Annotated in this window: 50 protein-coding genes and 4 tRNA genes (2 of these 54 only partly in view); 36 read left to right on the top strand and 18 right to left on the bottom strand. The window is 67.7% G+C overall.

Features of this window, described 5'->3' with window-relative positions; genetic code table 11:
- Nucleotides 1-474, top strand: the 3' end of a protein-coding gene (locus AC0QSG_RS03690; protein ID WP_475376693.1) for a glyceraldehyde-3-phosphate dehydrogenase. The gene continues 996 nt to the left of window position 1, outside the view; only the last 474 of its 1,470 coding nucleotides appear in the window; its start codon lies off the left edge, out of view; its stop codon occupies nt 472-474.
- 72 nt (nt 475-546) lie between these two features.
- Here the strand turns inward: AC0QSG_RS03690 and def are convergent, their stop codons facing one another.
- From def to AC0QSG_RS03670, 4 genes are all read right to left on the bottom strand, one after another.
- Nucleotides 547-1,119: a peptide deformylase gene (gene def / locus AC0QSG_RS03685; RefSeq protein ID WP_475376692.1), complete on the bottom strand. Its 573-nt coding sequence runs from the start codon at nt 1,117-1,119 to the stop codon at nt 547-549.
- Nucleotides 1,120-1,175: 56 nt separating this feature from the next.
- Nucleotides 1,176-1,251, bottom strand: a tRNA-His gene (locus AC0QSG_RS03680).
- Between the two features lie 142 nt (nt 1,252-1,393).
- Nucleotides 1,394-2,008, bottom strand: a complete 615-nt coding sequence (gene orn, locus AC0QSG_RS03675) for an oligoribonuclease (protein ID WP_475376691.1) — start codon at nt 2,006-2,008, stop codon at nt 1,394-1,396.
- A 37-nt stretch (nt 2,009-2,045) separates the two neighbouring features.
- Nucleotides 2,046-2,282 (bottom strand): hypothetical protein, encoded by a 237-nt coding sequence (locus AC0QSG_RS03670; protein ID WP_475376690.1) that lies wholly within the window; start codon nt 2,280-2,282, stop codon nt 2,046-2,048.
- Nucleotides 2,283-2,540: 258 nt separating this feature from the next.
- On the opposite strand from AC0QSG_RS03670, the gene mptB (AC0QSG_RS03665) reads away from it, so the two are divergent.
- Genes mptB (AC0QSG_RS03665) through AC0QSG_RS03655 form a run of 3 tightly spaced genes read left to right on the top strand, consistent with a single transcriptional unit; the run spans nt 2,541 to nt 6,991 of the window.
- Nucleotides 2,541-4,055 (top strand): polyprenol phosphomannose-dependent alpha 1,6 mannosyltransferase MptB, encoded by a 1,515-nt coding sequence (gene mptB, locus AC0QSG_RS03665; RefSeq protein ID WP_475376689.1) that lies wholly within the window; start codon nt 2,541-2,543, stop codon nt 4,053-4,055.
- The gene (gene mptB, locus AC0QSG_RS03660) at nt 4,056-5,660 is read left to right on the top strand and encodes a polyprenol phosphomannose-dependent alpha 1,6 mannosyltransferase MptB (RefSeq protein ID WP_475376688.1); all 1,605 of its coding nucleotides are present in this window, start codon (nt 4,056-4,058) and stop codon (nt 5,658-5,660) included.
- The gene (locus tag AC0QSG_RS03655; RefSeq protein ID WP_475376687.1) at nt 5,657-6,991 is read left to right on the top strand and encodes a glycosyltransferase family 87 protein; all 1,335 of its coding nucleotides are present in this window, start codon (nt 5,657-5,659) and stop codon (nt 6,989-6,991) included. Before mptB (AC0QSG_RS03660) ends, AC0QSG_RS03655 begins: the two co-directional genes overlap by 4 nt.
- Here the strand turns inward: AC0QSG_RS03655 and AC0QSG_RS03650 are convergent.
- A complete protein-coding gene (locus AC0QSG_RS03650; protein ID WP_475376686.1) occupies nt 6,982-8,454 on the bottom strand; it encodes a DUF2079 domain-containing protein in 1,473 nt (490 codons plus the stop codon). The genes AC0QSG_RS03655 and AC0QSG_RS03650 overlap by 10 nt on opposite strands.
- Nucleotides 8,455-8,505: 51 nt before the next feature.
- A complete protein-coding gene (locus tag AC0QSG_RS03645) occupies nt 8,506-9,138 on the bottom strand; it encodes a uracil-DNA glycosylase family protein (RefSeq protein ID WP_435726886.1) in 633 nt (210 codons plus the stop codon).
- A gap of 240 nt (nt 9,139-9,378) precedes the next feature.
- Between AC0QSG_RS03645 and AC0QSG_RS03640 the strand changes: the two genes are divergently transcribed.
- Together AC0QSG_RS03640 and AC0QSG_RS03635 are read left to right on the top strand one after the other, a co-directional pair.
- Complete coding sequence (locus AC0QSG_RS03640; RefSeq protein ID WP_475376685.1) at nt 9,379-10,062, top strand: phosphoribosyltransferase; 684 nt, start codon at nt 9,379-9,381, stop codon at nt 10,060-10,062.
- A 63-nt stretch (nt 10,063-10,125) separates the two neighbouring features.
- Nucleotides 10,126-11,217, top strand: a complete 1,092-nt coding sequence (locus AC0QSG_RS03635; protein WP_475376684.1) for a GTP pyrophosphokinase — start codon at nt 10,126-10,128, stop codon at nt 11,215-11,217.
- Between the two features lie 30 nt (nt 11,218-11,247).
- Here the strand turns inward: AC0QSG_RS03635 and AC0QSG_RS03630 are convergent, their stop codons facing one another.
- Nucleotides 11,248-11,940, bottom strand: coding sequence for an HAD-IA family hydrolase (locus tag AC0QSG_RS03630; protein ID WP_475376683.1), 693 nt, complete (start codon nt 11,938-11,940; stop codon nt 11,248-11,250).
- A gap of 66 nt (nt 11,941-12,006) precedes the next feature.
- Between AC0QSG_RS03630 and AC0QSG_RS03625 the strand changes: the two genes are divergently transcribed.
- Nucleotides 12,007-12,846 carry an aldo/keto reductase gene (locus AC0QSG_RS03625; protein ID WP_435726894.1) on the top strand — a complete coding sequence of 280 codons (840 nt, stop codon included), beginning with the start codon at nt 12,007-12,009 and terminating at the stop codon, nt 12,844-12,846.
- Nucleotides 12,847-12,989: 143 nt separating this feature from the next.
- On the opposite strand, the gene AC0QSG_RS03620 is transcribed toward AC0QSG_RS03625, so the two are convergent.
- On the bottom strand, nt 12,990-13,565 hold the full coding sequence (locus tag AC0QSG_RS03620; protein ID WP_435726896.1) for an NADPH-dependent FMN reductase: 576 nt from the start codon (nt 13,563-13,565) through the stop codon (nt 12,990-12,992).
- 136 nt (nt 13,566-13,701) lie between these two features.
- Between AC0QSG_RS03620 and AC0QSG_RS03615 the strand changes: the two genes are divergently transcribed.
- The gene (locus tag AC0QSG_RS03615; RefSeq protein ID WP_475376682.1) at nt 13,702-14,358 is read left to right on the top strand and encodes an SDR family oxidoreductase; all 657 of its coding nucleotides are present in this window, start codon (nt 13,702-13,704) and stop codon (nt 14,356-14,358) included.
- A gap of 183 nt (nt 14,359-14,541) precedes the next feature.
- On the opposite strand, the gene AC0QSG_RS03610 is transcribed toward AC0QSG_RS03615, so the two are convergent.
- From AC0QSG_RS03610 to AC0QSG_RS03600, 3 genes are all read right to left on the bottom strand, one after another.
- A complete protein-coding gene (locus tag AC0QSG_RS03610) occupies nt 14,542-14,880 on the bottom strand; it encodes a hypothetical protein (RefSeq protein WP_475376681.1) in 339 nt (112 codons plus the stop codon).
- A 194-nt stretch (nt 14,881-15,074) separates the two neighbouring features.
- Nucleotides 15,075-15,389: a hypothetical protein gene (locus tag AC0QSG_RS03605; protein ID WP_475376680.1), complete on the bottom strand. Its 315-nt coding sequence runs from the start codon at nt 15,387-15,389 to the stop codon at nt 15,075-15,077.
- 290 nt (nt 15,390-15,679) lie between these two features.
- Nucleotides 15,680-15,753: transfer RNA gene (locus AC0QSG_RS03600), tRNA-Arg, on the bottom strand.
- A gap of 205 nt (nt 15,754-15,958) precedes the next feature.
- Here AC0QSG_RS03600 and AC0QSG_RS03595 point away from each other — a divergent pair.
- A complete protein-coding gene (locus tag AC0QSG_RS03595) occupies nt 15,959-16,510 on the top strand; it encodes a single-stranded DNA-binding protein (protein WP_475376679.1) in 552 nt (183 codons plus the stop codon).
- 147 nt (nt 16,511-16,657) lie between these two features.
- Nucleotides 16,658-18,340 (top strand): energy-dependent translational throttle protein EttA, encoded by a 1,683-nt coding sequence (gene ettA, locus AC0QSG_RS03590; protein ID WP_435726906.1) that lies wholly within the window; start codon nt 16,658-16,660, stop codon nt 18,338-18,340.
- Nucleotides 18,341-18,429: 89 nt separating this feature from the next.
- Here the strand turns inward: ettA and AC0QSG_RS03585 are convergent, their stop codons facing one another.
- Complete coding sequence (locus AC0QSG_RS03585; protein ID WP_475376678.1) at nt 18,430-19,320, bottom strand: acyl-CoA thioesterase; 891 nt, start codon at nt 19,318-19,320, stop codon at nt 18,430-18,432.
- Nucleotides 19,321-19,438: 118 nt separating this feature from the next.
- Here AC0QSG_RS03585 and AC0QSG_RS03580 point away from each other — a divergent pair, with 118 nt between their 5' ends.
- Entirely contained in the window at nt 19,439-20,098 is a 660-nt protein-coding gene (locus AC0QSG_RS03580; protein ID WP_435726910.1) for a DUF8185 domain-containing protein, read from the top strand.
- Between the two features lie 44 nt (nt 20,099-20,142).
- Here the strand turns inward: AC0QSG_RS03580 and AC0QSG_RS03575 are convergent, their stop codons facing one another.
- The 3 genes from AC0QSG_RS03575 to pepN all read right to left on the bottom strand — a co-directional run bounded on the left by AC0QSG_RS03575 (nt 20,143) and on the right by pepN (nt 23,809).
- A complete protein-coding gene (locus AC0QSG_RS03575) occupies nt 20,143-20,469 on the bottom strand; it encodes a globin (RefSeq protein WP_475377265.1) in 327 nt (108 codons plus the stop codon).
- A 295-nt stretch (nt 20,470-20,764) separates the two neighbouring features.
- On the bottom strand, nt 20,765-21,247 hold the full coding sequence (locus AC0QSG_RS03570; protein ID WP_475376677.1) for an OsmC family protein: 483 nt from the start codon (nt 21,245-21,247) through the stop codon (nt 20,765-20,767).
- Between the two features lie 9 nt (nt 21,248-21,256).
- Nucleotides 21,257-23,809 carry an aminopeptidase N gene (pepN, locus tag AC0QSG_RS03565; protein WP_475376676.1) on the bottom strand — a complete coding sequence of 851 codons (2,553 nt, stop codon included), beginning with the start codon at nt 23,807-23,809 and terminating at the stop codon, nt 21,257-21,259.
- Nucleotides 23,810-23,947: 138 nt separating this feature from the next.
- Between pepN and AC0QSG_RS03560 the strand changes: the two genes are divergently transcribed.
- The 3 genes from AC0QSG_RS03560 to AC0QSG_RS03550 are packed head-to-tail and all read left to right on the top strand — an operon-like array spanning nt 23,948 to nt 27,202.
- Entirely contained in the window at nt 23,948-25,810 is a 1,863-nt protein-coding gene (locus tag AC0QSG_RS03560; protein ID WP_475376675.1) for a gamma-glutamyltransferase family protein, read from the top strand.
- A gap of 10 nt (nt 25,811-25,820) precedes the next feature.
- Nucleotides 25,821-26,294 (top strand): ribose-5-phosphate isomerase, encoded by a 474-nt coding sequence (locus tag AC0QSG_RS03555; protein WP_475376674.1) that lies wholly within the window; start codon nt 25,821-25,823, stop codon nt 26,292-26,294.
- Nucleotides 26,295-26,296: 2 nt separating this feature from the next.
- The gene (locus AC0QSG_RS03550; RefSeq protein ID WP_435726920.1) at nt 26,297-27,202 is read left to right on the top strand and encodes an Fpg/Nei family DNA glycosylase; all 906 of its coding nucleotides are present in this window, start codon (nt 26,297-26,299) and stop codon (nt 27,200-27,202) included.
- A 78-nt stretch (nt 27,203-27,280) separates the two neighbouring features.
- Here AC0QSG_RS03550 and AC0QSG_RS03545 read toward each other — a convergent pair.
- Nucleotides 27,281-27,354: transfer RNA gene (locus tag AC0QSG_RS03545), tRNA-Gly, on the bottom strand.
- 159 nt (nt 27,355-27,513) lie between these two features.
- Here AC0QSG_RS03545 and AC0QSG_RS03540 point away from each other — a divergent pair.
- From AC0QSG_RS03540 to AC0QSG_RS03515, 6 genes are all read left to right on the top strand, one after another.
- Nucleotides 27,514-27,588: transfer RNA gene (locus tag AC0QSG_RS03540), tRNA-Pro, on the top strand.
- A gap of 86 nt (nt 27,589-27,674) precedes the next feature.
- Nucleotides 27,675-29,039: a trigger factor gene (gene tig / locus AC0QSG_RS03535; RefSeq protein ID WP_435726922.1), complete on the top strand. Its 1,365-nt coding sequence runs from the start codon at nt 27,675-27,677 to the stop codon at nt 29,037-29,039.
- A gap of 253 nt (nt 29,040-29,292) precedes the next feature.
- The gene (locus AC0QSG_RS03530) at nt 29,293-29,886 is read left to right on the top strand and encodes an ATP-dependent Clp protease proteolytic subunit (protein ID WP_475377264.1); all 594 of its coding nucleotides are present in this window, start codon (nt 29,293-29,295) and stop codon (nt 29,884-29,886) included.
- 46 nt (nt 29,887-29,932) lie between these two features.
- Nucleotides 29,933-30,592, top strand: a complete 660-nt coding sequence (locus AC0QSG_RS03525; protein ID WP_435726926.1) for an ATP-dependent Clp protease proteolytic subunit — start codon at nt 29,933-29,935, stop codon at nt 30,590-30,592.
- A 145-nt stretch (nt 30,593-30,737) separates the two neighbouring features.
- Complete coding sequence (gene clpX, locus AC0QSG_RS03520) at nt 30,738-32,033, top strand: ATP-dependent Clp protease ATP-binding subunit ClpX (RefSeq protein WP_435726928.1); 1,296 nt, start codon at nt 30,738-30,740, stop codon at nt 32,031-32,033.
- A gap of 92 nt (nt 32,034-32,125) precedes the next feature.
- On the top strand, nt 32,126-32,767 hold the full coding sequence (locus AC0QSG_RS03515) for a mycothiol-dependent nitroreductase Rv2466c family protein (RefSeq protein WP_475376673.1): 642 nt from the start codon (nt 32,126-32,128) through the stop codon (nt 32,765-32,767).
- Between the two features lie 351 nt (nt 32,768-33,118).
- Here AC0QSG_RS03515 and valS read toward each other — a convergent pair whose 3' ends face one another.
- The gene (valS, locus tag AC0QSG_RS03510) at nt 33,119-35,746 is read right to left on the bottom strand and encodes a valine--tRNA ligase (protein WP_475376672.1); all 2,628 of its coding nucleotides are present in this window, start codon (nt 35,744-35,746) and stop codon (nt 33,119-33,121) included.
- A 105-nt stretch (nt 35,747-35,851) separates the two neighbouring features.
- Between valS and AC0QSG_RS03505 the strand changes: the two genes are divergently transcribed.
- From AC0QSG_RS03505 to ndk, 15 genes are all read left to right on the top strand, one after another.
- The gene (locus AC0QSG_RS03505; protein ID WP_435726934.1) at nt 35,852-36,610 is read left to right on the top strand and encodes an SDR family oxidoreductase; all 759 of its coding nucleotides are present in this window, start codon (nt 35,852-35,854) and stop codon (nt 36,608-36,610) included.
- Entirely contained in the window at nt 36,607-37,344 is a 738-nt protein-coding gene (locus AC0QSG_RS03500) for a sirohydrochlorin chelatase (RefSeq protein WP_475376671.1), read from the top strand. The genes AC0QSG_RS03505 and AC0QSG_RS03500 overlap by 4 nt, the downstream gene beginning before the upstream one ends.
- 76 nt (nt 37,345-37,420) lie before the next feature.
- The gene (locus AC0QSG_RS03495; protein ID WP_435726938.1) at nt 37,421-39,136 is read left to right on the top strand and encodes a nitrite/sulfite reductase; all 1,716 of its coding nucleotides are present in this window, start codon (nt 37,421-37,423) and stop codon (nt 39,134-39,136) included.
- On the top strand, nt 39,133-39,879 hold the full coding sequence (locus AC0QSG_RS03490; protein ID WP_475376670.1) for a phosphoadenylyl-sulfate reductase: 747 nt from the start codon (nt 39,133-39,135) through the stop codon (nt 39,877-39,879). Before AC0QSG_RS03495 ends, AC0QSG_RS03490 begins: the two co-directional genes overlap by 4 nt.
- Before the next feature lie 86 nt (nt 39,880-39,965).
- The gene (cysD, locus tag AC0QSG_RS03485) at nt 39,966-40,922 is read left to right on the top strand and encodes a sulfate adenylyltransferase subunit CysD (RefSeq protein WP_435726942.1); all 957 of its coding nucleotides are present in this window, start codon (nt 39,966-39,968) and stop codon (nt 40,920-40,922) included.
- Nucleotide 40,923: 1 nt separating this feature from the next.
- Nucleotides 40,924-42,294 carry a sulfate adenylyltransferase subunit 1 gene (locus AC0QSG_RS03480; RefSeq protein WP_475376669.1) on the top strand — a complete coding sequence of 457 codons (1,371 nt, stop codon included), beginning with the start codon at nt 40,924-40,926 and terminating at the stop codon, nt 42,292-42,294.
- 61 nt (nt 42,295-42,355) lie between these two features.
- Nucleotides 42,356-43,468, top strand: a complete 1,113-nt coding sequence (locus AC0QSG_RS03475; protein ID WP_475376668.1) for an ABC transporter substrate-binding protein — start codon at nt 42,356-42,358, stop codon at nt 43,466-43,468.
- A complete protein-coding gene (locus AC0QSG_RS03470; RefSeq protein WP_435726945.1) occupies nt 43,465-44,187 on the top strand; it encodes an ABC transporter ATP-binding protein in 723 nt (240 codons plus the stop codon). Before AC0QSG_RS03475 ends, AC0QSG_RS03470 begins: the two co-directional genes overlap by 4 nt.
- Entirely contained in the window at nt 44,177-45,064 is an 888-nt protein-coding gene (locus tag AC0QSG_RS03465; protein WP_475376667.1) for an ABC transporter permease, read from the top strand. Before AC0QSG_RS03470 ends, AC0QSG_RS03465 begins: the two co-directional genes overlap by 11 nt.
- Nucleotides 45,065-45,111: 47 nt before the next feature.
- Nucleotides 45,112-46,401, top strand: a complete 1,290-nt coding sequence (gene cobA, locus AC0QSG_RS03460) for a uroporphyrinogen-III C-methyltransferase (RefSeq protein ID WP_475376666.1) — start codon at nt 45,112-45,114, stop codon at nt 46,399-46,401.
- A 63-nt stretch (nt 46,402-46,464) separates the two neighbouring features.
- Nucleotides 46,465-47,922, top strand: coding sequence for an FAD-dependent oxidoreductase (locus AC0QSG_RS03455; protein ID WP_475376665.1), 1,458 nt, complete (start codon nt 46,465-46,467; stop codon nt 47,920-47,922).
- 319 nt (nt 47,923-48,241) lie between these two features.
- Nucleotides 48,242-51,547, top strand: a complete 3,306-nt coding sequence (gene ileS / locus AC0QSG_RS03450; RefSeq protein ID WP_475376664.1) for an isoleucine--tRNA ligase — start codon at nt 48,242-48,244, stop codon at nt 51,545-51,547.
- Complete coding sequence (locus AC0QSG_RS03445; protein WP_475376663.1) at nt 51,544-52,902, top strand: bifunctional folylpolyglutamate synthase/dihydrofolate synthase; 1,359 nt, start codon at nt 51,544-51,546, stop codon at nt 52,900-52,902. Before ileS ends, AC0QSG_RS03445 begins: the two co-directional genes overlap by 4 nt.
- Nucleotides 52,903-52,906: 4 nt before the next feature.
- Entirely contained in the window at nt 52,907-53,386 is a 480-nt protein-coding gene (locus AC0QSG_RS03440; protein ID WP_475376662.1) for a DUF4233 domain-containing protein, read from the top strand.
- Nucleotides 53,387-53,436: 50 nt separating this feature from the next.
- The gene (ndk, locus tag AC0QSG_RS03435) at nt 53,437-53,853 is read left to right on the top strand and encodes a nucleoside-diphosphate kinase (RefSeq protein WP_435728679.1); all 417 of its coding nucleotides are present in this window, start codon (nt 53,437-53,439) and stop codon (nt 53,851-53,853) included.
- A 79-nt stretch (nt 53,854-53,932) separates the two neighbouring features.
- Here ndk and AC0QSG_RS03430 read toward each other — a convergent pair whose 3' ends face one another.
- Nucleotides 53,933-54,523, bottom strand: coding sequence for a vitamin K epoxide reductase family protein (locus tag AC0QSG_RS03430; protein WP_475376661.1), 591 nt, complete (start codon nt 54,521-54,523; stop codon nt 53,933-53,935).
- A 413-nt stretch (nt 54,524-54,936) separates the two neighbouring features.
- Here AC0QSG_RS03430 and AC0QSG_RS03425 point away from each other — a divergent pair, with 413 nt between their 5' ends.
- Nucleotides 54,937-57,252, top strand: partial view of an Rne/Rng family ribonuclease gene (locus AC0QSG_RS03425; protein ID WP_475376660.1) — the 5' portion only. It continues 1,128 nt past the right edge of the window; only the first 2,316 of its 3,444 coding nucleotides appear in the window; the start codon lies at nt 54,937-54,939; its stop codon lies off the right edge, out of view.

The raw sequence follows: 57,252 nt of genomic DNA, 5'->3' as shown, positions 1-57,252 counted from the left end.
CGCCGCGGACGCTCCGCCGCGCTCAACATGGTGATCACCGAAACGGGCGCCGCCAAGGCCGTCTCGAAGGCGCTTCCGGAGTTCGAGGGCAAGCTGACGGGCAACGCCATCCGCGTCCCCACCCCGGACGTCTCCATGGCCATCCTCAACCTGAACCTGGAAAAGGAGACCACCAAGGCGGAGCTCAACGCCTACCTCCGCCAGACGTCGTTGACGTCCGAGCTGCACAAGCAGATCGACTACATCGACTCGCCGGAGGTCGTGTCCACCGACTTCATCGGCTCCCGGCGCGCCGGCATCGTTGACGGACTGGCCACGATCGCCACCGGCAAGAACGCCGTCGTCTACGTCTGGTATGACAACGAGTTCGGCTACTCGTGCCAGGTGGTTCGCGTGATCGAGGAACTCGCCGGCACGCACCCGCTGGCCGTTCCCGCCGTTGCGGCGGCCGACCAGGAAACCGTCACGGCCTAATCCGGCCCACGCGCGAAAGCGGGCCCGCCGGAGACGTCCTCCGGCGGGCCCGCCGTGTGTTGCAGCGCGTTGCTAGTGCCCGAACGGATCGGGGTCTACGCCGGGCATCCAGCTCTTGCCGGGGACGCCCCACTCCAGCTGCTTCTTGGCTTTCTTCCAGCGTCTGGCCCACTTGTCGTTGAGGCGATCGACGTAGAGGTAGCCGTCCAGATGGTCGTATTCGTGCTGGACGACGCGGGCGAACCAGTCGGTCGCCTCGAAGTCCACGGCCCCGCCGTCGGCGTCGAATCCCTGCACCCTGGCGTACTGTGCACGCTTGAGCGGAAAGGCGAGACCGGGCGCCGACAGGCACCCCTCGGAGTCGTCGTCCGGGTCCGGCTGGGCGCCGGACACCTTCGTCAGCGTGATTCGCGGATTAACCACGACGCCACGGGGTGGGACACCGTCGTCGTTCACGAACTCGTAGGTGAAGATCCGTAGGCCGACGCCGATCTGCGGCGCGGCGAGGCCGACGCCGTTGGCGGCGTCCATGGTGTCGTACATGTCCGCGACGAGTTCACGAAGCTCCGCGTCGAATGCGGTGACCTCCGTGGCGCGGCGATGGAGCGCTTCGTCCCCGTAGACGACGATCGGACGGACGGACATCTGCTGCCTCCCTGTGACATGGAAAAACCGCCCCGGACGGATCCGGGGCGGCTTGTTGGGGTGAGTAACGGGGCTTGAACCCGCGACCTTCTGGACCACAACCAGACGCTCTGCCAACTGAGCTATACCCACCATTGCGCCTCGCGACGCCGTGCCGTGGGACCGATTCCGAAGAACCTGCCTTGCGGGCAACGGATACTAGTTTACACACTTTCGGGGGCTTCGGCGCCACTTCGCACCGGGTGTGGCGCACGCCACGCGAACGTCCGGAAGGCTAGTCGCCGCGGGTTCCCACGATGCGGCGGGAGATCTCCTGCGCCGTCTTGCTGTCCGGGCCGGGAGCGGGCACCATCACGGCCTCGCGGTAGTACCTCAGCTCCTCGATGGAATCCCGGATGTCGCCCAGCGCGCGGTGTCCGCCGGTCTTCGGCGGAGCTTGGAAATAGGCCCGGGCATACCAGCGGCGGGCCAGCTCCTTGATCGTGGAGACGTCGATGACGCGGTAGTGGAGGTGGTCGATGACGCCCGGCATGTCACGGACCAGGAAGTTGCGGTCCGTACCCACCGAGTTGCCGGCCAGCGGGGCCTTGCCCGGCTCGGGCACCCACGCGCGGATGTATTCGAGGACCTGCTCCGTGGCGGTCTCGAGATCGACGCCGTGTTCCAGGACCTCCAGCAGCCCGCTATCGGTATGCATGCCGCGAACGAAGTCGCCCATCTGCTCGAGCGCTCCGGGCTCCGGGCGGATGACGACGTCCACGCCCTCGCCCAGGATGTTCAGTTCGGGGTCCGTGACCAGGACGGCTACTTCTATGAGGGCGTCGGCCTGGAGGCTCAACCCCGTCATCTCGCAGTCGATCCAGACGATGTTTTCAGCGGTAATAGGCACCCCGTCAATCTACCGGAAAGGAGGACCGCGGGGTTCCCTACCCTTGTTCGCGCCCCACGGTTCGCCCCGCCGTGCCGCTCAGGAGCCACAAGGCCAGGAACACGACGGCGCTGGTAACGGCCGCTGCTGCGGCCCCTGCGGCGGGAAGCCCCAATGCGGGTGATGCCGCCCCGAGCAGCACGGAGACGAAGAGGCCCCAGCCCAAGAGGCCCGTTTGCCGCGGGGCCGCCGGCGCGGGTGCGGAGCGTTGCCCACTGCTTGCGTGCCGTCCCATGATCCGTCCCCCGATGTTCCGCGTGCCGTGTTGGCCCGTTTCTCTGGCAACCAGCCTAGGCGCGGGAGCGGCCAACGCGCGGGTATGCCGCGCCGCAGCGCGTCGCGGACCCGTGCCGACGCGCGGTGTGGCCCCGGTGCTAATATCGGGGGAGGTTTTTTACGGGTCTCCCATGCCCCGTGCGCCCGGCCGTCTCAGAGGCCAACGGGGGCGCCGGCGGCCTGCGGACCAACAATCTAGGGAAAAGGGCCGCAGCGAATGAAGGTCGCCGAGTCCGGCATGGGGGCCGGCCGCACGTTCGGCACCGGCTCGGCAACGCTGGTCCAGGGACTGGTCGGATCGCTCCTGGTGCTTGTGGGATCCTTCGGGGTCGGCTGGCTGGCCTCCGTGTCCCCGCTCAACCGCAACGGATTGCTGATCGCGGTGCGGACCGAACAATGGGGGGTCGTCGCCTCCACGGTGGTTTTGACGGTCGGCTGTTGGGTCATGTTCCGCGCCTGGCTCCGGTTGGGTCAGGTTCTGGCGGGCTGGCCCGACGGGTCCCTGGCCACGGTCCGGTGGGCGTGTCTCCTCTGGGGAACGCCGCTGCTGCTGTGCCTTCCGATCTTCAGCCGGGACGTGTTTGCCTACATCGGACAGGGGCGGCTGGTTTCCGCGGGGCAGGACCCCTATCAGGACGGCATTTCCACGCTGTCCAACTGGTTCCAGTTGGGTGCGGACGTCACCTGGGCGGAATCGGAGACGCCCTACGGGCCATTGTTCCTGAGCATTGAACACCTGGTGAACCAAGCCGTGGGGTCATCGCCGGACCTGTCGGTGTTCCTCTACCGGCTGGTGGCTTTCGCCGGCGTGGTGGTCTGTGCCGCCTACATCCCCAAGCTGGCCTCGCTGCATGGCGTGTCCGGTGCCAAGGCTTTGTGGATCACCGTGTCCAACCCGTTGTTCCTCATCTCGTTCATCGCGAGCGCCCACAACGACGGGCTGATGATCGGGCTCGCCGTCGCGGGCACGTACTACGCTGCGACCGGTCGGGGGATACTCGGCGTTGTGCTGGTCACGGCGTCCATCGGGATCAAACCGATCACCTTGGTGCTGCTTCCCTTCATTGGGCTCCTGTGGGCCGGACCGGGCTCCGGATGGGGCCGGCGCATCGCCTATTGGTGCTATACCGCCGGTCTTTGCCTGGGGATCATGGCCGTGATCGGTTGGGTCAACGGCTACGGGTTCGGTTGGCTCGCCGTCATGCTCGGCACCGGATCGGGAAGCGTCTTCTTCGCGCCCTTGGGGATCCTGTCAACGTTCTTCCAAGGGGCTTTCGGGGCGCTGGGGATGGAGACCGGTTGGGTCCTGCCGACACTCAAGACCGTAGGCAGGCTGGCCTCTGTTGCCGTTGCCTTGATCCTGGTGTTCAAGGGCAGCCACAGCCACCTGGTGCAGCGGCTGGCCCTGGCGTTCTCCGCGATCGTGGTCCTCTCGCCGATTATCCAGCCCTGGTACATCCTTTGGCTCCTTCCCTTCTTCGCGGCCACCGGCATCCGCGACGACTGGCAGATCGTCTGGGTCTACTTCACCGTCGCCTTCTTCGTGGCCTTCGGAGCGGCGGACCAGATCTTCATCTGGCAATTCCTCGGGGTCCTTGATCCGTGGGTCAAACACCTTTCCACCGCCATCTCTTGGCTGGCCATGGCATATCTGGCGTTCGTGGACCCGCGCACGAAACACTTGTTCCGCGGGTTCTGGACATCCATCCGGCCGCCCAAGGCCGCCGCCTAGATGGCGTCCGAAACGCCGTCCGCCGGTGGGGCGACCCGGAGCCTGCGGGCGAGCGCAACCGCGTCGCTTCAGGGTCTACGCCAACGCCTGGGGCAGTTGCCGGTATTGCGCCGCCTCGCCGGTGGCAGCGAGCTGGACACCGGCGTCGCACTGGCCCAGGGACTGTTGGCCTCGCTCATGATCCTGATCGGGTCCTGGGGGGTCGGTTGGCTCGCGACGACGCAACAGTCGGTGTTCGCGCGCACCACGTTCCTGAATCCGCTGCGGGTCGAGTCCGCCGGGGTGGTCACTTGCACCGTCCTGTTGGCCCTGGGCTCGATGCTCCTCTGCCGCGCCTGGCTCCGCCTGGGGCAGCGCGGCGGTCCGCACGGCAGCGCATCCCTGGCCGCGGTGCGCAACGCCGTGCTCCTGTGGACTGCCCCGCTGATGCTGGCGTTTCCGGTTTTCAGCCGCGACGTTTACTCGTACCTGGGGCAGGGGAGGCTCATGCACTCGGGGCTGAGCCCCTACGAGAACTGGATCTCCCAACTTCCCGGATGGTTCGCCCAGGGGTCTGACAGCCTATGGGCCGAGTCGGCTTCCCCCTACGGCCCGCTGTTCCTGATGGCCGCCCGCGGCGTTTACTACGTCACCGGAGGAGTGCCGGAGGCGGGCGTCGTCATCTTCCGCCTGTTCGCCGTCGGCGGCGTCTTGTTGTGCCTGTATGCGCTGCCCCGGCTGGCCCGTCACCTCGGCTCGGATGCCACCTGGGCGCTATGGATCACGATCGCCAACCCGCTGTTCCTGTTGAACATGGTGGCGGGGGTCCACAACGACGCCGTCATGGTGGGAGGGCTGCTCTACGGCTTCCTTCTGGTGTACCGCGGCCATCGGTTCGGCGGCGTCCTGGCGGTGGGAATCGCCATCAGCATCAAGCCCATCGTGGTGTTCGCGCTGCCGTTCCTCGGCCTCGCCATGCTCGGACGCGATGCGACGCTGCGGATGAAACTCGGTGCATGGCTTTACACGGCCGCCGTGGCCGGTGCGGCGACGACCTTCTTCGGATGGGCATCGGGCCTGTGGTTCGGCTGGATCAAGGCGGCGGCCACCGCCGGTTCCGCGGCGTTCCCCTACGCCCCGGTGGGGTTGTTGGGACTCGGCATCGGATGGGTGTCGACTCTCGTGGGGGGAGACCTCGACACGACCGCCAATGCCGTCTACGCCCTCTTCAAGATCCTGATGGTGGCGTTCATCGCCTGGCTGGCCGTTTGCCGCACCACGGGCCCCCCCGTCCTGCACTGTGCCTATGCCCTGACCGCCGCGGTGGTGCTGGCCCCGATCATCCAACCGTGGTACCTGTTGTGGCTGGTTCCGCTCTTCGCGGCCAGCCGCGTGTACGACGGCGGGTGGGTGCGTTTCTGGTACCTGCTGTCCATGGTGCTGGTCCTGGTGGGCGTCGTCGACCAGGTCAGCGTTGCCCAGTGGATCAACCTGACATTGGTTCGTATCCTCGCCGCCGCCGTGGGACTGTGCTACCTCGCCTACATCGTTTTCATCGACCCGAAGACGTCATCGCTCTTCCTTCGCAACAACACCCCCCGTAGAGACGGAGTTACCTCGCCGTGACCGGACCGCTGAAAACGCTCCTCCAAGCCAGACGGGCCAATCGCACCGTTGTGGTGCTCCTGCTCGCCGCCACGGCCATCGGCGCCGTCCTCGCGGTCCTCAGCAAGCAGTGGTGCCGCGCCAACGGCTGGGGCGGGGCCGAGCAGCACATCCACATGTGCTACTCCGACTTCGCGCAGCTCTTCGGCACGCGCGGACTGGCAGACAAGCTGTTCCCCTTCTACACGGGCCTGCCGGCCGAGCAGGCCATGGAATATCCGGCCCTCTTGGCCGTCATCGCCGGCGTGGCCGCCATGCTGGTCCCCGGCACGGGGTTCACAGAGGAACGCCAGCTCGCCTACTTCGACCTCAACTCCCTGGGATCGTTTCTTTGCTGGGCCGTGATCGTCGTAGCCGTTGCCTACGCCGCGCGCAACCGAAGCCGTGATGCCCTGATGGTGGCGATCGCACCGGGCATCATCCTCACCAGCACGCTGAACTGGGATCTTTGGGCGGTGATGTTCGCGACGCTGGCCCTCTTGGCGTTCTCCCGCAACAAGGTGGTGCTGGCCGGCCTGCTGTTGGGCCTCGGGACGGCGGCGAAGCTGTACCCGCTCTTCCTCTTCGGAGCCATCCTCGTGCTTTGCTGGCGCACGGGACGCATGGGGGAGTTCTGGAAGTCACTGGCAGTGGCCGTCGCCGCGTGGCTCGCGGTCAACGTGCCCTTCATGCTCACCGCCTTCGACGAGTGGTCCCGGTTCTACACCTTCTCCTCGGAACGCGAGATCAGCTTCTCCTCCATGTGGCTGGCCTTCACCTGGACAGGTCTCGACGGCGAAGGCTTTTCCCTGCTGTCCAATGGGCTTTTCGCCGTGGCCTGCCTGGGCATCGCGTACCTCGGTCTTAGCTCCGTGCGGCGTCCACGCATGGCCCAGCTGGCCTTCCTGATCGTCGCGGCCTTCCTCCTGCTCAACAAGGTGTATTCGCCGCAGTTCGTCATGTGGCTCATCCCGCTGTACGTCTTGTCGCGCCCGCGCTGGAGGGAATTCCTCGTGTGGCAAGCGGTCGAGGCGTTTCACTGGGCGGCCGTCTGGCTCATGAGTGCCAAGATCGTTTCCGGCGGCGACTTCGGCTCCGGCGGGCCCCTCATCGAGATGCTCTACGGCGCGGGGATCGCCGCGCACATGGGGATGGTGGTCTACATCGGGGTCCGGATCATCGGCGACATCCGGCGTCCCGACGACGATCTGGTGCGCGCTGGCGGCGACGACGATCCGCTGGCCGGGCCCCTGGAGGGCTTGCCGGACGCGTTCGTGCTCCCCGCGCCATCCCGGATTCGCCGTCAGTCGTAGGGCAGGTACCCGGCGCAGACCGGAGAAACGGGTTTGTCCCGGGTCAGCACCCAGATTCCGTGGTCGTCTTCCGTGACCACGCGGAACCCGAGGTCCGCGGCGCGGTCGAGTGCCTCCCGCGGCGTGAGCGGTTCCCAACCTCCGAGCTCCTCGGCGTTGAAGTCGATGATCATCCAGGTTGACAGGTCGTCGCCGATGTCGCCGTGCAGGCCGACATACGTCCGGTCCACCAGGTGGGGTACGGCGGTGTCGGCCGCCTCGACGCAGACGCCGTTGGGGATGAGGTCCACCGCCCGCTGATGGGCTTGCGCAACCGCGGGCGTGGACCAGTTCTGGCCGGTCAGCGTGCGCCCGAGCGGAAACACCGCGTGGATGAAGAGCGTGCACACCAGCGACAGTGCCAACAGGAACGCCGGACCCCGGACCCGAAGCGATGTCCATCCCCTTCGGTCGATAACCTTCGCCAACACGTGGACTGCCGCCATCAGGAAGATGGGCGCGAGGATCGCATCGTATTGGTACACGGGTGCCCACGTGTTCAGCCTGTCGTTGAACAACCGGCTCAGGAGGATCGGCGCGCCGAGAATCACGTAGGGCGAGAAGAACGGCAGGAGCGCGAGAGGCACGAAGCTCATGAGCCACAACAGGACCTTGAGCTCGTGGTCGAACAAGAGGATGAGCGTCTTGATCGGATGGGCCAGCATGAACGCGATCGCCGCGCCGGCCGTGGGTCCCAAGGCCGTGTACTGCCAGTAGGACATGGCCTCCGGCGGAGCGAACAGGGGGATCAGGACCGACGTCGTGACCACGTAACCCGCCACGCCGACGACGGCGAGGAGAATCGCTTTGCCCCACTGCCGATGGAAGGCGAGGACCACACCGACCGCGGCCACCGTGATGCCCATGTCCTCCCGGATAAGCAGCATGGGCAGCGCAAGTCCGACGACGAGCCAATAGCGCCGCCGATCAAAGGCCCAAATCACCCAGGCCATCAGCGGGACGCCAAAAGCGACCTCGTGGAAGTCCCAGTTGACCATGGCTTGGAAGGGCCACCAGACCAACAGCGCGCAGGACGTCAAGAGCCCACCCACGTGGCCCAGGTGCCTGCGCGCGAAGAGGTAGACGGGCACTGCCGTGGACACCAGCAGCACGATCATGGCCACGTTGAGCATCCGGGGATCGGGCCACACCCAGTACAGCGGCGCCAGAAGGGCAAGAACCGGATGGAAGTGGTCGCCCAAAAGATTGAAGTCCACGCCCTTGACGGGAACGATCGGCGGACGGAACAGGGCATATTGCCGCACGGCCTGATCGAAGATGCCGAGGTCGTAGCCCTTGGCCTCGAAGTTGCGGAACCTGAGCAGGGAATGCGTCAGGTACAGCAGAAAAGCAACCGCCATGGCGGAGCCGAGCTGGAGCTTGTGGGCGCGCGCGATCGGTCGGTCGGGTAGGTCCACGGGCATGGCTTCGATTCTAGCCGCGCGGCTGCTCAGTCCGGGCACGACCCCGCGCGGCTAGCGGACCGGGGCGATGCCGGTTCGCGCCATGGCGTCGGCGTAGGCCGCCTGCATCTGATCCAGGTGGGCCTGCTGGCGCTCGGCCGATCCGGCGAATGCGCGGCCGTCCAGGGATTTGACCTTGTACGTCTTGAATCCGCGGCGCCACAGCAGCGGGTTCTGAGTCTTCAGGAGCTGGTCGGCGAGGCGGTGGGCCTCTGTGCCGTGTGCCACGAGGGCCGAGGCGCGCGGAGCGGCCTTGAGCAACCGCAGCAGCGGCTTGAGGCCCGAGGTGATCTGGTTGGGCTCGAACTTGCCGTTCGGCTCGTCGCCGACATGCCACGGCGAAACGTTCCACGGCATGAGGTACTGCGGGCGAAGTCCCAGCTGCCACTGCAGGCCCAGCATGCGGGTTCCGGCGTCCTCGTCGCCCGGGGTGATGAAGCCGGACGGGTCGGCGGAACCCGTATTGGAGAAGAGCGTGATGATCTTGGCCTGGTCGACGTCGTGCATCGGATCCACGTAGCAAACTGAAGAGGCGGGCCGCAGGGCGGCTGTCTCGTCAAGCAGACGGTTGACGGGAGCGATTTGCTCCTCGTAGCGGCGGTCCCACAACTGGTCGCGCGACGTTTCCGGGGCAAGGGCTGTCATAAAGGCGAGGCTCTCCTGATTTTTTACTGCGGTATCCGCGGACGTCGATTCCGCTGATGGATGGGTGACCGATTCAAGTCGGCCACGCCGCGGGGACGCCGAGCAGGCGAACCCGGTCCGGAACCACTGCCTGATCGATCTCTTCCATCTTACCAAGCGTTGGTAACCTTCGGTTCAGATTGGGTTTACCAAACCGCGGTGATACTTCCCACGTCCCCGCGGATGCGGGAGAGTGGGAGCATGCGGCGCTTCAGAAACCGCTCCGACGCGGGCAGGGAGTTGGCCACGGCGCTGTCCCGGCGCGGATTACTGAACCTGGATACGGGCGGCGACGGCACCAGCCCGCGGTCCGTCGTCGTGTTCGGTCTGGCGCGCGGCGGGGTTCCAGTGGCCGCCGAAGTGTCCCGGGCGGCGGGGGTCCCCGTGCGCGCATTGGTGGTCCGCAAGGTCTCCGCTCCGGGTTTCGAGGAGTACGCGCTGGGGGCCGTCGCGGCATTCGCCGGCGAGGTGGCGGTGGTGCGCAACGCCGGGCAGGACGAAGGACCGGAGTTCGACGAGGCCGTGGCCCGCCAGCTACCCGAACTCCAACGCCGCGAGTTGCTCTTCGGGACCGGGGGCTCGGCGCCGGACCTGACGGACCGCACGGCCGTCCTCGTCGACGACGGACTGGCCACCGGGGCAACGATGCTGGCCGCGGTGCAGGCCGTTCGCTCCGTCGGTCCGGCCGCGGTCGTGGTCGCCGTCCCGGTGGCGCTGGGGCGGACGCGCGCCCAAGTCGAAGCGGTTGCCGACGATGTCCTCGCGCTCCAAGAGCCCGCGGGCATGCGGTCCGTGGGAGCGGCCTACGACGACTTCACGCAAACGTCCGAGGGGGACGTCCTGACGCTGTTGGGTCTTACCGGCGGGAGCCGGCGCGACACGTAGGTGTTGTTGCTAGTGTTGCCGGAGGTAATCCGGCTTAATGCGACCCGAGGGGATATCTGGGCCTTGGCTACACCATGGGAGCGATTGGACGAGCGGCTGCGCGCGGGGGTCGAGGCCAGCGCCGCGGAGTACGAGCGCGTGCGGCCGTTGTTGGAGCGGGTCACGGACGACGCCCGCGGAAGGATCCAGGCGATCTTCGCCGAGACGGACGTGCAGCCGCTTTTCATTACGGCCCGAACCAAGTCGGTGGCATCGTTCCGCGACAAGGCGTCCCGCACCCTCGAACCATCCGAGGCGGACGACGTGCCGAGCCTCGAGTTCCCGAATCCGCTCCGCGACCTCCACGATCTGGTGGGGGTGCGCGTCATCGTCAGCCTCCCACACGAGGTCCGCGAGGCGGCGAACCACATCAAGCGGCGCCGCAACGAGTTCGATTGCCGCGCGGACCGGGAGAAGGACATCGGCTCCGTCGAGTCGGGCACGTACGGCTACTCGAGTCGCCACTTGATTCTGCGCACGCGTCAGAACGAGGTGGTCAAGGGTTACCAGGCGTCGCTGGGCGAGAACGTGCGCACCACCGGAAACTTCATGTTCGAGGTGCAGATCCGGACTATCCTGGCACACGCCTGGAGCGAGATCGAGCACGACATCCGCTTCAAGAACGTGGACCACCGCGCATGGAGCCCGTATCTGGACAGGCAGTTCACTGCCACGGCCGCAATGCTCGAGGCCGTTGAATCGACGTTCTCGGAACTCCATGACCGCTACCGTGCGGTCACCGGATACTGGGACGAGGACGGTGACGGTTCCATGCCATTGGAACCCGAGCGAATCCGCGAGGTGTGGCAGACCCTCTTGCCGCACGTGGACCGCAAGACCGACGACGACTGGGGGTGGGCGGCCGAGCTGCTCGCCGCGCACGGGCTGACCACCACGACGCAGTTGGCCGGCCTGCTGGACGCCGAGGCCATCACGCGCGTCCGCCGCGCGCTGGATCACCGGTATTCGCCGGGTCCCGACCGCCTCTTGGACGATGTTCTGCTCTGGCGCTTCGGCGAACGCCACATCGAACTCACCGCCGGTGGGGACCGCCAGCGCAAGGAAAGCCTGGCCCGGCGGCTGCGGCAGATGCAGGCCTTCCGCGGGGACGGCTAGCGCGCGTCCGGCCTCCCGGGGCGCGGACGCCTACGGGAGGAAACTGAGCGCGAGCGTGCCGTCCGGAAGTGGTTCGACCGCTACGGAAGCCAGCGAGGCGACGACGACGCCCGCGTCCAGTTCCGCCGCGGGGTATGTGCCCTCGATGGCGAGCGTCCACGCACCGGACGCGTTTCCCGCGGCCACCCCGGCCGGGGCGTCCTCCATCACCAGGCATGCTGCCGGATCGGCGTCCAGCGCGCGGGCAGCCGCCAGGTAGCCCTCGGGAGCCGGCTTGCCGGCGCCGACGTCGTCCGCAGTCACCATCACCGGCGGTGCCGCGATGCCGACCGCCCGCATCCGGGTGGCCGCCAGCTCCCGCGTGCACGACGTGACGATCCCCCAGCCTCCCGCTGGCAGGCTGTCCAAGAGGTCGCGGACGCCCTCTTTGATATGGATCCCCTCGGTTTCCGCGACCTCCAGTTCCACGATCAGCCTGAGTGCCTCTTCCCTGCGCGCCGGCTCGACGTGCCGGGCGACCACATCGCGGGCGGGCACGCCGTGGGGATGCTGGCCGTATTCACCGAGTCCCAGCCTGCCGGCCCACTCTCTCCAGCACTTTTCCGTGGCTTCCGTGGAATCGATCAAGGTCCCATCGAGGTCGAAGAGGATGGCGTCCAGGGCGAGCGGCCCATGCGCGGGCCACATGCGCGGGCGGGCAGCGGGTGTGTTGTTCGAACTCATCGGACCAGCGTAGCCGCGGACGCGCCTCCCGACCCGTACGGCGGGCCGGGCGCGTAGCATGTCTCCATGCCGACCAACCCAGCGCCCGCGCCCCTGATCCAGCTCACCAACGGTGCCACCATGCCGGCCATCGGCCTCGGCACCTACCCGATGGACGACGCCGAGGCGGGCGCCGCCGTCGTGCACGCGGTGGAGGCCGGCTACCGCCTGATCGACACCGCCGAGAACTACCACAACGAGGAGGGCGTGGGCCAGGGCGTCGCCCGCGCGGGCATACCGCGCGCCGAACTCTTCGTGACGACGAAATTCAACCGTGGATGGCACTCCATCGAGGGGGTCCGCACCACCTGGGATCACAGCGCGACCCGTCTTGGGCTGGACTACATCGATCTGCTGCTCATTCATTGGCCGAACCCGGGAGAGGGCCGTTACATCGAGGCCTGGAAGGGACTCGTGAAGCTGTTGCAGGCGGGAAAGGTGAAGGCCATCGGCACGTCGAACTTCACTCCCGCGCAGCTGCGGGAAATCATCGACGAGACCGGTGTCGTTCCGGACGTGAACCAGATCCAGCTCAGCCCCTGGTGGCCGAAGGTGGAGGAGCGGGCCTTCCACGCCGAACACGGCATCGTCACCGAGTCGTGGAGCCCGCTGGGCAAGGGGGGATTGTTGGAGTCGGAAGCGGTGGTTGCGGCGGCGGGAAAGCATGGTGTGACGCCCGCCCAGGCAGTCCTGAGGTGGCATGTGCAACTCGGACTGGTACCCATCCCCAAGACCACCGATCCCGCGCGGATGGCGGAGAACATCGACGTCTTCGGCTTCGAGCTCGGTCCCGCGGACATGGAGGCGATCGGCGCCCTGGCCGGAGATGGGCCGGACGCGGCGGACCCAATGGCCTTCGGCCACTGAGCCGACGCCCAGAGCGCCGTGGGGATCGCCGTTGGGGACGCGTTGAACGGATCGGGCCGGTGCGCCGAGAACCCCCAGGATTCTCCGCGCACCGGCCCGGCTGCGGGACGCCGGGCAACCGGCGGCCCTGGGTACGAAGCGGGCTAGGCGCTGACGGACGCCGCGTCGCGCACGTTTTCGAGCGCCTTCGTCCACGGCACCAGCTGGTCGAGCAACGGAGCGAGGGTTTCCGCCGACTGCTCGGTCGGCTTGAACTCGGAGAAGTTCTCGAAGTCGGTGAAGAGGCTGAACATGCCCGTCTTTTGGACGTGGGCGAGCTGGAGCTCGGACAGGATGCCGCGGAGGTGCTCTGCGGCGCGAACGCCCATGGCGGAGCCGTAGGAGACGATGCCGGCAGCCTTGTTGTTGAATTCGGCGTTCAGGTACGACAGCGCGTTGGCCAGGGCCGGGGCGACGCTGTGGTTGTACTCGGGGGTGATGAAAACGTATCCATCGAACTCCGCGATCTTCGCGGCCCAGGCCTGAGTGTGGGCGTTCTGGTAGTTCTGGTACGCGGCCGGGTAGGCCTCGTCGAGGAGCGGGAGGGAGAAATCGGCAATATCGACCAGCTCGAACTCGGCGTCGGTACGCAGCTGCGCCTGGGCGAGAACCCATTCGGCAACGCCGCTGTTGTTGCGGCCCGGACGGGTGCTGCCGGTGATGATGGCGATCTTCGTCATATGCGTCTCCTAGGTTCTGGGTGGGCGGAATCATTCCGCCTTCAGTTGATTCTTCAACTTTAGGCGCCGACCCCGCATGTGTCAAGCGAACCGGGCATACTGTGGTTCACAGCCCAGGCAACCAAATGGAGGACCCATGAAGACGATCATCATCGGAGCGCACGGCAAGGTCGCGCTGTTGCTGTCGCGGGAACTCGCCGCACGTGGGGAGGTTGTCACGGGCGTCGTGCGGAATGCCGGGCACGTGGCAGAAGTCGAAGCCACGGGTGCCACCGCGATCGTTTTTGACGTGGAACACGCACCAACCGAAGCCATCGCAGATGCACTGGCGGGGCACGACGCCGTCGTTTGGTCCGCGGGCGCCGGCGGCGGCAATCCGGAACGGACGTACGCGGTGGATCGCGACGCGGCCGTCCGGACCGTCAACGCCGCCGAATCCGCCGGTGTGCGGCGGTTCGTGATGGTCTCTTTCGCGCACGCGGACGTCGGCCAGTTGGTGCCTCTGGACGATCCGTTCTACCCCTACCAGACGGCGAAAATCGCCGCGGACGACCATCTGCGCGCGTCCGCACTGGACTGGACCATCCTGGGCGCTGGGCGGCTCACCGACTCGCCGGCATCCGGGAACGTCGGTACCGCCGAGCCCGAGCGCGGCGCGCCATCGGATACTTCGCGTGCCAACGTCGCGCGCGTGGCCGCCGAGGTTTTAGCCAACGAGTCGACCTTCGGGCGCACGCTCAATTTCGTCGACGGCGACGTTCCGATTCTTGATTGGCTGACGCGTCCCGCTTAGCCTCGATCCACCGATCGGCTGGGGCGCTGATTTGTTTCGTCGCTGGTCGGCGTTTTTGCTTTCGGGCAGGACTTATCGTCGGGCCTTCCGCCGGGGGTGTTCCACTGTGTTCCTGGTCGGTCCTTTCTCAGGCTGATGGGCGGGTTTCCTACGCTGCGGCAGGTGGCGCGTGGATGGTGGTGCTCAATGCCTCAAATACTCAAAGAAGGCGTGCATCATGGGCAGGACGGTCTTGCCAAGCGCATTTTCAACCGCCGTGCCCTCGAGGTTCATCACGATGTCGTTCACGCTGAACGAAAAGCCAAACACCTCGAGTCCGACCGCGGTCAGGGTGGGGGACTCGCCGACACCGGCTGCGAACCCGAGCCCAACCGTGGATCCTGCCATGGCGAGCATCGCCCTGAGCAAGGCCTTCCGTTCGCCCAGGCGCGACAGGATCGTGGGCGCCAGCGCGAGGCCGAAGACCGAGCCGGCAGAGAGCCCGAACAGTAGTAGGCCGATAGTCGACGTCGAAAGGCCCATGCCGTCGCGAACGGCGGGTATTCGCGAAACCCAGGTGGCGAATCCAGACCGGACAGGGCGAAGACCGCGAAAACCGCGTTGCGCCAAGCCCGCGTCCCCACGGATCGTGCGCTCAGGGTGATTCGCACGGAGTACCTCCTGACGGCAGCGTGTATGGATGGGTTGCTTGCGGACGGATCCTGGACATGCGGAGCCTAGAGCCTTTGGAGGAGTTCCTTCCACACGGCGCGCCAGTGCGCCACGGCGACGGACGAGTCCAGCTTGGTGTGGTTGATGCCCAGTGGCGACTTGCCGTTCCCGATGGCACGGACATCCAGGCTGACGCGGCTTCCGTCTGCAAGGGGAACCCGCCAGTATCGCCACTTTTCCGTGGAGCTCGCTGTCGGTGGCCGCACCATCGGGACACCCCCGAATTCGGTGAGGCCAACCACCAAGGACCGCCACGCGGCGTTGGCTTCGTCCAGGGTTCGCGGATAGGTCTTGGAGACTCCCCACTTGGAAATCGCCATTGCAGCCCTGTCCGGGCTCACGCCTGGCGATCTCCTGCTCGTACGCTACGGCGACGCCCTGCGCCCACCATCCAGCGTTGCCTTCGCGACCCTCCAGGAGGCGGTGGGCGCTGGCTGCGAGTTCCGCGTGGTCAGTTCCCTTCCGCCCCACGCTTCCAGGTGCTCCACCCAAGCGGCCACTCGATCCCCGTGCCGTGTTCGATGGCCGCGGTATTGGTTGGCTTCGTCATAAAACCATCCTATGTACGGTTTGGCCGGGTCGACAGCACAAGGGGTCGACCCGGCCCAAGTGCCCCCGGCGCGACTCGAACGCGCGACCGGCAGATTAGAAGGCTGCTGCTCTATCCAGCTGAGCTACGGAGGCGTGCGCCGCCATGGCGCGCATCCATTCTAAGCATGGGGCGGGGGCAGCTGCCGACGCCACACTCCCTCCACCGGTGCGGCCGTGGGACGGGTTTCATCCGTTTGTCCACAAATCCCGGGGCCGGTCTGCGGAATATCCCTCGCCTTGCCAAGAATTGGGGGGAAGGCGGCACCGCCTTCGCAGCTCGTCAACGATGGAGGACACGATGAAGGAACGCATAACCGTGAGCGGATTCGTCGCCACGGAACCCGAACAGACAGTGGCCAACGAGAGGATGATGGTCTCGACTTTCCGGATCGGTACCACGGAGCGGATCCGCGATTGGGAGAGTGGCGCGTGGCGGGACGGCCACACCAACTGGTTCACCGTCAAGGCATTTCGCGATTTGGCGCGGAACGTCCTCGCCTGTGTCCATCAGGGGGAGCCCGTCGTCGTGACGGGCAATCTGAAGGTCAAGAAATGGAGACGCGAGGACGGCACCAACTTCACGTTCGTCGAGCTGGAGGCCGACGCTATCGGCCACGACCTCGCGTGGGGAACCACCAAGCTGATCCGAACCCGATTCCCTCGGCAGCAGGCGCCGGACGACGGTCCCACCACGGACGAGCCGACCGACGGCGCCGGCGGCGAGTTGCTCGATCCGGAGACGGGAGAACTCGTCTCCGCGGGACCCGGGTCCCCATCGACCGTCGAATCGGACGAGACGTGGAAGGGCGGGGACGACCCGGTAACCGAGGAGGAGGGGCAGGCGGCCTGAAGTGCGTCCCGACCCGGCCGTGGCCGGGCCGCGCGAATCCCGCGGTCCGGCGGCGTGCGGTCGCCGCAGTCATCCCGTTGGAGTTCGGTGGGCGTCCGTGTACCCGCGGATGTGGGGAATGGCGCCCCACCGACTAGCCTTGATTGCATGGCGGAATTCATTTACACGATGACCAAGGCCCGCAAGGCCGTAGGCGACAAGGTCATCCTCGACGACGTAAGCATGTCCTTCTACCCGGGCGCCAAGATCGGTGTGGTCGGGCCGAACGGCGCGGGTAAGTCGACGATCCTCAAGATCATGGCCGGGTTGGACACCCCGTCGAACGGTGAGGCTCGGCTCAGCCCCGGATACACGGTGGGCATCCTGTTGCAGGAGCCACCGCTGAACGAGGACAAGACGGTCCTGGGCAACGTCCAGGAGGGTGTGGGGGAAATCTACGAAAAGATCACCCGCTTCAACCAGATCTCCGAGGAGATGTCCAGCCCGGACGCCGATTTCGACGCCCTGCTCGAGGAGATGGGCAAGCTACAGGAGGCCATCGACGCCGCCGACGCCTGGGACATCGACTCCCAGCTCGAACAGGCCATGGATGCCTTGCGCTGTCCGCCGGGCGACTCGGACGTGACCGTGCTCTCGGGCGGTGAGCGCCGCCGAGTCGCGTTGTGCAAGCTCCTGCTCCAGAAGCCTGACCTCCTGCTCCTCGACGAGCCGACCAACCACCTCGACGCCGAGTCGGTCCTCTGGCTCGAGCAGCACCTCACCGCGTACCCCGGTGCCGTCTTGGCCGTGACCCACGACCGGTACTTCCTGGACCACGTCGCGCAGTGGATCGCCGAGGTCGACCGCGGTCGCTTGATCCCCTATGAGGGCAACTACTCCACCTACCTGGAAAAGAAGCGCGAGCGCCTCGAAGTCCAAGGCAAGAAGGACCAGAAACTGGCCAAGCGCCTCTCCGAGGAGCTCGATTGGGTTCGCTCCAACTCCAAGGGGCGCCAGACCAAGTCAAAGGCACGTCTGTCCCGCTACGAGGAAATGGCCGCGGAAGCCGAGCGCACGCGCAAGCTCGACTTCGAGGAGATCCAGATACCGCCGGGACCGCGCCTGGGCAGCCAGGTCATCGAGGCCAACAAGATCCGGAAGGGCTACGGGGACCGTGTCCTGATCGAGGACCTTTCCTTCTCGCTGCCCCGCAACGGCATCGTCGGGGTCATCGGCCCCAACGGCGTCGGAAAGTCGACCCTCTTCAAGACGATCGTGGGAATGGAGGACCTCGACGATGGATCGCTGAAGGTCGGCGACACCGTCAAGATCTCCTATGTCGACCAGAGCCGCGGCGGTATCGACCCGAACAAGAGCCTCTGGGAGGTCGTGTCGGAGGGGAACGACTTCATCCAGGTCGGCCAGGTCGAAATGCCTTCCCGCGCCTACGTCTCGGCCTTCGGTTTCAAGGGCCCGGACCAGCAGAAGAAGGCGGGGGTTCTCTCCGGTGGCGAGCGCAACCGCCTGAACCTGGCGTTGACACTCAAGGAGGGCGGCAACCTGCTGCTCCTCGATGAGCCCACCAACGACCTGGACGTCGAGACGCTGTCCAGCCTGGAGAACGCGTTGTTGGAGTTCCCCGGCTGTGCCGTCGTGGTCTCGCACGACCGCTGGTTCCTGGACCGGGTAGCGACGCACATCCTGTCGTATGAGGGCACCGACGAAGACCCTGCGAACTGGTACTGGTTCGAGGGCAACTTCGAAGCCTATGAGGAGAACAAGATCGAGCGGCTCGGACCGGACGCAGCCAAGCCGCACCGTGTCACGCACCGCCGCCTCACGCGCGACTAGTCCTGGCCCGGCAGGGCGAGAAGCGGGAGCCGGCGGGACGTCCTCACGGACGGACCGCCGGCTCCCGTCGTTTGCGCCGCGGACCGGGCTCAGGCGTTCGGCGGCACCCGCACCATCCCTTCTTGTGCCACCGTTGCCACCAGCTGTCCCGAGCGGTCGTAGAACCGTCCCTCGCACAGCCCTCGGGCGCCCGAGGCACTGGGGCTCTCCTGCACGTAAAGCAGCCACTCGTCGACACGAACCGGCCGGTGCCACCACATCGCGTGGTCGAGGCTGGCGACGCTCATGCCTGGCGTGACCCATGGCAGCCCGTGACGCCGAAGCACCGACTCAAGCAGCGTGTAGTCGCTGCCGTAAGCGAGGGCTGCTCGATGGAGGGCTTGGTCGTCGGGCATGGCTCCGAACGTCTTCATCCAGACCGCGTTGGTTGGTGTTCGCTGTTCGCGGCCCTGCGGCGCCTCGATGTAGAGCGGGGCGTCCACGTAACGGATGTCAAAGGGTCGGTTGAACGCCCAATCACGCGCCACGGGATGGTCGAAGTGCCTGAGCAGGTCGGCGGTCGTGGGAAGGCTGTCCGGATCCGGCATGCCCTCGGGCATGGCGGACTGGTGCTCGAGGCCGTCGGACGGTTCCTGGAACGAGGCGATCATGGACAGTATGGGCTGGCCGTCCTGGTAGGCGTGGACGCGCCGCGCCGAGAACGAGCGTCCGTCGCGCAGCCGCTGAACGCCGAAGGTGATCGGCTTGAGCGCGTCGCCCGGACGCAGAAAATACCCGTGCATCGAATGGATGGGCCGCCCAGCGTCAACCGTGCGGCTGGCTGCCACCACCGATTGTCCCAGGACCTGCCCGCCGAACACGCGTTGCCGGGGTTGATCGGGCGACCTGCCGATGAAGATGTCCTCGTCGGTGCGAGCCTCGGGGTCACCCGCCAGATCAAGCAAGTCCGTCAGTATGGCGGTGATGTCGCGATCCGGCACGATTACTCCTCGGTAGGCAGGCTGTTCGCTCGACAGTATCCGCGCCACGGCATGCGCATCAACCGCAACGCGGGCCATGGGTGTGCCAACGGGGTGCCGCTAATGAAAGCATGGGGGAATGCATACCGACTCGCTGACGCTTGCGGACCACGAATCAGTGGCCGACCTCCACACGTTCCTTTCCCGTGCTCGAACGCTCGGGGACGCGGAGGCCCGACTCCAGGCGACAGGAGATGCCTTGGCGGTCTACGTGCCCGTCTTGCACCCGGACAGCCTGGGCAGTGCGGTTCCAACCATCCTTGGTCTGCGCATCGCCCGACTGGAGGGACACCGCGCGGACGGGGTCGATGCCGTGTACAAACTCGGCGCACTAACGGACCGCCTGGCCCGCATGGCCGGTGGCTCGGTGGAGCTTCAGCTGCCGCCCGCCGAGGCGCAGGCGGCGTGGGCGGGCGTGGCGCCACCACGCCAGGGATGGGTGAAGACCGAGCAATACGACGACGACGCGTTGCGTGCCGTAGCCAGCGAGGGCATGGGGGCGGTCGCCGCGGCGGTGCCGGACAACTCCGGTCTGCCGGTCGTCGCCACAGTGCGCAGCAGGATCTGGTCCAGCCCTTCGAACTTCGGCGACCTTCCCGCTGGTGCCGCGTTCGCCGCCGAACTGCTGGGATTCCTGCGGCCCGCGGGAAGCAGCCTCCTGTTTTCGAACGGCCGGTGGCGGCGCCTGAGCAGCGCGGGCGGACACGTCCTCGTGCGCGTGGCGGCGCAATTGGACTGACGCAAAACGGGCTACGCCCGGCAGCGCGTCAGTGCTTTCGCCACCTAGTCCGGGGTGTTCTGCAGCGAATGCGCGGCGCGGTCGAAGTAGTCCCACAGCGTGGCCTCCTGCAGCGGGGGCAGCTCAAGGGAGTCCAAGGCGGCCCTCATGTGGCGCAGCCAGGTGTCGCGGGCCTTCGAATCGACCGCGTAGGGCATGTGGCGCATCCGCAATCGAGGGTGGCCACGTCGTTCGCTGTAGGTGGTGGGTCCTCCCCAGTACTGCTCCAGGAAGAGCTGCAGCCTGACGGCGGCCGGACCCAAGTCCTCTTCCGGGTACATCGCACGGAATTCGGGATCGGCCGCGACGCCCGCATAGAACCGTTCGGTCAGCTTCCGGAATGTCCCCGAACCGCCGACCTGCGCATAGAACGATCCGTCGTACTCGGGGCTCTGGCCCTCCTCGCCAGTGCTCGGGCCTGCCGGCGCGTCAGATGTCGCTGGTCCACGCGGAACCAGTCGGGCCTGGGCGATCGGACGGCCGAGGCCGCTCGAGGGAAACAAGGGCCCCGCGACGGGGGACTGCGGTCCGGGCTGGGGGGTGTTGTTCAAGGCTTCCTTCCCTGGGGTGGCGATGGATATGCCACCCATCCAGCGTACCGCGGTCCGCTTTCCCTCGTCCCGCCCGTCAGGCCGTGCTCGGGTCCACGGGGTGGTGGAGAACCGGGAAGTTCACGCTGCGCGCAATGAAACAGACCGCATTCGCCTCCCCGTGCAGCGTATCTGCCAGTCCGCGCTGCGATTCGTCCGCCAGAACCACACGTGGCCGCAGCCGCGCTTCGGTGAATTCGCCGCTTCCGTCGCGGTTGAGCCGCATGGTGCCGATGGCGGCATCGCTGTAGCCCGTGACCACCACGCCGTTCTTCACGGCGACGTGGAGGTAGGAGAGCATGTGGCACTGGGCGAGGGCTGCCAGAAGCAGCTGCTCGGGGTTCCAGCGGTCCCGGTCGCCGTGGAACGTCGGGTCCGCTGTGCCGGCGAGATCCGGGAGGCCGTCCGCGGACACCACATGGTCGCGTCCGTAGGCACGGTATCCCGTGGTGCCTGCCTCGCGGGCGCCCGTCCAGATGACGTCGATGGCATAGGAGTGGAGGCCAAGGTTGGATTTCATGGCGCCAGCCTAACCACGGCCGTCGGCGGCCTGAGCCGCCAGGGCGCGGGCCACCGCGTCCTGGCTTTCCATAACCAACCGCCTCAGCGCCGGGCTCTCGTCGCCGAGTCCCTCAAGGAACCTGTTTGTGAGGTCCAGGGTCTCGTCCGAGGTCTGGGCCAACGGAAACAGGCCGACCACGATCTGCTGGGCGATCTCGTAGCTCTTGTCGTCCCACACGTCGCGGATCACGGAGAAGTATTCCCGGGCAAACGGCGCCAGCAGCGCAGGATCGTGCGTCCGAGAGAAACCGGTGATCGCACTGCGTTGCTGCGTGTTGGACAGCTTTCCGCCGCTGACCACCGCGTCCCACGCGGCCCGCTTCGCCTCGGCAGTGGGAAGCGCGGCCTTGGCCAACTCTGCCGCAAGCTGGCCGCTCGCCGTGTTGTCGCGCGCCAGCTCCGCGTTTATTTCGGCCTGTGCGGCGCGTCCCCCGGCCACCAGGGCAGCCAAGAGCTCCCACCGCAGGTCCTGGTCCACGACTAGGCTGTCGAGTGGCCCCGTCCCTGCGTAGAGCCCCTCGACGGCGTCGAGCTGTCCGGTCGATCGCGACCGCAGTGCGAACGCCTTGGCGAACTGCAGTTGGCTGTCCGAGCCGGGAGCCGCCTCGCGGGCCAACGTCCACAGGGCGTCGGCGGCACCCACGGCGGTGGAGGCGCGCGCCCCCGGTGCCACGTAGTAGTCCAGAACAGTGCTGAGCTGGCGGAGGAGGACGAGAACGACGGAGGAATCCGATTCGGCCCCGATGTTGCGCAGGACCAGGTCCACGTAGTCCCGCGCGGCGGTCTCGCCGTCGCGGGCGGCGTCCCAGGCCGAACCCCACACCAGGGTCCGCGGAAGCGACTGCGCGAAGTCCTTCAGGTGCCGGTGGGCCGTATCGAGGGATGCAGGGTCCAGGCGTATTTTGGCGTAGGCCAGGTCGTCGTCGTTCACCAACACGAGTGCGGGCCGCGTACGTCCCACGAGCGTGGGGACATCTGTGCGTTCGCCGGCGACATCGAGCTCCTCTCGGTGCGTCCGGACGAGGCGGCCGGACGCGTCCAGCTCGTAGAAGCCGACGGCGAGGCGGTGCGGACGGATCGTCGGGTGCCCCGTCGTGGCGGACTGTTCGATGGAGAAGGCGGTGATCGTGCCGGCGTCGTCAATCTCGATGCGGGGGACCAGCTTGTTCACCCCGGCGGTCTCCAGCCAGAGGCGTCCCCATTCCGATAGGTCGCGGCCGCTGGCCGTCTCAAGCTCCACCATCAGGTCCGCGAGTTCCGTGTTGCCCCACGCGTGCTTGCCGAAGTAGGCGCGTACGCCGGCCATGAACTCGTCCTGGCCCACCCACGCGACCAGCTGCCGGAGCACGGACGCGCCCTTCGCATAGGTAATGCCGTCGAAATTGACCTGTACGTCCTCCAGATCCCGGATCTCGGCGACGATCGGGTGGGTGGAGGGCAGCTGGTCCTGCCGGTAGGCCCAGGACTTCTCCATCGAGGAGAACGTGGTCCACGCCTGGGTGAATTCCGTGTTCTCCGCCGCCGCGAGGGTGGACATGAATTCGGCGAAGGACTCATTGAGCCAGAGGTCGTTCCACCAGCGCATGGTGACGAGGTCGCCGAACCACATGTGGGCCAGCTCATGGAGGACGGTGATGGCGCGGCGCTCGACCATGGCATCGGTGACCTTGGAACGGAAAACATAGGTTTCCAGGAACGTCACGGCACCGGCGTTCTCCATGGCACCGGCGTTGAATTCCGGAACGAAGAGCTGGTCGTACTTGGGGAAGGGATAGGGCGTGCCGAATTGCTTCTCGAAGAACTCGAACCCCTGTTTCGTCAGCGTGAAGATGTTCTCCGCATCCAGGTGCTCCATGATCGACTTGCGGGCGAAGACGCCTAGGGGCACCGTGCGTCCGTCCGCGCTTTGCAGTTCGTCCCGGACACACTCGTAGGGTCCGGCGATGAGCGCCGTGATGTAGGACGACATCGGAAGCGTCGGTTCGAAGGCCCAGACCGACGCGTCCGCGCCGGCGGGTGTCGGCGCCGGGCTGGGGGAGTTCGAAATGAGGTCCCAGTGGTTCGGCGCGGTCACAGTGAAGCGGAACGGGGCCTTCAGATCGGGCTGCTCGAATACGGCGAACATCCGGCGCGCGTCGGGGACCTCGAACTGTGTATAGAGGTACACCTCTCCGTCCACGGGATCCACGAAGCGGTGCAGCCCCTCGCCGGTGTTCATGTACGGGGCGTCGGCGACGATGCGAAGCTCGTTCGCTTCCGCCAGACCGTCCAGTTGGATCCGCACGCCGTCGGAAGCCACCCGCGGATCGAGGTCGCGGCCGTTCAGTGTCACGGAGTGGACGGTATCGGTGACTGCGTCGATGAATGTGGACGCCCCCTCGCGCGCCGCAAACCGAACGGTCGTCGTCGTACCGAACGTGCGTTCGCCGCGGGTGACGTCGATCTCCACGTCGTAGCCGTCGACGCGCAGCAGAGCGGCACGTGCGCTGGCCTCTTCGCGGGTGAGATTCAATCCAGGCAAGGCGGGCCTCCAGGGTTTAGTCCGCGGGCGGACTTGGCGGACACCTTGTGAAAGAGTCCTTGAACATTGAGAACATTCTCGCATCCGAAACCGCGACACGCGCGGTAACGACTCGCGGGCCTTGAGTAGGCTCGGCCCATGAACGCATTCACCCCGCCGCCCTCCTTCACGACGCGCCCCACCCTGCGGGGAGGCTTCGGCATGGTCTCTTCGACGCACTGGATCGCCTCCGCGTGCGCGCAGGCCGTCCTGGAGCGCGGCGGGAACGCTTTCGACGCGTCCGTGGCGGGCGGCTTCGTCCTGCACGTCGTGGAGCCGCACCTGAATGGGGCGGGCGGCGACATGACGGCCATCGTCAGCGCCCCCGACAGCTCCCCGAAGGTGCTGATGGGGCAGGGACCGGCACCGGCCGGGGCCACCATCGAACATTTCCGGGCAGAGGGCCTGGACATGGTTCCCGGATCCGGAGCCCTTGCCGCCGCCGTGCCCGGAGCGGTGGACGCATGGCTGTTGCTCCTGCTTGAACGCGGCACGTGGGAACTCCGCGACGTGCTGGCGTACGCCATCGACTACGCCCGCGGGGGACACCCGATTTCCGGGAGGGCCGCAGCCACCGTCGGAGCCGTTGCCGGTTTGTTCCGCGAGCACTGGCCATCCTCCGCCGCGCTCTGGATGCCCGAAGGCGTCCCTCCGCGCGAAAACCAACTGGTCCGCAACCCGGCGTACGCGGATACGCTCGAGCGGCTGATCGAGGCCGGCGGTCGGCCGGTACACGCCGGCGGCGCCGGCATCGGTCCTGATGAGGGCGAGCCGGGCCGCCGGGCACGGATCGAGGCCGCCCGCCGGGAATGGGCCGCCGGCCTCGTCGCCAACGCCGCCGGCGCCCTCGCCGGGACGGTCCACCGGCACTCCACCGGCACCGACCACCGCGGCGTCATCACGGCGGCGGACTTCGCGGGGTTCCGCGCCTCTTTCGAGCCGGCGGCCATGCTCGAGTTCCGGGGGACCACTCTCGCCAAGACGGGGCCCTGGGGGCAGGGGCCCGTGCTGCTCCAAACCCTGGCGATCCTCGCGGGGTTCGGGGACGAGCGGCTCGACCCGTCCACGGAGCTCGGCGCCCACACCATTCTCGAGGCGCTCAAGCTGGCGATGGCGGACAGGGACGCCTACTACGGCGACCCGGCGGAGCCGCAGGCGGTTCCGCTGCGGATCCTGCTCTCGGAGAACTACGCGGCCCAGCGGCGCGGCTTGATCGGTGATGCGGCCTCCCACGAGTTCCGACCCGGGTCCGTTCCGGGCCACACGGCCTATCTGCCGCCGTTGGCGACCGAGGCCGAATTCCGCGCATCGACCGCGGGCGCGGAGGGTGAGACCGGAGCCGCCGGCGAACCGACCGTGTCGCGACTCGGTGAGACCAGGGGGGACACCTGCCACATCGACGTCGTGGACCGTTGGGGAAACATGGTCGCCGCGACGCCGTCGGGCGGCTGGCTACAGTCCTCGCCGACCATTCCCGAGCTCGGTTTCTGCCTGGGAACCCGGCTCCAGATGGCCTGGCTGGACCCGGATGCGCCGTCCGCGCTCCGTCCCGGCGGCAGGCCCCGCACCACGCTGACGCCGACGATGCTCCTACGCGACGGACGGCCCGTCGCCGCCCTCGGCTCGCCTGGTGGCGACCAGCAGGACCAGTGGCAATTGCTCTATCTGCTTCGCACGATCGTCGGCGGCTACACCGCGCAGGAGGCCGTCGACGCGCCGATGTTCCACACCACCTCGGTCGCCGGGTCCTTTTGGCCGCGCACGTGGGAACCCGGCGGCGCGGTGGCCGAAGACCGGCTCGGGGGGGACGTCCTCGCCGGACTGCGGCGACGCGGGCACCGGGTCTCGTTGGCGGGGGAGTGGGCCCTGGGACGGATGTGCGCAGTCGGCAGGGAATCGGACGGAACGCTGTACGCGGCAGCCAACCCGCGCGGCATGCAGGGATACGCGGCGGGCCGGTAACATGGGGCGCATGCGCATCCACATCGCCACCGACCACGCCGGTCTCGAGCTCAGCGCCCACCTCGTTGGGCACCTCACCGCAGCCGGCCACGACGTCGTCGACCACGGCCCGAGCACGTACGACGCGGAGGACGACTACCCGGCGTTCTGCATCAACGCGGCGGCGGCGGTCATTGCGGACCAGAAGGGTGGCGTCGACTCCTTGGGCATCGTCCTGGGCGGATCGGGAAACGGCGAGCAAATCGCCGCCAACAAGGTCGCCGGGGTGCGCGCGGCGCTGGCCTGGAACCTCGATACCGCGCGGCTTGCGCGCCAGCACAACGATGCGAACGTCGTGGCCGTGGGCGGACGGCAACACTCGTTGGAGGACGCGACCGCCATCATCGACGCCTTCCTGCACGAGCCCTTCAGCAACGCCGAGCGCCACGTCCGCCGGATCGGCAAGATCGCCGCGTACGAGACGACCGGCGTCGTCGTCGACTAGCAGTGCCCGAGGGACATTCGATCCACCGTCTGGCCCGCCAGTTCAACGATGTCTTCTCCGGGTCCGTCGTGGCAGTCACGAGCCCGCAGGGACGCTTCGGCAGCGGTGCGGCGCTGATCGATGGCGCGTCGTTCGCGACGGCCCGTGCGCACGGCAAGCAGCTCTTCCTCGAGTTCAACAACGGGCTGGTCCTCCGGGTGCACCTGGGCCTCTACGGAGCATGGGAGTTCGGGGGCGACGAGACTTTCCGCGGCGCCTCGAGCATCGGCGCGCCACGGCGAATCGGGGAACGCGAAACCCACGACGACGGCGCCCGCCCCGCCTATGCGGGCCCGCCTCCTGTTATTGGCCAGGTCCGGGCACGCTTTGTTGCCCGGCATGGCTGGGCCGATCTGCGCGGCCCGTCCGCCTGCGAGGTGCTCACCACCGCTGAAGCCGCCCTGGTGCGGGCGCGTCTTGGTCCCGATCCGCTGGCGGACGGCGCACCGCAGGAGGGTCGCGAGGAGTTCGTGCGCCGCGTGAGCGGCACGTCGACTGTGGTTGCCACCCTGCTGATGGACCAGTCCGTGGTGTCGGGCATCGGGAACATCTACCGCGCCGAATGCCTGTACCGCCTCGGACTGCATCCGCGCACCCGCGGCGTGGACCTCCTCCCCGGGCAGGCCGCGGACCTGTGGGACGAGGTGGCCTCGGCCATGGCGGACGGCGTCGCGGACGGCCGGATTGTCACAACCGCGGCGGGAGACCGTCCCGCCGGAAATCGTCATCGGGTTTCGGGGGAGGACGCCCACTACGTTTATCGGCGGCAGGGGCTGCCGTGCCGCCGCTGTGGAACCCCTGTCGCGCTGGAGAGCCTCGGTGGGCGAAAGCTCTACTGGTGCCCGCGCTGCCAGCCGGCGGGGATCTGAGCGAAACCCGGAGGTTGGCATCGCGAGATGGTCGGCAACGCAAAAGGCCGCGATCCGTTGGATCGCGGCCTTTTCCCTTGGAGGGGATGACGGGAATCGAACCCGCGTAATCAGTTTGGAAGACTGAGGCTTTACCATTAAGCTACATCCCCACGACGGCCGCCCGGCGTGGAAGCTGAGTCCCTCGGCCTCGGCGGCGCAGGAACAACAGTAGCACCAGCCCGGCCGCGGCACGAATCGGCTGTCGGATTGCCCACGGCCATGATTAGTGCTTGGGCTTTTTATCTGCGTAAACTGGCATCTGCACTTCTCGGGGTGTAGCTCAGCTTGGCTAGAGCGCGCGCTTTGGGAGCGTGAGGTCGCAGGTTCAAATCCTGTCACCCCGACTCTGTAACTTGATCCCTCATGGTGGTCCATCGCGAGGGTGATAAACCCAGTCAGTCCACGATTAGACAATCAGGAGATCTACGCTGTGAAGAGCGCCGTCGAAAACATCACCCCGACCCGGGTCAAGCTCAACGTCGAGGTTCCCCTCGAGGAACTCCAGCCGAGCATCGATGAGGCGTATAAGAGCATCGCCCAGCAGATCCAGGTCCCCGGCTTCCGCAAAGGCAAGGTCCCGAACCGCCTGATCGACCAGCGCGTCGGCCGGGGCTATGTTCTGGAGACCGCCGTCAACGACGGGCTGAACGGCTTCTACCAGCAGGCCATCAGCGAGTCCGAGCTCATCCCGCTCTCGCGTCCCGAGGTCGAGATCACCGAGGTTCCGCAGCCGGACAAATCCGAGGGCCAGCTGGTCTTCCAGGTCGAGGTCGACGTCCGGCCGACCATCGAGCTGCCGGACTACGCGGGTCTCGAGGTCCAGGTCGACGCCGTCGCCGCCTCGGAGGACGACGTCCAGACCGCCCTGGACGAGCTGCGCGGCCGTTTCGGCACACTCAAGGTCGTGGAGCGTCCCGTTGCCGACCAGGATTTCATCACTCTCGACCTCACCGCCAAGGTGGGCGACGAGGAGGTTGATTCCGCGACCGGCCTGTCCTACCAGGTGGGTTCCGGCACGATGCTCGAGGGCATGGACGAGGCCGTCGTGGGCCTTTCCGCCGATGAGGACGCGGTTTTCGAGACCAAGCTGGCCGGCGGCGAGCACGCAGGCGAGACCGCGCAGGTCAAGGTCGTCGTCACGGCCGTCAAGGAGCGCGAGCTCCCCGAGGCAAACGACGACTTCGCGCAGCTCGCCTCCGAGTTCGACACGATCGCCGAACTGAAGGAGGACCTCGCGAAGCAGGCCTCCGAGGGCAAGCTCGTGGACCAGGGCGTTCAGGCACGCGACCTGGTCATGGACAAGCTCGTCGAGCTCATCGAGGTTCCCGTCCCGGAATCCGTCGTGGCGGAGCAGGTCGAGCAGCACTTCGCCCAGGGCGGCCACACCGAAGGGGAGGACCACGACAGCGAGGAGCACCGCGCCGAGGTCCAGACCAACACGGAGCGCGCCTTCCAGAACGAGGTCATCCTCGACAAGATCGCCGAGAAGGAAGAGATTGGCGTCGAGCAGTCCGAGCTCATCGACTACATCGTGCAGTCGGCCAGCCAGTACGGCATGGACCCGAACCAGTTCGCCCAGATGCTCGACGGCGCCGGCCAGGTTCCGATGATGGTCGGCGAGGTTCGCCGCCGAAAGGCCCTCGCGAAGGTCCTCGAGTTGGCCAAGGTCACCGACAGCGACGGCAACGTCGTCGACCTGACCGACTTCGTGCGCCCCGCCGGCGAGACCGGCACCGCCGGATCCGTCTCCTCGGCATCTTCCGCCTCGTCCGCGTCCGCAGCGTCCGCCGAGTAGTTGTCCAGGCCCCCGGGCCGCAACGTGTGGGGCCGTCCGCAGGGACGGCCCCACACGCGTTTAAGCCCGCCGCGATTACCGCGTTTGGGGGTATGCGCCGTCAGCGAACAGTTCCGCATCCTACGCCCCGACCCGAATCACAGGCAGTAGTCTCAAGGAAAGTAAGCGAGCTTGATGTCCGCGGTCGATGACCGCGGCGAATGGCACCACGGAGAGGTATTCGAGCATGTCCAAGGAATCCCGCACCCCCACGATGGCTTCCGTAGATCCGGCCGGCCGCGAGGACTACATCTACAACCGTCTCCTGAAGGAGCGCATCATCTGGTTGGGGACCGAGGTGGCTGACGAGAACGCGAACGCCATCTGCTCCCAGCTGCTGTTGCTCTCGGCCGAGGACCCCGAGAAGGACATCTACCTGTACATCAACTCTCCCGGCGGTTCGATCACCGCCGGCATGGCGATTTACGACACGATGAACTACATCCCGAACGACGTCGTCACCGTCGCCACCGGACTCGCCGCCTCGATGGGCCAGTTCCTGCTGTCCTCCGGCACCAAGGGCAAGCGTTATGCGACGCCGAACGCCCGCATCCTGATGCACCAGCCCTCCGGCGGCATCGGGGGCACGGCATCCGACATCCGCATCCAGGCGGAACTGATCCTGCACATGAAGAAGGTCATGTCCGACCTGACGGCCGAGCAGACGGGGCAAACCCTCGAGACGATCCTTCGGGATAACGACCGCGACAAGTGGTTCACCGCAGCACAGGGTCTGGAGTACGGCTTCTTCGACCACATCGCCGAGAGTTCCGTCAGCGTATCCGGTGGCGGCGGAGTCCAGCAGTAGCCCCGACAGGCGCCGAGCAACCACCACAGATTCCCAGGAGAGAACAATGAACTTCAACGGCTACGGAACCGCCGGACAGCTGCCTTCCGCCCGCTACATCCTGCCCCAGTTCGAGGAGCGGACGCCCTACGGCTTCAAGCGCCAGGACCCCTACGCGAAGCTTTTCGAAGACCGCATCGTGTTCCTTGGTGCGCAGGTCGACGACGCGTCCGCCGACGACGTCATGGCCCAGCTGCTGGTCCTTGAGTCGATGGACCCGGAGCGTGACATCACGCTCTACATCAACTCGCCCGGCGGGTCGTTCACCGCAATGACCGCCATCTACGACACGATGCTCTTCATCCGTCCCGAGGTGCAGACGGTCTGCCTCGGGCAGGCCGCCAGCGCCGCCGCCGTCCTTCTGGCCGCCGGAGCCCCGGGCAAGCGGCTCGCGCTGCCGAACGCCCGCGTCCTGATCCACCAGCCGGCCATGGGCGGAGGCGAGCGCGGCACCGCCACGGACCTCCAGATCCAGGCGGAGGAAGTGATGCGGATGCGCACCTGGCTCGAGAACGCGCTGTCCTCGCACAGCAACAAGTCCGCCGAACAAGTCGGGATGGACATCGAGCGCGACCTGTATATGACGGCGGACGGCGCCAAGGACTACGGCCTGATCGACGAGGTCCTGACACCGCGAAAGATCAAGCCACAGCCGATTACGACGTAGCGGCCAGTGCGGGGGGCGGACCGGCGAATGCGGCAACCCGCTCCGCCTTCCCCCAAACTGTCGGTGACCTGACCTACAGTTGGTTGTGTTGAATTCCGCGGCCGTTTCGGGCCGTGGACCGGTATCAAGTTAGGGGTCGAGCGAGATGGCACGAATGGGTGAGAGCTCAGATCTGGTCAAGTGCTCCTTCTGCGGCAAGAGCCAGAAGCAGGTTCGGAAGCTCATCGCCGGCCCCGGTGTGTACATCTGCACGGAGTGCATCGAACTGTGCAACGAGATCGTCGAGGAGGAGTTGGCCGAGGTCGAGGAGGGCGTCGACTTCGAACTTCCCCGCCCGCGCGAGATCTTCGACTCCCTGCAGGAGTATGTGATCGGCCAGGAAGGGGCGAAGCGTTCGCTGGCTGTTGCCGTCTACAACCATTACAAGCGCATCCAAGCCGGAACCGCGCCTAAAGCCGCGAGTCTGGGCGAGGATCCGGCCCACGCGCTCGACGACGTGGAGGTCGCCAAATCCAACATCCTGTTGATCGGCCCCACCGGTTGCGGCAAGACGTACCTGGCGCAGACCCTGGCCCGCCGACTCAACGTCCCCTTCGCCGTCGCGGATGCCACCGCGCTGACGGAGGCGGGCTACGTGGGTGAAGACGTGGAGAACATCCTCCTCAAGCTTATTCAGGCCGCCGACTACGACGTGAAGAAGGCCGAGCAGGGCATCATCTACATCGATGAGATCGATAAGATCTCCCGTAAGAGCGAAAACCCCTCCATTACACGGGACGTCTCCGGCGAGGGTGTGCAGCAGGCGCTGCTGAAGATCCTCGAGGGTACTGTGGCCTCGGTGCCGCCCCAGGGAGGGCGCAAGCACCCCCACCAGGAATTCATCCAGATCGACACCACGAACGTCCTCTTCATCGTCGCCGGCGCCTTCGCCGGGCTTGAGGAGATCATCGGATCGCGGGCCGGTCGCAAGGGCATCGGTTTCGGCGCGCCGTTGACCGCGCTGAAAAGCGAGGCCGCGTCCTACTCGGACGTCCGTCCAGAGGACCTGCTGAAGTTTGGCTTGATCCCCGAGTTCATCGGCCGTTTGCCCGTGATCACCACCGTGGAGAAGCTCGACAAGGACGCCCTCATCAAGATCCTGACCGAGCCCAAGAACGCCCTGGTCAAGCAATACCAGAAGATGTTCCGAATCGACGGCGTCGAGTTGAGTTTCGACGAGAGCGCCTTGGACGCCATCGCCGACATGGCGCTTGAACGCGGCACGGGCGCCCGCGGGCTGCGGGCGATTCTGGAGGAGACGCTCGGGACCGTCATGTTCGACCTGCCGGGCCGTGACGACGTCGCCGAGGTCGTCATCACGGCCGACGTGGTGATGAACGGATCCGAAGCCACGCTCATCTCCCACCAGGTCGCCACCAAGCGAAGGAACAAATCCGCCTAGCGGCGGTGTTGCACCCACGTGCGGCACCACATGCCGTGCGCCAGCCCGCGGGCGTCCCATGGGCCGCCCGCGCACGAAGCCGAGGAGGCACAGTGTCCGAGAGCACCCACGTTGATTTCTGGTTCGATCCGATCTGCCCGTTCGCCTGGGCGACATCCCGCTGGATCCTCGAAGTCGAGAAGGTCCGGCCCATCGACATCTCCTGGAATGTCATGAGCCTGGCCGTGCTCAACGAAGGCCGCGACCTCCCGGAAAACTACCGTAAGTCCATGGACAACGCATGGGGCCCCGTGCGCGTGGTCATCGCGGCCGCCGCCGCCCACGGTGATGACGTCGTCGGACCGCTCTACACTGCCATGGGAAGGCTCTTCCACCACGAGAAGGTCGAAGACCGGTCTGAGGTAGTCGTCCGGGCGCTGGAGACTGTAGGCCTTCCCGCCGAGCTGGCGTCCGCTGCCGATTCCGATGCCCACGACGGCGCACTGCGCGAGAGCCACAATGCGGGCATCTCCCAAGTGGGGGAGGACGTCGGCACGCCGGTGCTCTCGCTCAGTGGCACGGCCTTCTTTGGTCCGGTCATCACCCGCGTACCTTCCGGTCAGGAAGCGGGCGAGCTGTTCGACGCGGCAGTGACCCTCGCGGGCTACCCGCACTTCTTCGAGCTCAAGCGCACCCGCACCGAGAGCCCCGAGTTCGATCTCTCGGCCCTGGACGCCACCGCCGCAAACTCCTGACCTCGCGACATTCGTCAAGAGGGATGTCCCACAATGCTTTTTTGGGACACGCCGGGGAAGCCACGAAAACTTCGCCCGGGGGTTGTGTCCAGCCAGCCCCGGGGGGTAGAACTATACGTACGCATCCCCATAAGATGCGGGAACGATCACCAAATCCGCAGAGACGGAATGGAGAGATCCTCTCCAGACCGACCGCCAGTAACGGGGCGGCAGGACCTGTAGGACCAGGAGATCGTCCGGTTCGACAATCGTTACAACAGAACCATGATGAGTCGAAGCCCCTCCGACGCGGAAACGCCGAAGGGGCTTCCCCTCGTTAAGGGGGCCCTTGTCGCCCGCCTCGGATCCGGCTCAGGCCTGCACCTGCTCCTCCGCGGACGCCAGCTCGACGCCGGTGACAGCGAGTTCGCCTTCGCCGGCGACCAGGGTCAGGTCACGTGCGTTTCCGGCAGCCAACAGGTCGCCAAGTCCGGCACGCAGTTGCTCCAGTTGCGGCGCGGGTGCCGTGACGATCCCGGCGAGAACCTCCGTGCGCTGTTTCACCTTGGCCTCGGACTTGGCCTTCCGGATCCCGCCCAACGCGATTCCAACGATGGGCAATACGCTCGCGTCGGCGCCCTCGACGGCGGCGGTCAGGTGTTCCGCGCCGGGCCACTCGGCACGGTGCACCGACCCGGACCGCCACCAGCCCCAGACTTCCTCTGTCGCGAACGGGAGGAACGGTGCGAGCAATCGGAGCACGGCGTCCAGCGTCGTCGCCAGAGCGGCCAGCACCGACGCCTGTTCCTCGTCGCCCCGCGCCCCGTAGGCACGGTCCTTGATGAGCTCGACATAGTCGTCGGTGAACGACCAGAAGAACGATTCGGTGATCGAGAGGGCCCTGGCGTAGTCGTAGGCTTCGAAGGCCCTGGTCGACTGCTCGATGACGTCGGATAGACGCGTCAGCAGCGACTTGTCCAAGCCGTTCGTCACCACCGCGGCGTCGCCGGTGAGGACATTGGCCTCGGTCGCGCCCAGGTTCAGGACGAACTTCGACGCGTTCAGCAGCTTGATGGCCAGGCGGCGGCCAATCTTCATCTGCGCGATCTCGTAGGCCGTGTCGGCGCCCAGTTTCGCGGATGCGGCCCAGTAGCGGACCGCGTCGGAACCGAATTCGTTGAGCACATCCGTCGGAACGACGACGTTGCCCTTGGACTTCGACATCTTCTTGCGGTCGGGGTCGAGGATCCACCCCGAAATGGCCGCATGCTTCCACGGCGCCGCACCATGCAGCGCATCCGCGCGGACGGCGCTCGAGAAGAGCCAGGTCCTGATGATGTCGTGTCCCTGTGGACGCAGGTCGAAGGGGAAGACCTTGGCGAAGAAGTCCTCGTCGCGACTCCAGCGACCCACGATCTGCGGAGTGAGCGACGACGTCGCCCAGGTGTCGAGAACGTCGGCGTCACCGATGAATCCGTTCGGCTGGTCGCGCTGCTCCGGCATGAATCCGGGTGCGGCATCGACCGCCGGATCGACCGGCAACTGGTCGTCGCCCGGCAGGAGCGGGCGTTCGTAGTCCGGTTCGCCGGCGGCATCAAGCGGGTACCAGACCGGGATCGGCACGCCGAAGAAGCGCTGGCGGGACACCAGCCAGTCGCCGTTGAGGCCGTTGACCCAGTTCGTGTAGCGGGACCGCATGAACTCCGGGTGGAACTCGATCTCCGAGCCGCGGCCGATCAGTCGCTCGCGGCGACCCGAGTCGCGGCCGCCGTTGCGGATGTACCACTGGCGGGAGGTGACGACCTCGAGGGGCTTGTCGCCCTTCTCGAAGAAGTTCACCGGATGCACGATCTTCTTCGGCTCGCCGTCGAGCAGGTCCGCGTCGGCCAGGAGCCGGACCACGGCTTCCTTGGCGGAGAACACGGTCTTCCCCGCGATCTCGGCGAACGCCTCGCGGCCCGCCTCGTCCGTGATCCACTCGGGAACGTCGGACGCCACGCGACCGTCACGGCCGATGATGGCACGGGTCGGCAACTCGAGTTCGCGCCACCAGGTGACGTCGGTCAGGTCGCCGAAGGTACACACCATGGCGATCCCCGAGCCCTTGTCCGGCTTGGCCAGCGGGTGGGCACGGACTTCGACCTCGACACCGAACACCGGCGAGGTCACTTTCTTGCCGAACAGCGGCTTGTAGCGTTCGTCGTCCGGGTTCGCGACCAGGGCCGCGCACGCGGCCAGCAGCTCGGGACGCGTTGTCTCGATGAAGATCTTGGTGCCGTCCTCGGCGAAGAACGGATAGCGGTAGTACGCGCCGGCGACTTCGCGGTCCTCCAACTCGGCCTGCGCGACGGCGGTCCGGAACGTCACGTCCCACAACGTCGGGGCCTCCGCCATGTAGGCGTCGCCCGCGGACAGGTTTCGCAGGAAGGCGCGCTGGGAGACGGCCCTCGACGTGTCGTCGATGGTGCGGTAGGTCAGGTCCCAGTCCACCGAAAGGCCCAGGGTGCTGAAGAGGTGCTCGAAGACCTTTTCGTCCTCGACGGCCAGTTCCTCGCACAACTCGATGAAGTTCCGGCGGGAGACGGCGTCCCAGTCGCGCTGGTTCTTGGCAGGCTGCGCCGGGGGGCGGTAGGCGGCGTCGTACGCGATCTTCGGGTCGCAACGCACACCGTAGTAGTTCTGGACGCGACGCTCGGTGGGCAGTCCGTTGTCGTCCCAGCCCATGGGGTAGAAGACGTTCTTGCCGCACATGCGCTGGTAGCGCGCCAGCACGTCCGTCTGCGTGTAGGAGAACATGTGTCCCACGTGAAGCGACCCGGAGGCGGTCGGCGGGGGAGTGTCGATTGAATAGACCTCCTCCCGGGTGGTGTCCGGATTGAACCTGTAGGTGCCCTCGTCGCGCCAGCGGCGGCCCAGGCTCTCCTCGAGGCCCTCCAGCGCCGGCTTGTCGGGAACGGAAACGGTCGCGGGCGTGTCTGTGCCCAAGGTGTCTTCAGCCATGGGCACCATTCTTTCACGCCGATGTGCCGGCCTCCGCCCGGAGCCGTGCTTGTCTTTGCTTCGCGTGACCTCGAACGGAACAACACGCCACACTAGGCTGGTTTCATGACTCAGAACACCACGCATGCAGCAGTTGTCACCGGCGCTTCCACGGGAATCGGCGATGCCACCGTCCGCGAACTGACCGCAAGAGGCTGGACCGTCTACGCGGTGGCGCGACGGGCCGAGCGCCTCGCCACGTTGGCCGCCGAAACCGGTGCCATCGCCGTGCCCACCGACATCACCGACGACGACGACGTCGCCGCGCTCCTCCGCGAGGTTGAATCCGGCGGCGGAATCGACACGTTGGTCAACATCTCCGGCGGCGCCCGGGGCGCGGACCCGGTGGGGGATGCGGACACGGCGGACTGGGACTGGATGTACCGCGTCAACGTCCTCGGCACCATGAAGGTGACCCGGGCCTTCCTTCCCATGCTCCGGACCAACGGGGAGGGCACCGTGCTGAACCTGACCAGCGTCGCTGCCTTGGTCAGCTACGAGGGCGGGGCCGGGTACAACGCCGCGAAGGCCGCGCAGCGGGCCATGACCCAGGCCCTGCGACTCGAGGAGGTCGGCAACAACCTCCGCGTCATCGAGGTCCTCCCCGGCATGGTGCAAACCGAGGAGTTCGCGCTGCGGCGCCTCGGCAACACGGAACGCGCCGAGGCGGTGTACGCCGGTGTCGCCAAACCGCTCGTGGCCGCCGACATCGCCGACATCGTCTCCTACGCCGTCAACGCGCCTCACCATGTCAACCTCGACGAGATCGTCGTCCGCCCCGTGGCCCAGGCCGCGGCGCACAAGGTCGTCCGCGGACAGGCGTGAGCCCCGAACGCACCGCGCCCGGGCCTGCGCTACACGTCGTCGCCTGCGCACACGGAACCGACAATCCGGACGGCCGGAGGCTGGTCGACGGGCTCCGCGACGACCTCTCCGGGGCCCTGCGCGAGGCAGGTATCCACGCCGTTGTCCACGAGGCCTACGTCGACGTCCAGCAGCCGGCGCTCCCGGACGTCCTCGCCGCCCTGCCGGCGGGGGATCGCGCGGTGGTCGCCCCGCTGCTCCTGTCCGAGGGTTTCCATACCGGGGTCGATATCGCGGAAGCGGTGGCCGGACGCGCCGGAACGACGGCCGCGGCGCCCATCGGCGCCGATCCGCGCGTGGCCGAGGTGCTGGCCGAGCGTCTGTTCGCCTCGGGTTTCGCTCCGGGGGACGCCGTGGTGTTGGCGGCCGCGGGCACCAGAATCGAAGCCGGGCAGCAGCAGGCCCGCCGCGTGGCCGACCTGCTCGCCGAACGGCTCGGGCAACCCGTGACGCCGGCGTTCTGTTCCGCCGCGTCGCCCTCCGTCGCGGCCGCGGTCGCAGATGCCCGTGCCTCCGGAGCCGCACGGGTGGGCGTGGCCAGCCACCTGCTGGCGCCGGGTTTCTTCCACGACCGGCTGTCGACGGTGGGCGCCGACTACGTCTCGGATCCGCTCCTGCCGTCCGTCACAATCGCGTCATGTGTCGCTGGAAGACTCGCGGAATCCGATTTCGGGGGGTCCGCGGCATTCCAATAAGTCGCCATGTTCCGGCATGACGCAGTGGGTCGGGGCGGGGTCGCGGTCCCACGGGAGCCTCCCTAGGCTCGCAGTCATGACTCAGGCAACCGACACCCCGGCCCGCACACGGCCAGCCCGCCCGGCGTCCAAGCCACACGGACAGTGGAAGATCGACGGCACCGACCCCCTGAACGCCAACGAGGCGTTCAAACAGGAGGACAACGGGCTGAACGTGCGCGAGCGCATCGAAACCATCTATGCCCGCGACGGATTCGACTCCATCGACCCGGACGACCTGCACGGCCGATTCCGCTGGTGGGGCCTGTACACGCAGCGCAAACCCGGGATCGACGGCGGCAAGACAGCGACCCTGGAGCCGCACGAGCTCGAGGACCGCTACTTCATGCTGCGGGTCCGCATCGACGGTGGCGCCCTCAACGTGGAGCAATTGCGCACGATCGGTGGGATTTCGAAGGAGTTCGGCCGCGACACCGCCGATGTCACCGACCGCCAGAACATCCAGCTGCACTGGATCGATGTCGTGGACGTGCCCGAAATCTGGCGCCGACTGGAGTCCGTGGGCCTGAACACCACGGAGGCCTGCGGCGACGTGCCCCGCGTCATCCTGGGTTCGCCGGTCGCCGGCATCGCCAAGGACGAGATTCTGGACCCGACGCCGGCCATCCGCGAGATCGCGAACCGCTTCATCGGGGATCCGGAACTGGCGAACCTGCCGCGCAAGTTCAAGTCCGCGATCACCGGTCATCCGTCCCAGGACGTGGTGCACGAAATCAACGACATCTCCCTGGTGGGAGTGGTCCACCCGGAGCTTGGCCCGGGTTACGACCTGTGGGTTGGTGGCGGGCTTTCGACCAACGCGCGTTTGGCGGAACGTCTGGGCGCGTTTGTTCTTCCGTCGCAGGCCGCCGAGGTGTGGCACGGGGTATGCAGGGTCTTCCGGGACTACGGCTACCGGCGGTTGCGCAACAAGGCCCGGCTGAAGTTCCTGCTGGCGGACTGGGGCCCGGAGAAGTTCCGGCGGGTACTCGAGGAGGAATACCTCGGATACGCGATGCCGGACGGCCCGGGGCCGGCCGCGGCCACCACGCCGGGCGACCACGTGGGCATCCACGAACAGAAGGACGGGCGTTACTTCATCGGCGCCAGCCCCAGCGCCGGCCGGCTTTCCGGAACACTTCTGCTCCAGCTTGCGGACCTGCTCGAGCGGCACGGCTCCACCCGGCTTCGCACCACGCCGCACCAGAAGCTACTTGCCCTGGACATCCCGGCGGAGTCCGTCGAGGCTGCCGCCGCCGAACTGGACGCGCTCGGCCTGGAGACCGGTCCCTCCCTGTTCCGCCGGTCCGCGATCGCCTGCACCGGGATCGAATTCTGCAAGCTCGCCATCGTGGACACCAAGGACACGACGATCGCAGCCGTCTCCGAACTCGAGCGCCGCTTCGCGGACAAGAGCGCGGTGAGGCTGCCCGAAAGCCTGAGCCTGCACGTCAACGGCTGCCCGAACTCCTGCGCACGCATCCAGACCGCCGACATCGGGCTCAAGGGACAGCTCCTGCCGGACGGCAACGGGGGCCAAACGCCGGGTTTCCAGGTCCACCTGGGCGGGGGACTCGCGTCCTCCTCCCGCGGCGAGGCCGGGCTGGGTCGGACGGTCCGCGGTCTGAAGGTCACCGCCGCGGACCTGCCGGACTACGTTGAGCGCGTTCTCGAGAGTTACTCGGCAGGCAGCAACGAGGGCGAGTCCTTCGCCGAATGGGCGCACCGCGCCAAGGACGGGGATGTCGCATGAGCGCCCCGGCGAACACACCTAGCACGGTGCCCGGCAACCGCAACTCCGATCGGTCAGCCGCAGACCGCGAACTCGCTGCCGCCGGCGCCGCTGAACTGGGTTTCGACGCCGCGACCTCCGATGTCATCGCGTGGGTGGCCCGAAGCTTCGCACCCGCGGAGGTAGCCGTGGCCTGTTCCATGGCAGACGCCGTGTTGCCGGCGGTCGTCGCGCGCGAGCTCCCCGGGGTCGATGTCTTGTTCCTGGAGACGGGCTACCACTTCGCGGAAACGAGGGCCACCCGCGACCAGGTTGAATTCACCCTGGACGTCCGGATCGTCGATGTCCTGCCGGAACAGACGGTCCAGGAACAGGATGCGGCGCACGGGGCACGGCTGTACGAACGCGATCCCGCGACCTGCTGCCAACTGCGAAAGATGGCGCCGCTGGCCAAGGCGCTCTCCGGTTACCGGCTCTGGTTCACCGGAGTCCGCCGCGACGAGGCCCCCACCAGGACGAACACGCCTCTTGTGGTCTGGGACGAGGCGCACGGGCTGATTAAGGTGAACCCGCTGGCGGGCTGGAGCTTCGACGATCTCACGGGATACGCAGTGGACCACAAGGTCCCCGTGAACCTGCTCCTTTCCAACGGCTACCCCTCGATCGGATGCGCACCGTGCACCCGACCGGTGGCCCCCGGCGAGGACCCTCGGGCGGGGCGCTGGGCCGGGCTGGCCAAGACGGAGTGCGGCATCCACACCTAGCCGAACCGGCCTGACGCCACCGCACCGCAAGACCCCCACCCACCATCCGCCCACAAAACTTGCACCACCGACCAAAGGAGAGACCGATGAGCGCGGAAACGCACACGGCAGCGATCCCCGAAGCATCACCGGTTGCGCCGGTGCCGGGCGCCACCCCCGGCGTGCTGGAGGCCCTCGAGGCCGAATCCATCCACATCCTGCGTGAGGTCGTGGCCGAGTTCGAGCGGCCCGCCATGCTGTTCTCCGGCGGCAAGGACTCCGTGGTCATGCTCCACCTTGCCGCGAAGGCCTTTTGGCCCGCCGCCATCCCGTTCCCCGTACTCCACGTGGACACGGGCCACAACTTCGGCGAGGTGATCGAGTTCCGCGACAACACCGTTGAACGCCTTGGCCTGCGCCTCGTCGTGGCCAGCGTTCAGGACTACATCGACGACGGCCGCCTCGCCGAGCGGGCTGACGGCACGAGGAATCCGCTGCAGACCACACCGCTCGTGGACACGATCGCCGAACACCGCTTCGACGCCGTCTTCGGCGGCGGCCGCCGCGACGAGGACAAGGCCCGGGCGAAGGAGCGGATCCTCAGCCTGCGGGACGAGTTCGGCCAGTGGGACCCGCGCAACCAGCGACCGGAGCTGTGGAACCTCTACAACGGCCGCCACACCGTCGGCCAGCACGTGCGTGCGTTCCCGATCAGCAACTGGACTGAACTGGACATCTGGCGCTACATCGAGGCCGAGGGCATCGAGCTTCCTCCGCTTTACTACGCGCATGAGCGCGAGGTCTTCGAACATTCCGGCATGTGGCGGGCGGTCGGCGAGTTCAGCCAGCCCGCGCCGGGGGTTCCCACCGAAACCAGAACCGTGCGCTACCGAACCGTGGGGGACATGTCCTGCACCGGTGCGGTGCTGTCCGACGCCTCCACCGTCGCGAACGTGATCCGCGAGGTGGCCACCACCACCCTCACCGAACGCGGGGCAACCCGCGCCGACGACCGCATTTCCGAGGCGGCCATGGAAGACCGCAAGAAGGACGGGTATTTCTAAAATGGGCACCACCATCCTGGACACCAACACCCCCGAGCCCCACACCGACATCCCGGTGCTCGGACGCGGCGGCCTCTTTCGCTTCGCGACGGCCGGCTCGGTCGACGACGGCAAATCGACCCTCGTGGGTCGCCTGCTGCATGACGCCAAAGCAGTGCTCGTCGACCAGCTCGACGCCGTGGCCCGTGCCTCCGCGGACCGCGGCTTCGGTGGAGGCGACGGCAGCCTGGACCTGGCCCTGCTCACCGACGGCCTGCGCGCCGAGCGCGAACAGGGCATCACCATCGACGTCGCCTACCGCTACTTCGGCACGGGCCTGCGCTCCTTCATCCTCGCCGACTGCCCCGGACACGTGCAGTACACCCGCAACACGGTCACGGGCGCCTCAACGGCGGACGCCGCGATCGTCCTGATCGATGCCCGCAAGGGCGTGCTCGAACAGACGCGGCGACACCTCGGGGCCATCGGACTGCTGCGGGTGCCCCATGTGGTCGTCGCCGTCAACAAGATCGACCTCATCGGCTACGACGCCCAGCGCTTCGCCGAGATCGCCGCCGACGTCGAACGCGTGGCCGCGGGACTCGGGTTGCCCGTTCCGCACACGCTCCCGGTGTCTGCGTTGCTCGGCGACAACGTCGTCGAGCGTTCCGCGCAGACCCCCTGGTACACCGGGCCGACGCTGCTGGGGCTGCTCGAAACGCTGCCCACCCGCGACGATCAGGAGCAGGCCGGGGCCGCCTTCCGCTTCCCGGTCCAGCTGGTGCTGCGTCCGCAGGGCGCGCTGGCACCCGGACTGGACGCGGAGGCGTACCGCGACTACCGGGCGTATGCGGGACAGATCGCCGCGGGCTCCATCGCCGTCGGGGATCCGGTTACGGTCGCCACCGCCGGCCAGCCGCGGCGCACCTCGCGCGTGGTCGGCATCGACGTCGCGGGTCGCTCGTTGGAGCGGGCGACCGCACCGGCGTCGGTCGCGATCCGGCTGTCCGATGAACTGGACATCGCCCGCGGCGACACCTTGGCTGCCGCCGGCACGCTCCCGGCCTCCTCGGCCGATCTCGACGCCCAGCTGTGCTGGCTCGCTCCGGAGCCGCTGCGGCAGGGGGCCACCGTGCTCGTCAAACACGGCACCGCGACCGTCCGGGCGCGCGTGGCCGGGATCGAGGGCCGACTGGACCTCGACGACTTCGGACTGGTTCCCGCAGCGGAACTGGAGCTGAACGACATCGGTCAGGTGCGCCTCCGGCTGGCGAGCGAGTTGCCCACCGAGCCATACACCGCACAGCACCGCACCGGTGCGTTCCTGGTGATCGACCCGCAGTCCGGCAACACGCTGGCCGCCGGTCTCGTCGCCGACCGCCCGGCCAACTAAACCCCGACCACCAGACCCGCCACGGGCCCCACCACCCACCTCCGCGAAAGGGGACAATGCCATGGACACCATCCGCCACACGCCACCAAGCCGGCATTCCGGTCCCGGACGCCGCGCCTTCCTCGCCGCGGGCAGCGGGTTGCTTGGGCTGCTGGTCGTCGGGGCCGCCGCCACCACGACCCAGCCGCGCCCGGGTGCGGCGGTCGCCTCCGCCCAGGGTCCGGCGGAGCGGTTGCGGCTGGGCTTCTTCCCGAACCTCACCCACGCGCCGGCCCTGGTCGGAACGGGCCTCGGCCTCTTTGAGAAGGAACTGGGCGGCGAGGGCACGGCCTTCAGGGCCAGCGTCTTTGGCGCGGGACCGGCCGCGGTCGAGGCGCTGAACGCCGGCGCCATCGATGCCGCGTACCTCGGGCCCAACCCGGCGATCGCGGCCTACGTGTCCAGCGGCGGACGGGGCCTGCGGATCCTCGCGGGGGCCGCGGCCGGGGGGGCCCAACTCGTGGTGCGTCCCGGCATCGACAGTCCCGCCGCGTTGGCCGGAGGAACGCTGGCCACCCCCCAGCTCGGGGGCACCCAGGACGTGGCGCTTCGCTCGTGGCTGGCCCGGGGGCAGTTGTCCGCCACCTTGCGCGGAGGGGATGTGGCCATCGCGCCCACCGCCAACGCGCAGTCGCTCGAGCTCTTCCGTTCCGGGCAGATCGACGGCGCATGGTTGCCCGAGCCCTGGGCCTCCCGCCTGGTGGTCGAAGCCGGGGCCGAGGTCCTGGTTGACGAGGCGGACCTCTGGGACGGTTCGGAAACCGGAACCCGCGGGCTCTTCCCGACCACCGTCCTGGCCGTGTCGCCGGAATTCGCGGCCCGCCACCCGGATTCCGTTGAAGCCCTCCTGCGCGGTCACCTGGCCGCGCTGGACTGGATCCACCGCACGGACAGGGACACCGTTTCCGCCACGTTGAACGACCGCCTGGCGGAGATCGCCGGCGCAAAGTTGGACGCCCGCGTCATGGGGCGGGCACTGGACCGCCTGCACTTCACCGCCGATCCGCTCACCGGCGCCTATCCGCGGTTGCTCAGGGACGCGGTGGCGGTGGGGCTGGCGGAACCCGGCGAACTCGACGGACTCGTCGACGGGGAGCCCTTGCTCCGTGCCAAAGCCAAGGAGACAGCGTCGTGAGTATCGTGATCGACGGCCTGTCCAAGGACTTCGGCGCGGCGCCCGTGCTTGAGGGGATCAGCACCACAATCACCGAGGGCGAGTTCGTCGCCGTGCTCGGCGCCTCGGGCTGCGGCAAATCGACCCTCCTGAACATCGTCGCCGGGCTCGAGGCCCCCAGCGCGGGAAGCGTGACCATCCCGTCGGCCGGGGCGGCCTTCATGTTCCAGGACGCGGCGCTCCTGCCGTGGCTGACGGCCCGGGCCAACATCGAACTCGCGCTCGAGCTGCGCGGACTGGGCAGGACGGAGAGGCGTCGCCGGGCGGACGAACTCCTGTCCCTCGTGCATCTCTCCGACGCCGGCCACAAGCGCCCGCACGAGATGTCCGGCGGCATGCGCCAGCGCACGTCGTTGGCGCGCGCGCTGGGACAAGACAGGCCGGTGTTGCTCATGGACGAACCGTTCGCGGCACTGGACGCCATCACCCGCGATCTGCTTCACGACGAACTCGAAAGGCTTTGGCGGGCCGACCGGCGCACCGTGGTTTTCGTGACCCACAACGTCCGGGAGGCGGTGCGGCTGGGACAGCGGGTCCTATTGCTCTCCTCCCGCCCCGGGAGGGTCGCTGCCGAATGGTCCATCGATCCCGCCGTCCGCGAGGACCCCGCGGCCCAAACCGCCCTGACCCGGGAAATCACCCAGAGGCTACGCGAGGAGATCCGCCAGCATGCCCACTAGAACCACCGCGACTGCCGGGGTCGCCGTCGACCGGCTCGGTGAGCTCGAGGCCGGGCTGGACCGCCTGCAGGACTCGGGGGCACCGCCGAGACGCCCCTGGGGCAAGGTGCTGCTGCCGTTGGGAACGTTCGCCGCCCTGGTGAGTCTGTGGCAGCTTGCCAGTTGGGCCGGCTCCCCGCGCGCCGACCTCTTTCCCGGACCGCTGGACGTGTGGGCGGGCGCCGTCGGCCTGGCCGCGGACGGCCGCCTGGGGGAAGCGGTCGCCACCTCGCTGCAACGCGGCGTGCTCGGCTTCCTGCTGGCCCTGGCCATCGGCACACCCGCCGGCCTGCTGCTTTCCGCCTCGACGACCCTGCGTAGGGGTCTGGGACCCTTGATTTCCGGGTTGCAGGTCCTGCCGAGCGTCGCGTGGGTACCGGCCGCGATCATCTGGTTCGGGCTGACGGACGCCACCGTCTTCTTCGTGGTGCTGATGGGTGCAACGCCGTCGATCATCAATGGATTCCTCTCCGGAGTCGACCAGGTTCCACCGCAATTCCGGCGCCTGGGAACGGTGCTGGGGGCCAGCCGCGCCCAACAGCTGCTGCGGATCGTCCTGCCGGCGGCCCTCCCGGGGTACGTGGCCGGGCTCAAGCAGGGCTGGGCTTTCTCGTGGCGATCGTTGATGGCCGCAGAGATCATCGCGATCGGCGGCAGCATCGGCTACGGCCTCGGATCGCTGCTCCAACAGGGGCGGGACCTATCGCTCATGGCCGTGGTCATGGCCGCCATTCTGGCGATCCTCGCCATCGGAATCGCGATCGAACTGCTGGTCTTCGCCCCGCTGGAACGCAGCCTGCTCAGGCGCCGCGGACTCGCCCCGGGGGGCACCCGATGAACGGACTTCCACCCCAAGACACCCACCTCCGAACCGAGGAGACCCCGATGACAGACCTTCACCCGCGTTCGGCAGCGCCCGAACAGGAACCCGTGCATCCCCTGGCTCTTCGGCTGTCCGGCAAGGCCGTGCTGTGCGTCGGCGGCGGTCCCGTCGCCGAACGACGCGTCTCCCAACTGCTCGACGCCGGCGCCGAAATCACCGTCGTCGCGCCGGACGCCGTGCCGGCCCTGGCCGAGGCGGCGTCCGCGGGACTTCTGGCCTGGAAACGCCGCGCCTACCGTCCCGGGGACCTCGACGGCGTCTGGCTCGCCCACACCGCGACCGGTGACGGCGACACGGACGCGGCCGTTGCGGCGGACGCCGATGAAAGGCGGATCTGGTGCGTCAACGCCTCCGACCAGGCGGCGTCCAGCGCCTGGACCCCCGCGGTCGCGCGCATCGGAGACGGCATCACCGTGGCCGTCACGGGTGGCGGGGACCCACGGCGGGCGGCCGGACTGCGCAACGCCATAGCGTTGGCCGCGGACACCGGGCTTCTCCCGCTGCGCAGGCGCCGCAAGGGCACCGGATCCGTGGCGCTCGTCGGTGGCGGGCCGGGGGAATCCGGCCTCATCACGGTGATGGGACGTCGCCTGCTGGCCGCCGCCGACGTCGTCGTCGCGGATCGTCTCGGCCCACGGTCGCTGCTGCGCGAGCTGGACGCCGGCGTGCGGATCATCGAGGTGGGCAAGGCTCCCGGCGACCACCTCGCCACGCAGGACGAAATCAATGCCGTGCTCGTGGCCGAAGCCCGCGCCGGACACCGCGTTGTCCGTCTCAAGGGCGGGGACCCCTATGTCCTTGGCCGCGGCGGGGAGGAGGCCGCATTCTGCCGCGAACACGGTGTCTCCGTCCAGGTGGTGCCCGGGGTGACCAGCGCCGTGTCCGTGCCCGCGGCCGCCGGAATCCCCGTGACCCACCGCGGGCTGGCTGCCGGTTTCTCGATGGCCACGGGTCACGCCGAACTCGCCGAGCTGCCCGCCCGACCGGACCATACGCTGGTGCTGTTGATGGGAGTGCGCCGGCTCCGGCAGAACACCGCGACCCTCCTCGGTCGGGGACTCCCGCCGGACACCCCCGTCGCCATTGTCGAACGCGGCTGGACCCCCGAGCAGCGTGTCACCATCGACCGGCTCCATTCGATCGCGCGCACGGCAGAGTCGGTCGGCGTGGAAAACCCGGCCGTGGTGGTCATCGGCGATGTGGTCCGCCTCAGTCCGCACGCCGTCGGCCGGATCGCCGGCCGAGCGTCCGCCGCGACGAACGACGTCAGGCAACCCGTCGCCGTCGGCTGACCGGCCCCAGCGAACAATCACACCCAGCAAACAGACCCCAAAAACACAGCACCAGGAGAACCCATGACGAACCGCCACCACCACACCGCAGAGACCGCGACGCCGTCCGCGCTTTCCGCGCGTCCGCTGCGCGTGGCCATCGTTGGCGCCGGTCCCGCGGGCGTCTACGCCGCTGATCTCCTCACCAAGGCCAAGCGCGACTTCGAGGTCGGCATCGACCTCTTCGACGCCTACCCGGCGCCCTACGGGCTGATCCGCTACGGCGTGGCCCCGGACCACCCGCGCATCAAGGGCATTGTCAACGCCCTCCACAAGGTCCTGGACCGCGGCGACATCCGGTTCTTCGGCAACGTCGAATACGGGACAGACCTTTCGCTCGAGGAGTTGCGCGCCCATTACGACGCCGTCATCTTCGCCACCGGGGCGATCAGGGACGCGGACTTGAACATCCCCGGCATCGAGCTGGAGGGGTCCCACGGCGCCGCGGACTTCGTGTCCTGGTACGACGGCCACCCCGACGTGCCGCGCGAATGGCCGCTGGAGGCCAGGGAGGTGGCGGTCATCGGCAACGGAAACGTCGCCCTCGACGTGGCCCGGGTGCTGTCCAAGCACGCCGAGGACCTGCTGGTCACCGAGATCCCCGACAACGTGTTCCGGGGCCTGGCCGCCTCGCCGGTCACCGACGTGCACGTCTTCGGCCGCCGCGGACCCGCGCAGGTGAAGTTCACCCCGCTGGAGCTGCGCGAGCTCAGCCACAGCCGCGACGTGGACATCGTGCTCTATCCGGAGGACTTCGAGTTCGACGAGGGCTCAGACACCGCCATCAAGACCAACAACCAGGTCAAGACGATGGTCAACACGCTGACCAACTGGCTGGTCGAGGAACAGGATTCGGGTGCGTCCCGCCGCCTGCACCTGCACTTCCTGCACAATCCCATCGAGGTCCTGGGGGATGACGGCAAGGTCTCCGGCATGCGCTTCGAGCGCCAGGAGCTCGACGGCTCGGGCAACGTCCGCGGAACCGGCGAGATCCTGGACTACCCGTTCCAGGCCGTCTACCGCGCCATCGGATACTTCGGGTCGGCGGTGGAGGACGTCGAATACGACGGCCGAACCGGCACGATCCCGAACGCCGGGGGCCGCGTCCTTGGCGCCGACGGTGTGCACGTGCCCGGGATCTACGCCACGGGTTGGATCAAGCGCGGCCCGGTCGGCCTCATCGGCCACACCAAGGGCGATGCGCTCGAGACCGTTACCCACCTGCTGTCCGATCTGGCAGAGCTGCCGCTCGCCACGGATCCGGCCACGGACGCCGTCGTCGCGCTCTTGGAATCAAAGGGCATCGAATACACCACCTGGGACGGTTGGCTCGCGCTCGACGAGCACGAAAAGCAGCTCGGCGCGGACGCCGCCCCCGCGCCCACGGCCAAAGGACCGGTGGTCCGCGAACGCGTAAAGGTCGTCGAGCGCGGCGCGATGGTCTCCGTCTCGCGCGGCGCCACCGCCGACAGCCGGGCCTGACGCCGAACCCCGGGCAGCGGATCCGGCGGGTCGCGTCATCCGCCGGATCCGTTAGACTGGACGCCATCGGCTTAGACCCGGCCATCACCGGCGAGCCTCCGGAAGAAAAGGCGCATCGTCCACCGGACGCCGCGTCCCAGTAGAACCGGACGGGTATGCCCGTCACAGCAGTCAAGGAGCGGCCGCGCACCGGGATTTCCCGGGGCGCGAGCAAGCGGGGTGGTACCGCGCGGACCGGCGACCGACAGCCGGGACACGTCCCCGCATCGAGTACACGCAGCGTCCCCCGGGACGCCGACCGATGCCAGGACTGCCGCAGATGACCAAGTACCCCAAGGCTTCCACCGATCCGCAGGCCACCACGGCCGCCTCGCCCCGCTTCCCCGAGATCGAGGAGCGCGTCCTGGGGTATTGGGCCGCGGACGCGACGTTCCAGGCGTCGATCGACCAGCGCGAGGCCGGCGACAACGAGTTCGTCTTCTACGACGGCCCGCCCTTCGCCAACGGCCTGCCGCACTACGGGCACCTGCTCACCGGCTACGTCAAGGACCTGGTGGCGCGCTACCAGACCCAACGCGGCCACAAGGTGGAGCGGCGCTTCGGCTGGGACACCCACGGTCTGCCGGCGGAGCTGGAGGCGATGAAGCAGCTCGGCATGACAGACAAGCAGCAGATCGAGGCCATGGGCATCGACAAGTTCAACGACGCCTGCCGCTCCTCCGTCATGAAGTACGCCGACGAATGGCAGGAGTACGTGACCCGCCAGGCGCGCTGGGTGGACTTCGAGAACGACTACAAGACGCTCAACGTCGAGTACATGGAATCGGTCATCTGGGCCTTCAAGGAACTCCACACCAAGGGACTCACCTACCAGGGCTTCCGCGTCCTTCCGTATTGCTGGAAGGACGAGACGCCGCTGTCCAACCACGAACTGCGCATGGACGACGACGTCTACAAGAGCCGGCAGGACCAGACGGTCACCGTCACGTTCCCCCTTCGGGCGGGGGAGTCCGACGTCTCGCGTGAGCTGGCCGGAGTCCTCGCGCTGGCGTGGACGACGACACCCTGGACGCTGCCCACGAACGCGGCACTCGCCGTCGGACCCGACGTCGAATACTCCGTGGTGCCCATCGGTCCGGACGGCGTCAAGGCCTCGGCCACGGGGTTCGACGCCGGAGCGCGCTTCCTGATCGCCAAGGACCTCGTCGGCAACTACGCCAAGGACCTCGGCTATGCGGACGCCGGGGCAGCCGCCGCCGCGGTCACGTCCACCCACACGGGCTCTACCCTGGCCGGCATCGCGTACGAGCCCCTCTGGGACACGTTCGCGGAAGACGAAAAGTACGGGATGGAGAATGCCTACCAAATCCTCGTGGCGGACTACGTCACGACCACCGACGGCACGGGAATCGTCCACCAGGCACCCGCCTACGGCGAGGACGACCAGGCCGTCTGCGAGGCCAACGGCATCCCCGTGGTCCTGTCGGTCGACGAGGGCGCGCGCTTCCTCCCGATGTTCGCGGGCGGGCCGCTGGACTCGATCGTGGGCGTGCAGGTCTTCGACGCCAACAAGACCATCACGAACGTGCTGCGTGCCGACGGCCGGCTGGTCCGCCAAGCCAGCTACGAACACAGCTACCCGCACTGCTGGCGCTGCCGCAACCCGTTGATCTACCGCGCCGTCTCCTCCTGGTACGTGCAGGTCACCGCCATCAAGGACCGCATGGTCGAACTCAACCAGGGAATCAACTGGATCCCGGGCAACGTCAAGGACGGCCAGTTCGGCAAGTGGCTCTCCAACGCACGCGACTGGTCCATCAGCCGCAACCGCTACTGGGGATCTCCGATCCCCGTCTGGGAGTCCGACAATCCCGAATTCCCGCGTCGCGACGTCTATGGATCACTCGCGGAGATCAAGGCGGACTTCGGCCGCCTGCCGCTGAACGACGCCGGTGAGGTCGACCTGCACCGCCCGTTCATCGACGACCTCGTGCGACCCAACCCCGACGACCCCACCGGCCAATCCACGATGCGCCGCGTCGAGGACGTCCTGGACGTCTGGTTCGACTCCGGATCGATGCCGTACGCGCAGGTCCACTACCCCATGGAGAACAAGGGCTGGTTCGAGTCGCACAACCCGGCGGACTTCATCGTCGAGTACATCGGGCAGACGCGCGGCTGGTTCTACACCATGCATGTGCTGTCCACCGCGCTGTTCGACCGCCCCGCGTTCACGAACGTCATCAGCCATGGGATCGTGCTGGGTTCCGACGGCCAGAAGATGTCCAAGTCGCTGCGGAACTACCCGGACGTCAACGAGGTCCTGGACCGCGACGGCTCCGACGCCATGCGGTGGTTCCTGATGGCCTCGCCGATCCTGCGCGGTGGCAACCTGGTGGTCACCGAGCAGGGCATCCGCGAGGGCGTTCGGCAGGTGCTGCTTCCGATGTGGAACGTCTGGCACTTCTTTAGCCTCTACACCAACGCCGCGTCCAACGGCTCGGGATACGAGGCGAAGGCCCGCTACGAGTCGACCGATCCGCTGGACCGCTACATGCTCGCCGCCACCGGGGACCTCGTTCGCGAGGCCACCACCGCGTTGGACGCGTACGACATCTCCGACGCGTGCGACGCCGTCCGCCGTTACATGGACACGTTGACCAACTGGTACGTGCGCCGTTCCCGCCAGCGCTTCTTCGAGGAGGACGGGCAGGCGTTCGACGTCCTGTACACCTGTCTGGAAACGCTGTGCCGCGTCGCGGCCCCGCTGTTGCCGCTGGCCACCGAGGAAATCTGGCGCGGTCTCACGGCCGGCCGATCCGTGCACCTCGCGGACTGGCCGGACGCCTCCGTGTTCCCGCGCAACGAGGAACTGGTTGAGCGCATGGAGCTCACCCGCCGGGTCTGCTCCGTGGGCTCGTCCCTGCGCAAGGGCGCGAGCCTCCGCGTGCGCCTGCCGCTGGGCGGGATGACCGTGGTCGCCGAGGGAGCCCGGGACCTGGAGGGAACCTTCGCGTCCATCATCGCGGACGAACTGAACCTGCGCTCGGTCACCTTCCTGGACGCGAAAGAGGCCGACGCCGGCGAATTCGGCATCAGCCAGAGGCTCGTCGTCAACGCCCGCGCGGCCGGACCGCGGCTCGGCAAGGGCGTACAGCAGGCCATCAAGGGATCGAAGTCCGGCGACTGGTCGGTTGACGCCGACGGCGCGGTCGTCTCCGGCGGGCTGGCCCTCGAGCCCCACGAGTACAGCCTCGAGACGGTCGTCGAACAATCGACCGACGGCGCGTCGATCGCGGCGGCCGTTCTGTCCGGCGGCGGCTTCGTGGTGTTGGACACCCAGGTCACCGACGAGCTCGCGGCCGAGGGGCTGGCGCGCGACATGGTGCGCAGCATCCAGCAGGCGCGCAAGGACGCGGACCTTGCGGTCAGCGACCGGATCCGCACGGTCATCCACGCCGACGCCGCAACCGTCGCGGCGCTGCACGCCAACGCGAATCTCATCAAGACGGAAACACTGACCGTGGGACTGGTGCTCGAGGAAACCTCCGGCCCCGTGCGCATCGACGTGGAAACCGTCGCGGCCGCCGAGGCCGCACTCACCGGATTGGATACCAACAAGTGACCAACATCGACGAATTTTCCGTGGAGAGCGTCTACGCGGAACTCCTGGGAAGGGCACCGGAGAACAAGATCGAACCCCGCATGGAACCGATGTTCCGTGTGATGGAGATCCTCGGTGAGCCGAACAAGGCGTTTCCGATCATCCACGTCACCGGGACCAACGGAAAGACGTCCACCGCGCGGATTCTCGAATCGCTGCTGCTCGCCCACGGCCTGCGGACGGGCCGATACACCAGCCCGCACCTCTCGAAGGTCACGGAGCGGATCAGCATCGACGGCGAATCGGTCGACGACGAGACGTTCGTGCGCATCTGGGACGAGATCCGCCCCTACCTGCGGATCGTGGACGGGGAGTTGGAGGCACGCGGCGAAAACCGGCTCACGTATTTCGAGGCGGTGACCGTGCTCGCCTTCGCCGTCTTCGCGGACACCCCGGTGGACGTCGCCGTGATCGAGGTGGGTCTCGGCGGCATCACCGACGCGACCAACGTCGGCGACGGCCAAGTGGCTGTCGTGACCCCGATCTCCCTGGACCACACGGAGCTGCTGGGAGACAGGGTCGAGGACATCGCCGCCGAGAAATCCGGCATCGTCAAGCCCGGCGGATTCCTCGTCAGCTCCGCGCAGCCGCCGGCCGCCGCGCAGGTGCTCCTCGAGGCTGCGCGTGGCAAGGACGTCCCCTTCCGATTCGAGGGCGTCGAATTCGGCGTCGAGGAGCGCACGCTTGCCGTGGGGGGTCAGCTTCTCGCCATCCGCGGACTGGCCGGGCGCTATGCCGACCTGCAACTGCCGCTGCACGGCGCCCACCAGGCGCAAAACGCCGCCGTCGCGGTCGCCGCTTTGGAGGCGTTCCTCGGTGGAGGCGAGAAGCCGTTGGACATCGAGCTGGTCCGCGAGGGCTTCGCGAACGCGGCCTCGCCCGGCCGGCTCGAGGTCGTGCGCACCGCACCGACCGCGATAGTCGACGCCGGCCACAACCCGGAGGGGCTGCGCGTGAGCGCGGAGGCGGTCAAGGAGGCCTTTGGCTTCAGCAAGCTGGTCCTCGTGGTGGGCATCCTGCGCGACAAGGACGCGCCGGCGATGCTCGCCGAACTGCGCGCCCAGTACGGCGAGCTGGTCGAGGACATCTGCCTGACCCAGTCGACGTCGCCGCGGGCGATCCCCGCGGGGGAACTGGGGGAGATGGCCATCGAGGCCGGATTCCCGGAGGGCGACCTGTACGTCACGGAGCGGCTCGACGACGCCCTGGAGTGGGCAGTCGGCCGCGCCGAGGCCACCGAGGATTTCGGCGGCGGAATCCTGGTCACCGGCTCCATCACCGTGGTGGCCGAGGCCCGAACACTGTTGGGGAGCTAGCGGCATGGCACGCATGACCAGGGCACAGCGCGAATGGCGGCCCGGGCAGAAGAGGAAACGGCGCTCGATCCGGGTGATGTTCGCCTCGACCGTCCTGACGCTCGAGGCCTTCGTGGTGCTGTTCGCGACGCTCGGCGTGTTCGGCCTTTACCGGGACCGTTTCGCCCCGGCGCTGACCCTCTCGGCCGGCGTCGGACTGGCGGTCGTCTGCATCCTCACGTGCGCGCTGCTGCGGCGGCCGTTGGGCTACTGGATCGGCTGGGCGATCCAGATCGTCCTCATCATGGCGGGATTCGTCGAGCCGCTGATGTTCGTCGTGGGCATCCTTTTCGCGTGCACCTGGTGGTACGCGGTCGCCAAGGGACGATCGATGGACCTCGAGAATGCCCGACGCGACCGCGAGCAGGAGCGCTGGGAGGCACGGAACACCGGTCCGGCGGACGGCTCCGCGCCGCCAGCGGGCGGTGGCCCCGTCGCAGACTAGACTTGAATCCGCACACCTTCCCGACCACACACCACCGAAGGAGCACACCCTTGTCCACTGAACGGACCCTGGTTCTCATCAAGCCCGACGGCGTCAAGCGCCAGCTCACCGGCACCATCCTGGCCCGCATCGAGGCCAAGGGCTACGGCCTCGTGGGGCTCAAGCAGGTTTCGGCCACCCGCGAGCTGCTCGAGGCCCACTACGAGGAGCACGTCGGCAAGCCGTTCTACGAGCCGCTGGTCGAGTTCATGCTCTCCGGACCGCTTGTCGCCGCCGTCTTCGAGGGCGACCGTGTCATCGAGGGCTTCCGCTCCCTGGCCGGCACCACCGACCCGACCACCGCGGCCCCCGGCACCATCCGCGGCGATCTCGGCCGCGACTGGGGCCTGAAGGTGCAGCAGAACCTGGTCCACGGTTCGGACTCCGCCGAATCCGCGGCCCGCGAGATCGGCATCTGGTTCGCCTAACGACAACAGAAACGACAACAGAGAGGGAACGACGCCGGTGCGCACCGGCGTCGTTCCCTCTCTTTATGCGCGGGCGAACCTAGCCGACGAAGACGTTCATGAAACGGAAGAAAACGGACGCCGCGCATAGCACGAGAAGCAATGCGACCACGACCCAGGACCACTCCCGGGCCGCGCGGCGCAATCCGGTCCCCGCGGGCAGCACGCCGGCGTCGATGTTGCGGGCCGTGGTGTAGACGAACAGCGGCACCACCATGGCCCAGACCACCATGCAGTAGAGGCACAGGATGTTGATGTCGTACAGCGCTTGGGACCAGAGCCACACGCAGAACACGAACGCGAGCGTGATGCCGGCCTGGAAAGCGATCCACCACCACGCGGCCAGGCGCGCGCCCGCCAGCAGGGCCGCGCCGGTGGTCACGACCACCGCGAACCCCGCGATGCCGATCAAGGGGTTGGGGAATCCGAACAGCGACGCCTGCCACGACTCCATCACCCGGCCGCAGGACACCCACGGGTTGATGTCGCAACTGGTGACGTGCCCGGGGTTCTGATAGAGCGCCAGGCGTTCCAGAACCAGAACGGCCGAGGCGATCCACGCCACGGTGCCGGCGAGGAGGAGCAACGTGCCGAATCCCCGGCTCGTCTCCGTGTTCTCCGGCTGTGGCACATGGACTCCTCGGTGGGGCCGGCGATCGGGCCGGACGGTGGTTGCTCACGATGATTCTAGGCCGCTTCCGCGGCGCGCTTCGCCCGGTGTGAGAAGATGAAAGCGGTCGGTCGAGGATCCACAGTCCCCGTCCGGCCCAGCGACAGGCTTCCCAGCCCGCGGGCGATGGATCATTTCACGGTGCCGGAACACGGCATCGCTTGAAGACCGCCGACGGTCGCCGCAACGTAAAGCGGCTTGCCGGGAAAAGCGCCGCTGGTCCACCGGGACGTCCGCACCCCTCAATGACGGTGCACCTCGGCGGATAGCACACTGACTTCCGGGAACGGGATGGCCGCAAGGCTCCGTTCCCGAACTGAGCACCCGGCGGGCCCTGCTGTGGAGGAACTCCCCGGGTAGGAGTATGGCCTTTCATGGAAACGACCAACGAAGAACTGAACGAAACGCCGGCTACCGCCGTCGCAGAGGACGCCCCGAAGAAGCGCGCACCGCGCAAGCGAACGGCACCCAAGAAGGCCGACGACGACGCCGGGGCGTCGGGAATCCAGATGCCCGCCGCCGAGGCAACCGCTCCCGGTGCGGTTCCTTCGTCTACGGAGGAGGGGGCACCGGGCGAGCCCGTGGTCGCCAAGCGTTCGCCCCGTCGCCGTACGGCCGCCAAGAAGCCGGTCGAGGCGGAGGGACCCGCGGCGCCTACCGCCGCCACGGATGTCCCCGCCGCCGGTGCCCCGCCTGAGGAGTCCACCGAGTCGCCGGTCAAGCCCGTCCGCCGCCGTGCGAGCCGGGCCAAGAAAACCGAGGAAGCAATCCCGGCAGCCGCCGTTGAGGCTCCGGCAGGGGAGGCCGAATCAGTTGTTGCGGTCGGCTCCGCGGAGGAGGCCGTCCCGGCCGAACCAGCACCGGCCAAGGCCACCAGGACGCGCAAGGCCCCGGTCCGGCGCACGAAGAAGTCGACCGACGAGCCTGCCGAGAAGCCGGCCTCCGCCGATGCGGCCGTCCCCGCAGCCGACGCCGCCGCTTCGGGCCGCGCGGTGGAAAACGCGGGTTCCTCGTCCACGGACGCCGTCGAGGCCACCGGGCCGTCGAGTGGTGCCGCGGATCCGTTCGCGGTCCCCGAATCGCCGATGTCCCTGCTCTTCCACGCGCCGGACCTCACCGCAGTCGTGGCACCCACGCGTCATAGGTCCGCCGAGCCCGCAGGTGCCGATGCGGCGCCCACCGAGGACGATTCGGCAGAACGCTCCAGCGGACGCCGTAGCCGCCGCGGTCGGGGACGCGCCCGGGAAGAGGGCATCGAAACGCCCGCCCCGGAGGCCCAGGACCAGGAGCAGGACGAGAACGGCACCGAGGGCGACGGCGTCGTTTCGCGCCGCCGTCGCCGCCGCCGCCGTGGCGACGCCGATCTTGAGCTGACGGGCGGACAGGACGACGATCCGCCAAACACGGTGACGCGTGTCCGCGGCCCGCGTGCGGCGGCCCCCGAGCCCGCCCCGTCCAACAAGGTGACCAGCGTCAAGGGCTCGACCCGGCTCGAGGCCAAACGCCAGCGCCGCCGCGAGTCGCGCGAGACAGGCCGCCGGCGACATGTCATCACGGAGGCGGAGTTCCTCGCCCGCCGCGAATCCGTCGACCGCCAGATGATTGTCCGCCAGCGCGAGGACCGCATCCAGATCGGCGTCCTGGAGGACGGCATCCTTGCCGAGCACTTCGTGTCCAAGACGCAGCAGGACTCCCTGATCGGCAACGTGTATGTCGGCAAGGTGCAGAACGTGCTTCCGTCCATGGAGGCGGCGTTCGTCGACATCGGGCGTGGCCGCAACGCCGTGCTCTACGCGGGCGAGGTCAACTGGGATGTGGCCGGCCTCGACGGCCAGCCGCGCCGCATCGAACACGCGCTGAAGTCCGGCGACTCCGTGCTGGTCCAGGTCACCAAGGACCCGGTGGGCCACAAGGGCGCGCGGCTGACCAGTCAGATCTCGCTTCCCGGCCGGTACCTGGTCTACGTCCCGGGCGGATCCATGACCGGCATCTCCCGCAAGCTGCCGGACGTCGAGCGCAACCGCCTCAAGAAGATCCTGAAGGACCACCTGCCGGAAAACGCCGGAGTGATCGTCCGCACGGCCGCCGAAGGCGCCAGCGAGCAAGAGCTGATGAACGACATCAACCGCCTGCGCGCCCAGTGGGAGTCCATCGAAGCCAAGTCCACGTCGACGAAGACCGCGCCTCCCGAGCTGCTCTACGGCGAGCCGGACCTGACCATCAAGGTGGTCCGCGACGTCTTCAACGAGGACTTCTCCAAGCTGATCGTCTCCGGCGAAGAGGCGTGGGACACCATCGAGGCCTACGTGACCTACGTGGCCCCGGATCTCCTGTCGCGCCTGGAGCAGTGGACGTCCGACGAGGACATCTTCACGGCGAACCGCCTCGACGAGCAGATCCACAAGGCCCTCGAACGCAAGGTGTTCCTGCCCTCGGGCGGTTCGCTGGTGATCGACCGCACCGAAGCCATGACCGTGGTCGACGTCAACACCGGCAAGTTCACGGGTAGTGGCGGGAACCTCGAGGAAACCGTCACCAAGAACAACCTGGAGGCGGCCGAGGAGATCGTCCGGCAGCTGCGGCTGCGGGACATCGGCGGCATCATCGTCATCGACTTCATCGACATGGTCCTCGAGGCCAACCGGGACCTGGTGCTCCGCCGCATGGTCGAGTGCCTCGGCCGCGACCGA

The sequence above is a fragment of the Arthrobacter sp. LT660 genome (genome assembly GCF_056172845.1).
This window is presented reverse-complemented; position numbering and strand designations above follow the sequence as displayed.

What these genes read in the sequence shown, in the direction of transcription:
- def (WP_475376692.1), bottom strand. Translation starts at nt 1,119, where the DNA reads ATGTCCGTCCGTCCGATCGTCGTCTACGGGGACGAAGCGCTCCATCGC.
- AC0QSG_RS03670 (WP_475376690.1), bottom strand. Translation starts at nt 2,282, where the DNA reads ATGGGACGGCACGCAAGCAGTGGGCAACGCTCCGCACCCGCGCCGGCG.
- mptB (WP_475376689.1), top strand. Translation starts at nt 2,541, where the DNA reads ATGAAGGTCGCCGAGTCCGGCATGGGGGCCGGCCGCACGTTCGGCACC.
- mptB (WP_475376688.1), top strand. Translation starts at nt 4,056, where the DNA reads ATGGCGTCCGAAACGCCGTCCGCCGGTGGGGCGACCCGGAGCCTGCGG.
- AC0QSG_RS03650 (WP_475376686.1), bottom strand. Translation starts at nt 8,454, where the DNA reads ATGCCCGTGGACCTACCCGACCGACCGATCGCGCGCGCCCACAAGCTC.
- AC0QSG_RS03645 (WP_435726886.1), bottom strand. Translation starts at nt 9,138, where the DNA reads ATGACAGCCCTTGCCCCGGAAACGTCGCGCGACCAGTTGTGGGACCGC.
- AC0QSG_RS03640 (WP_475376685.1), top strand. Translation starts at nt 9,379, where the DNA reads ATGCGGCGCTTCAGAAACCGCTCCGACGCGGGCAGGGAGTTGGCCACG.
- AC0QSG_RS03630 (WP_475376683.1), bottom strand. Translation starts at nt 11,940, where the DNA reads ATGAGTTCGAACAACACACCCGCTGCCCGCCCGCGCATGTGGCCCGCG.
- AC0QSG_RS03625 (WP_435726894.1), top strand. Translation starts at nt 12,007, where the DNA reads ATGCCGACCAACCCAGCGCCCGCGCCCCTGATCCAGCTCACCAACGGT.
- AC0QSG_RS03620 (WP_435726896.1), bottom strand. Translation starts at nt 13,565, where the DNA reads ATGACGAAGATCGCCATCATCACCGGCAGCACCCGTCCGGGCCGCAAC.
- AC0QSG_RS03615 (WP_475376682.1), top strand. Translation starts at nt 13,702, where the DNA reads ATGAAGACGATCATCATCGGAGCGCACGGCAAGGTCGCGCTGTTGCTG.
- AC0QSG_RS03610 (WP_475376681.1), bottom strand. Translation starts at nt 14,880, where the DNA reads ATGGGCCTTTCGACGTCGACTATCGGCCTACTACTGTTCGGGCTCTCT.
- AC0QSG_RS03605 (WP_475376680.1), bottom strand. Translation starts at nt 15,389, where the DNA reads ATGGCGATTTCCAAGTGGGGAGTCTCCAAGACCTATCCGCGAACCCTG.
- AC0QSG_RS03595 (WP_475376679.1), top strand. Translation starts at nt 15,959, where the DNA reads ATGAAGGAACGCATAACCGTGAGCGGATTCGTCGCCACGGAACCCGAA.
- ettA (WP_435726906.1), top strand. Translation starts at nt 16,658, where the DNA reads ATGGCGGAATTCATTTACACGATGACCAAGGCCCGCAAGGCCGTAGGC.
- AC0QSG_RS03580 (WP_435726910.1), top strand. Translation starts at nt 19,439, where the DNA reads ATGCATACCGACTCGCTGACGCTTGCGGACCACGAATCAGTGGCCGAC.
- AC0QSG_RS03570 (WP_475376677.1), bottom strand. Translation starts at nt 21,247, where the DNA reads ATGAAATCCAACCTTGGCCTCCACTCCTATGCCATCGACGTCATCTGG.
- AC0QSG_RS03560 (WP_475376675.1), top strand. Translation starts at nt 23,948, where the DNA reads ATGAACGCATTCACCCCGCCGCCCTCCTTCACGACGCGCCCCACCCTG.
- AC0QSG_RS03555 (WP_475376674.1), top strand. Translation starts at nt 25,821, where the DNA reads ATGCGCATCCACATCGCCACCGACCACGCCGGTCTCGAGCTCAGCGCC.
- AC0QSG_RS03530 (WP_475377264.1), top strand. Translation starts at nt 29,293, where the DNA reads ATGGCTTCCGTAGATCCGGCCGGCCGCGAGGACTACATCTACAACCGT.
- AC0QSG_RS03525 (WP_435726926.1), top strand. Translation starts at nt 29,933, where the DNA reads ATGAACTTCAACGGCTACGGAACCGCCGGACAGCTGCCTTCCGCCCGC.
- clpX (WP_435726928.1), top strand. Translation starts at nt 30,738, where the DNA reads ATGGCACGAATGGGTGAGAGCTCAGATCTGGTCAAGTGCTCCTTCTGC.
- valS (WP_475376672.1), bottom strand. Translation starts at nt 35,746, where the DNA reads ATGGCTGAAGACACCTTGGGCACAGACACGCCCGCGACCGTTTCCGTT.
- AC0QSG_RS03505 (WP_435726934.1), top strand. Translation starts at nt 35,852, where the DNA reads ATGACTCAGAACACCACGCATGCAGCAGTTGTCACCGGCGCTTCCACG.
- AC0QSG_RS03495 (WP_435726938.1), top strand. Translation starts at nt 37,421, where the DNA reads ATGACTCAGGCAACCGACACCCCGGCCCGCACACGGCCAGCCCGCCCG.
- AC0QSG_RS03490 (WP_475376670.1), top strand. Translation starts at nt 39,133, where the DNA reads ATGAGCGCCCCGGCGAACACACCTAGCACGGTGCCCGGCAACCGCAAC.
- cysD (WP_435726942.1), top strand. Translation starts at nt 39,966, where the DNA reads ATGAGCGCGGAAACGCACACGGCAGCGATCCCCGAAGCATCACCGGTT.
- AC0QSG_RS03480 (WP_475376669.1), top strand. Translation starts at nt 40,924, where the DNA reads ATGGGCACCACCATCCTGGACACCAACACCCCCGAGCCCCACACCGAC.
- AC0QSG_RS03475 (WP_475376668.1), top strand. Translation starts at nt 42,356, where the DNA reads ATGGACACCATCCGCCACACGCCACCAAGCCGGCATTCCGGTCCCGGA.
- AC0QSG_RS03465 (WP_475376667.1), top strand. Translation starts at nt 44,177, where the DNA reads ATGCCCACTAGAACCACCGCGACTGCCGGGGTCGCCGTCGACCGGCTC.
- cobA (WP_475376666.1), top strand. Translation starts at nt 45,112, where the DNA reads ATGACAGACCTTCACCCGCGTTCGGCAGCGCCCGAACAGGAACCCGTG.
- AC0QSG_RS03455 (WP_475376665.1), top strand. Translation starts at nt 46,465, where the DNA reads ATGACGAACCGCCACCACCACACCGCAGAGACCGCGACGCCGTCCGCG.
- ileS (WP_475376664.1), top strand. Translation starts at nt 48,242, where the DNA reads ATGACCAAGTACCCCAAGGCTTCCACCGATCCGCAGGCCACCACGGCC.
- AC0QSG_RS03440 (WP_475376662.1), top strand. Translation starts at nt 52,907, where the DNA reads ATGGCACGCATGACCAGGGCACAGCGCGAATGGCGGCCCGGGCAGAAG.